The organism is Hoyosella levis, from assembly GCF_026008515.1.
Taxonomy (GTDB): domain Bacteria; phylum Actinomycetota; class Actinomycetes; order Mycobacteriales; family Mycobacteriaceae; genus Lolliginicoccus; species Lolliginicoccus levis.
In genome coordinates, this window is record NZ_BQYM01000003.1 from 168,785 (window position 1) to 226,455 (window position 57,671).

General features: G+C 68.4%; 51 protein-coding genes, 2 tRNA genes and 1 pseudogene (2 of these 54 running past the window's edge). 33 read left to right on the forward strand and 21 right to left on the reverse strand.

Annotated elements, in window-relative coordinates; genetic code table 11:
* Positions 1-613 carry the beginning of an NADH:flavin oxidoreductase/NADH oxidase family protein gene (locus tag QC765_RS04805; protein ID WP_278313285.1) on the reverse strand. It extends 617 nt beyond the left edge of the window, so only the first 613 of its 1,230 coding nucleotides appear in the window; the start codon lies at positions 611-613; the stop codon falls past the left edge of the window.
* Between the two features lie 96 nt (positions 614-709).
* On the opposite strand from QC765_RS04805, the gene QC765_RS04810 reads away from it, so the two are divergent.
* The gene (locus QC765_RS04810; protein WP_278313286.1) at positions 710-1,294 is read left to right on the forward strand and encodes a TetR/AcrR family transcriptional regulator; all 585 of its coding nucleotides are present in this window, start codon (positions 710-712) and stop codon (positions 1,292-1,294) included.
* Positions 1,295-1,345: 51 nt separating this feature from the next.
* Here QC765_RS04810 and QC765_RS04815 read toward each other — a convergent pair whose 3' ends face one another.
* The 3 genes from QC765_RS04815 to QC765_RS04825 all read right to left on the reverse strand — a co-directional run bounded on the left by QC765_RS04815 (position 1,346) and on the right by QC765_RS04825 (position 4,397).
* Positions 1,346-2,266: an exonuclease domain-containing protein gene (locus tag QC765_RS04815; RefSeq protein ID WP_278313287.1), complete on the reverse strand. Its 921-nt coding sequence runs from the start codon at positions 2,264-2,266 to the stop codon at positions 1,346-1,348.
* A gap of 225 nt (positions 2,267-2,491) precedes the next feature.
* On the reverse strand, positions 2,492-3,052 hold the full coding sequence (locus QC765_RS04820) for an NADPH-dependent FMN reductase (RefSeq protein ID WP_278313288.1): 561 nt from the start codon (positions 3,050-3,052) through the stop codon (positions 2,492-2,494).
* Between the two features lie 199 nt (positions 3,053-3,251).
* Positions 3,252-4,397, reverse strand: coding sequence for a cystathionine gamma-synthase (locus QC765_RS04825; RefSeq protein ID WP_278313289.1), 1,146 nt, complete (start codon positions 4,395-4,397; stop codon positions 3,252-3,254).
* 101 nt (positions 4,398-4,498) lie between these two features.
* Here QC765_RS04825 and QC765_RS04830 point away from each other — a divergent pair, with 101 nt between their 5' ends.
* Positions 4,499-4,807: a hypothetical protein gene (locus tag QC765_RS04830; RefSeq protein ID WP_278313290.1), complete on the forward strand. Its 309-nt coding sequence runs from the start codon at positions 4,499-4,501 to the stop codon at positions 4,805-4,807.
* A gap of 7 nt (positions 4,808-4,814) precedes the next feature.
* Here QC765_RS04830 and QC765_RS04835 read toward each other — a convergent pair whose 3' ends face one another.
* A complete protein-coding gene (locus QC765_RS04835) occupies positions 4,815-5,747 on the reverse strand; it encodes an alpha/beta fold hydrolase (protein WP_278313291.1) in 933 nt (310 codons plus the stop codon).
* Positions 5,748-5,962: 215 nt separating this feature from the next.
* On the opposite strand from QC765_RS04835, the gene car reads away from it, so the two are divergent.
* A complete protein-coding gene (gene car / locus QC765_RS04840) occupies positions 5,963-9,451 on the forward strand; it encodes a carboxylic acid reductase (protein WP_278313292.1) in 3,489 nt (1,162 codons plus the stop codon).
* A gap of 131 nt (positions 9,452-9,582) precedes the next feature.
* Here the strand turns inward: car and QC765_RS04845 are convergent, their stop codons facing one another.
* Positions 9,583-10,131, reverse strand: coding sequence for a M23 family metallopeptidase (locus QC765_RS04845; RefSeq protein WP_373876679.1), 549 nt, complete (start codon positions 10,129-10,131; stop codon positions 9,583-9,585).
* A gap of 155 nt (positions 10,132-10,286) precedes the next feature.
* Between QC765_RS04845 and QC765_RS04850 the strand changes: the two genes are divergently transcribed.
* The 15 genes and pseudogenes from QC765_RS04850 (at position 10,287) to nuoN (ending at position 26,205) form a co-directional block, all read left to right on the forward strand.
* The gene (locus tag QC765_RS04850; RefSeq protein ID WP_278313293.1) at positions 10,287-10,724 is read left to right on the forward strand and encodes a response regulator transcription factor; all 438 of its coding nucleotides are present in this window, start codon (positions 10,287-10,289) and stop codon (positions 10,722-10,724) included.
* Positions 10,725-10,932: 208 nt separating this feature from the next.
* Positions 10,933-11,298, forward strand: a complete 366-nt coding sequence (locus QC765_RS04855) for an NADH-quinone oxidoreductase subunit A (RefSeq protein ID WP_278313294.1) — start codon at positions 10,933-10,935, stop codon at positions 11,296-11,298.
* 21 nt (positions 11,299-11,319) lie between these two features.
* Positions 11,320-11,877 (forward strand): annotated as a pseudogene (locus QC765_RS04860) (NuoB/complex I 20 kDa subunit family protein); the annotation flags it as partial.
* Positions 11,874-12,542 carry an NADH-quinone oxidoreductase subunit C gene (locus QC765_RS04865; RefSeq protein ID WP_373876680.1) on the forward strand — a complete coding sequence of 223 codons (669 nt, stop codon included), beginning with the start codon at positions 11,874-11,876 and terminating at the stop codon, positions 12,540-12,542. The pseudogene QC765_RS04860 and the gene QC765_RS04865, both read left to right, overlap by 4 nt.
* A complete protein-coding gene (gene nuoD, locus QC765_RS04870) occupies positions 12,539-13,849 on the forward strand; it encodes an NADH dehydrogenase (quinone) subunit D (protein WP_278313296.1) in 1,311 nt (436 codons plus the stop codon). The genes QC765_RS04865 and nuoD overlap by 4 nt, the downstream gene beginning before the upstream one ends.
* Entirely contained in the window at positions 13,846-14,562 is a 717-nt protein-coding gene (gene nuoE / locus QC765_RS04875; protein ID WP_278313297.1) for an NADH-quinone oxidoreductase subunit NuoE, read from the forward strand. The genes nuoD and nuoE overlap by 4 nt, the downstream gene beginning before the upstream one ends.
* Positions 14,559-15,878 carry an NADH-quinone oxidoreductase subunit NuoF gene (gene nuoF / locus QC765_RS04880; protein WP_278313298.1) on the forward strand — a complete coding sequence of 440 codons (1,320 nt, stop codon included), beginning with the start codon at positions 14,559-14,561 and terminating at the stop codon, positions 15,876-15,878. Before nuoE ends, nuoF begins: the two co-directional genes overlap by 4 nt.
* Positions 15,875-18,286 carry an NADH-quinone oxidoreductase subunit G gene (locus QC765_RS04885; protein ID WP_278313299.1) on the forward strand — a complete coding sequence of 804 codons (2,412 nt, stop codon included), beginning with the start codon at positions 15,875-15,877 and terminating at the stop codon, positions 18,284-18,286. The genes nuoF and QC765_RS04885 overlap by 4 nt, the downstream gene beginning before the upstream one ends.
* 14 nt (positions 18,287-18,300) lie before the next feature.
* Complete coding sequence (nuoH, locus tag QC765_RS04890; protein WP_278313397.1) at positions 18,301-19,557, forward strand: NADH-quinone oxidoreductase subunit NuoH; 1,257 nt, start codon at positions 18,301-18,303, stop codon at positions 19,555-19,557.
* Positions 19,550-20,074, forward strand: a complete 525-nt coding sequence (nuoI, locus tag QC765_RS04895; RefSeq protein WP_278313300.1) for an NADH-quinone oxidoreductase subunit NuoI — start codon at positions 19,550-19,552, stop codon at positions 20,072-20,074. Before nuoH ends, nuoI begins: the two co-directional genes overlap by 8 nt.
* Positions 20,071-20,820, forward strand: a complete 750-nt coding sequence (locus tag QC765_RS04900) for an NADH-quinone oxidoreductase subunit J (protein WP_278313301.1) — start codon at positions 20,071-20,073, stop codon at positions 20,818-20,820. Before nuoI ends, QC765_RS04900 begins: the two co-directional genes overlap by 4 nt.
* A complete protein-coding gene (gene nuoK / locus QC765_RS04905; RefSeq protein ID WP_278313302.1) occupies positions 20,817-21,116 on the forward strand; it encodes an NADH-quinone oxidoreductase subunit NuoK in 300 nt (99 codons plus the stop codon). Before QC765_RS04900 ends, nuoK begins: the two co-directional genes overlap by 4 nt.
* A gap of 3 nt (positions 21,117-21,119) precedes the next feature.
* Entirely contained in the window at positions 21,120-23,054 is a 1,935-nt protein-coding gene (gene nuoL / locus QC765_RS04910) for an NADH-quinone oxidoreductase subunit L (RefSeq protein ID WP_278313303.1), read from the forward strand.
* Positions 23,051-24,583 carry an NADH-quinone oxidoreductase subunit M gene (locus QC765_RS04915; RefSeq protein ID WP_278313304.1) on the forward strand — a complete coding sequence of 511 codons (1,533 nt, stop codon included), beginning with the start codon at positions 23,051-23,053 and terminating at the stop codon, positions 24,581-24,583. Before nuoL ends, QC765_RS04915 begins: the two co-directional genes overlap by 4 nt.
* Entirely contained in the window at positions 24,583-26,205 is a 1,623-nt protein-coding gene (gene nuoN / locus QC765_RS04920; protein ID WP_278313305.1) for an NADH-quinone oxidoreductase subunit NuoN, read from the forward strand. Before QC765_RS04915 ends, nuoN begins: the two co-directional genes overlap by 1 nt.
* A 267-nt stretch (positions 26,206-26,472) precedes the next feature.
* Here the strand turns inward: nuoN and QC765_RS04925 are convergent, their stop codons facing one another.
* Entirely contained in the window at positions 26,473-26,694 is a 222-nt protein-coding gene (locus tag QC765_RS04925; RefSeq protein ID WP_278313306.1) for a hypothetical protein, read from the reverse strand.
* A 266-nt stretch (positions 26,695-26,960) separates the two neighbouring features.
* Between QC765_RS04925 and QC765_RS04930 the strand changes: the two genes are divergently transcribed.
* The 9 genes from QC765_RS04930 to QC765_RS04970 all read left to right on the forward strand — a co-directional run bounded on the left by QC765_RS04930 (position 26,961) and on the right by QC765_RS04970 (position 37,364).
* Complete coding sequence (locus QC765_RS04930) at positions 26,961-29,342, forward strand: lysylphosphatidylglycerol synthase transmembrane domain-containing protein (RefSeq protein WP_278313307.1); 2,382 nt, start codon at positions 26,961-26,963, stop codon at positions 29,340-29,342.
* 217 nt (positions 29,343-29,559) lie between these two features.
* Positions 29,560-30,144: a type II toxin-antitoxin system PemK/MazF family toxin gene (locus tag QC765_RS04935; RefSeq protein ID WP_278313308.1), complete on the forward strand. Its 585-nt coding sequence runs from the start codon at positions 29,560-29,562 to the stop codon at positions 30,142-30,144.
* A 174-nt stretch (positions 30,145-30,318) separates the two neighbouring features.
* Complete coding sequence (locus tag QC765_RS04940; RefSeq protein WP_278313309.1) at positions 30,319-31,629, forward strand: glycoside hydrolase family 183 protein; 1,311 nt, start codon at positions 30,319-30,321, stop codon at positions 31,627-31,629.
* Between the two features lie 134 nt (positions 31,630-31,763).
* On the forward strand, positions 31,764-32,669 hold the full coding sequence (locus tag QC765_RS04945; protein ID WP_278313310.1) for an ABC transporter substrate-binding protein: 906 nt from the start codon (positions 31,764-31,766) through the stop codon (positions 32,667-32,669).
* Positions 32,669-33,703, forward strand: coding sequence for a FecCD family ABC transporter permease (locus tag QC765_RS04950; RefSeq protein WP_278313311.1), 1,035 nt, complete (start codon positions 32,669-32,671; stop codon positions 33,701-33,703). The genes QC765_RS04945 and QC765_RS04950 overlap by 1 nt, the downstream gene beginning before the upstream one ends.
* Positions 33,700-34,488 (forward strand): ABC transporter ATP-binding protein, encoded by a 789-nt coding sequence (locus QC765_RS04955; protein WP_309297290.1) that lies wholly within the window; start codon positions 33,700-33,702, stop codon positions 34,486-34,488. The genes QC765_RS04950 and QC765_RS04955 overlap by 4 nt, the downstream gene beginning before the upstream one ends.
* A gap of 60 nt (positions 34,489-34,548) precedes the next feature.
* Complete coding sequence (locus tag QC765_RS04960; protein ID WP_278313399.1) at positions 34,549-35,391, forward strand: EamA family transporter; 843 nt, start codon at positions 34,549-34,551, stop codon at positions 35,389-35,391.
* A gap of 44 nt (positions 35,392-35,435) precedes the next feature.
* The gene (locus QC765_RS04965) at positions 35,436-36,599 is read left to right on the forward strand and encodes an acyl-CoA dehydrogenase family protein (RefSeq protein WP_278313312.1); all 1,164 of its coding nucleotides are present in this window, start codon (positions 35,436-35,438) and stop codon (positions 36,597-36,599) included.
* A gap of 309 nt (positions 36,600-36,908) precedes the next feature.
* Positions 36,909-37,364, forward strand: coding sequence for a hypothetical protein (locus QC765_RS04970; protein WP_278313313.1), 456 nt, complete (start codon positions 36,909-36,911; stop codon positions 37,362-37,364).
* A 63-nt stretch (positions 37,365-37,427) separates the two neighbouring features.
* Here QC765_RS04970 and QC765_RS04975 read toward each other — a convergent pair whose 3' ends face one another.
* Positions 37,428-38,816, reverse strand: a complete 1,389-nt coding sequence (locus tag QC765_RS04975; RefSeq protein ID WP_278313314.1) for a cystathionine beta-synthase — start codon at positions 38,814-38,816, stop codon at positions 37,428-37,430.
* A gap of 152 nt (positions 38,817-38,968) precedes the next feature.
* On the opposite strand from QC765_RS04975, the gene QC765_RS04980 reads away from it, so the two are divergent.
* Both QC765_RS04980 and QC765_RS04985 read left to right on the forward strand, forming a co-directional pair.
* Positions 38,969-40,081: an SGNH/GDSL hydrolase family protein gene (locus QC765_RS04980; protein WP_278313315.1), complete on the forward strand. Its 1,113-nt coding sequence runs from the start codon at positions 38,969-38,971 to the stop codon at positions 40,079-40,081.
* Positions 40,082-40,129: 48 nt separating this feature from the next.
* The gene (locus tag QC765_RS04985) at positions 40,130-41,347 is read left to right on the forward strand and encodes an acetyl-CoA C-acetyltransferase (RefSeq protein WP_278313316.1); all 1,218 of its coding nucleotides are present in this window, start codon (positions 40,130-40,132) and stop codon (positions 41,345-41,347) included.
* A gap of 136 nt (positions 41,348-41,483) precedes the next feature.
* On the opposite strand, the gene QC765_RS04990 is transcribed toward QC765_RS04985, so the two are convergent.
* The 11 genes from QC765_RS04990 to mfd all read right to left on the reverse strand — a co-directional run bounded on the left by QC765_RS04990 (position 41,484) and on the right by mfd (position 53,644).
* Positions 41,484-42,305 (reverse strand): Bax inhibitor-1/YccA family protein, encoded by an 822-nt coding sequence (locus QC765_RS04990; protein WP_278313317.1) that lies wholly within the window; start codon positions 42,303-42,305, stop codon positions 41,484-41,486.
* Positions 42,306-42,680: 375 nt separating this feature from the next.
* A complete protein-coding gene (locus QC765_RS04995; RefSeq protein WP_278313318.1) occupies positions 42,681-43,241 on the reverse strand; it encodes a flavin reductase family protein in 561 nt (186 codons plus the stop codon).
* An 80-nt stretch (positions 43,242-43,321) separates the two neighbouring features.
* A tRNA-Leu gene (locus tag QC765_RS05000) sits at positions 43,322-43,399 on the reverse strand.
* A gap of 20 nt (positions 43,400-43,419) precedes the next feature.
* Entirely contained in the window at positions 43,420-44,382 is a 963-nt protein-coding gene (locus QC765_RS05005; RefSeq protein WP_278313319.1) for a Ppx/GppA phosphatase family protein, read from the reverse strand.
* A complete protein-coding gene (locus QC765_RS05010; protein ID WP_278313320.1) occupies positions 44,379-44,915 on the reverse strand; it encodes a DUF501 domain-containing protein in 537 nt (178 codons plus the stop codon). The genes QC765_RS05005 and QC765_RS05010 overlap by 4 nt, the downstream gene beginning before the upstream one ends.
* Positions 44,912-45,562: an FtsB family cell division protein gene (locus QC765_RS05015; protein WP_278313321.1), complete on the reverse strand. Its 651-nt coding sequence runs from the start codon at positions 45,560-45,562 to the stop codon at positions 44,912-44,914. Before QC765_RS05015 ends, QC765_RS05010 begins: the two co-directional genes overlap by 4 nt.
* A gap of 8 nt (positions 45,563-45,570) precedes the next feature.
* Entirely contained in the window at positions 45,571-46,857 is a 1,287-nt protein-coding gene (gene eno, locus QC765_RS05020) for a phosphopyruvate hydratase (RefSeq protein ID WP_278313322.1), read from the reverse strand.
* A gap of 299 nt (positions 46,858-47,156) precedes the next feature.
* Positions 47,157-47,648 carry a hypothetical protein gene (locus QC765_RS05025; RefSeq protein WP_278313323.1) on the reverse strand — a complete coding sequence of 164 codons (492 nt, stop codon included), beginning with the start codon at positions 47,646-47,648 and terminating at the stop codon, positions 47,157-47,159.
* A gap of 449 nt (positions 47,649-48,097) precedes the next feature.
* The gene (locus QC765_RS05030) at positions 48,098-49,231 is read right to left on the reverse strand and encodes a lytic transglycosylase domain-containing protein (RefSeq protein ID WP_278313324.1); all 1,134 of its coding nucleotides are present in this window, start codon (positions 49,229-49,231) and stop codon (positions 48,098-48,100) included.
* Positions 49,232-49,322: 91 nt separating this feature from the next.
* Entirely contained in the window at positions 49,323-50,219 is an 897-nt protein-coding gene (locus QC765_RS05035; protein WP_278313325.1) for a nucleoside triphosphate pyrophosphohydrolase, read from the reverse strand.
* Positions 50,216-53,644: a transcription-repair coupling factor gene (gene mfd / locus QC765_RS05040; RefSeq protein ID WP_278313326.1), complete on the reverse strand. Its 3,429-nt coding sequence runs from the start codon at positions 53,642-53,644 to the stop codon at positions 50,216-50,218. Before mfd ends, QC765_RS05035 begins: the two co-directional genes overlap by 4 nt.
* Here mfd and QC765_RS05045 point away from each other — a divergent pair.
* Positions 53,634-53,900: a hypothetical protein gene (locus QC765_RS05045; RefSeq protein ID WP_278313327.1), complete on the forward strand. Its 267-nt coding sequence runs from the start codon at positions 53,634-53,636 to the stop codon at positions 53,898-53,900. The two genes, mfd and QC765_RS05045, sit on opposite strands and share 11 nt — an antisense overlap.
* 71 nt (positions 53,901-53,971) lie before the next feature.
* Here QC765_RS05045 and QC765_RS05050 read toward each other — a convergent pair whose 3' ends face one another.
* Entirely contained in the window at positions 53,972-54,610 is a 639-nt protein-coding gene (locus QC765_RS05050) for a TetR/AcrR family transcriptional regulator (protein WP_278313400.1), read from the reverse strand.
* Between the two features lie 171 nt (positions 54,611-54,781).
* Between QC765_RS05050 and QC765_RS05055 the strand changes: the two genes are divergently transcribed.
* Positions 54,782-54,853 (forward strand) — tRNA-Gln (locus QC765_RS05055).
* A 155-nt stretch (positions 54,854-55,008) separates the two neighbouring features.
* Here the strand turns inward: QC765_RS05055 and QC765_RS05060 are convergent.
* The gene (locus tag QC765_RS05060; RefSeq protein ID WP_278313328.1) at positions 55,009-55,383 is read right to left on the reverse strand and encodes a PH domain-containing protein; all 375 of its coding nucleotides are present in this window, start codon (positions 55,381-55,383) and stop codon (positions 55,009-55,011) included.
* Positions 55,384-55,762: 379 nt separating this feature from the next.
* Between QC765_RS05060 and QC765_RS05065 the strand changes: the two genes are divergently transcribed.
* Together QC765_RS05065 and QC765_RS05070 are read left to right on the forward strand one after the other, a co-directional pair.
* Positions 55,763-56,386, forward strand: a complete 624-nt coding sequence (locus tag QC765_RS05065; RefSeq protein ID WP_278313329.1) for an SIMPL domain-containing protein — start codon at positions 55,763-55,765, stop codon at positions 56,384-56,386.
* A gap of 257 nt (positions 56,387-56,643) precedes the next feature.
* Positions 56,644-57,671 carry the 5' portion of a DUF4236 domain-containing protein gene (locus QC765_RS05070; RefSeq protein WP_278313330.1) on the forward strand. Its footprint extends 70 nt past the window's final position, so only the first 1,028 of its 1,098 coding nucleotides appear in the window; it begins with the start codon at positions 56,644-56,646; its stop codon lies beyond the right edge, outside the window.

Consider the following 57,671-nt stretch of genomic DNA (forward strand, 5'->3'; position numbering starts at 1 on the left):
GGAATCTACGCCGGTTGCGCGCATCCCCGCCCCAGCGGTCGGTGCGCCGATTGGTGGCGGGCGAAAGGAACTGACTGATCAGATACCCGTGGGCGGCGTGGATCTCGATTCCGTCGAATCCTGCCGAGACGAGAACGCGCGCTGTCTCGGCGAACTTGGCGACAAGACCTACGATCTCGCTGTCGGTCAATTCACGAGGCGTGAGGTACAGCCCGGCGCTGCCAGTGAGGCGGACTGCCGAAGGCGCGACCGGTCGCATATTGAGATTCGCTGGAATCTGCCTGCCGGGGTGATTGATCTGCGCCCATACCTGTGAGCCGGATGATTTGGCCGCGGTCGCCCACTCGCTCAACAACGCGAGGTCGCGCTCATCATCGACCACCACGTTGCCTACTTCGCCGATCGCAGTCCGGTCGACCATGATGTTGCCGGTGATGAGCACTGAGGCTCCAGAGTTGGCCCACCGCTGATAGAGCCGCACGTGGCCCTGCGTGGGCGAGAGCCCGAAGTCGCCGAGGCACTCGGACATCGCCGACTTCACGATCCGGTTCTTGAGCACGACTCCGTTCTGCAGGGTCAGAGGTTGGGCCAGAGGGGCGACGGTGTTCAGCATGTGCTGCTCCCAAGGTTGAGACGACTGGTCATCTCACTGAGTAGACAGCCTAGTGCTACGCTGTGTCAAGACGACCGGTCATATTCAAGGAAAGACATGGCACAGCGAAACATTGCAGAACGTCTGCTCACGGCAGGCCTTACCCGGTTTCATGAGCACGGATACCACGCCACTGGGGTGCAGGAGATCACAAGCTCCGCGGGCGTGCCCAAGGGTTCTTTCTACAACCACTACGCGTCGAAGGAAGCGCTCGCGGTCGCCGCGATCCACCAGTACATCGCCGAGAGCCCCGTGCCCGTCCTGGTCGATTCGAGTATCGAGTCAGCCGTTGCGCGATTGCGCGCGCATTTCGATGAGCTACGGCGGCGTTTCGAGGACTCTGGCATGACCCGCGGTTGTTTCCTTGGCAACTTGTCCACAGAAGTCGCCGACCATAGCGACGCACTCCGGACGACACTTGACCAGGCCTTCTCTGGCTGGGTCACGTTGATTGCCATGGTCCTCGAGAGTGCACGTCAAGCAGGCGAGATCTCGCGGGACATCGACACCAACGCTACGGCGCATTTCCTGCTCAATGCCTGGGAAGGTGCCCTGCTTCGTGCCCGAGCGTCCAGAAGCACAGAACCCGTCGACGCGTTCTTCGCACTCACCTTCGACTGGATGCTGCGGCCATGCTCATAATCGGTTCGGCGCTCAAGCCACCGGAGGCTTCGCATTGCTGGCGGCACTCCGTCAATCCAGCAGTTCGGCCAGCTGGCTCTCGTCGATGATGCTGAGGGGCCGACCGGCGGCAATGTGCTCGCGCGCCTTGCGCTCCTTGCTCGTCTCGATGGGCGATCCGTTCGCGTCCACCCAGGTTCCCTTGATCAACATGGTGGTGCGCCGGGTGACGTTCAGCTCCGGCTTGCCGCCACGCTCGGCGACCATGTCCCACAAGGCTTCGCGGCTGCATCGGGAGAACTCGCCGGTGACCACGACGATCTGTCCGTGGAGGGGATGACCTGGGTCAGCGGCCGGGTTCGGCTGGGGCATCTCACTGGCCTTGCGGCTCGGCTGATGCCCCTGCCAGGAATAACTCGGTCGAGTTGATGCGCACAGCGTCAGCCCATGCGGGGAAAGCGACCCCAGGACCGTATCGGTTGCCTTGGCATAGGCCGCGAGATCCCGGGACTTGCGCGCCTGGGTGAGCTGCAGCGCGATACCGGCAGCGGCGAGCGCATCCGCGGCAGCATCATGGTGCTGATCGAGCGGCACACCAACATGCTTGGCGATCGTGGGCAGCTTGTAGTTGACCAGCCCGGGCAGATCGATGCGCGACCACACCAGCGTGCAGCCGAACGAGATCTCCGGGACTCCGATCTCCGAGGCAGCGCATGCCTCGCGCAGTGCCGTCATGTCGAATCGCGCGTTGTGGCATACCACCTGGCGATCGCCGATCACGTCGCGGAACTGCTCCATGCGCTCCACGAACGAAGGCTGGCGAGCGACATCATCGGGGGTGATGCCGTGGATCTCGATATTGCCCGGATCAAAATGGTCGAGCCCGCGCGGCGGCTGGCAGAGTAAGCTCTCGGAATGGGTGACAATTCCGTTGTGCACGACCGCGAAGCCGAGCGCGCAGATGCTGCCCCACGCGCCGTTTGCGGTCTCCACATCGAACGCCACAAAACTCGGTGCTTGCGTGCTACTGCGAACCGGGGCCGCACGGCGGATCACCGCGGTTTCCTCAGCTTCTGGGAGGGGTTCGTCGAACAACGATCCCTGCTGCGGTTCAGACCGTCGCGCTGCCGCCATGACGCTCTCCGTTCTCCCATCTACCTCGCGTGCCATGACACTAGCGGACAGCGCTGACAATTCCCGCGCCGAGCTTGCCTGCGGCTAGTTCTCGTTGCTGATCATGCCGAGAAGCTCCTGCCAGGCCTTGCCCAGCGCCTCGGCGTTGTCCGCCACCACGCGGGCGGGGTCAGAAAGCTGGTCATCTTCGCCATACTCGCCTCGTAGCGGGATGTTCACCGGTGTCTCGACGAGGTTCACCCCGACCCGGCCGAGCACCTGCTTGAGCTGCTCGTAGGAACGCTTGCCGCCGCCTCCGCCGTAGCTGATGAGCAGGCCCGGCTTGTCCTTCCACTCGGCGTAGAGGTAGTCGATCGCGTTCTTCACCGACGCCGGGTAGCCCCAGTTGTACTCGGGAGTGAGCACCACGATCGCGGCGGCCTCCCCCACCATGCGCGCCCAGTTCCGCGTGTGCTCATGCCGGTAGTCCCCGGTAGCCGCCATGCGCGGCTCGTCGAGGATGGGCAGGGCGATCTCGCGCAGATCCGCGACCCGGACCTCTGGGCCATCCGTGCTCGGGATCTGGTCGAGGATCGCCTTGCCGAGCTGTCCGCCTACCCGCACGGGCCGGGCACTGCCAATGATGAAGAGAATCTCGCCTGCCATGACCATGACCCTAGTGCCCCACCGTCCCCACCGGCGAGCGTGCCCGCTAGACGCAGCGCACGGTCAGGTGCGCCGAGCGTGTGCCGGCTCGACAGCAACGAGTGTGCGAAAAGCGACAAGTTCCGTGCGGTGAGCTGTCGTTGTTCGCACTCTCGCGGCGGCTCTGGGGCTAGCACTCTCGCGGCCGCGCCGGCAGCCTCTACCCCAGTGCTTGCTCGAGATCGGCGAGGAGATCGCTGGAGTCCTCGATGCCGACGGACAGGCGCACGAGATCCTCGGGCACCTCGAGCACGGAGCCGGCGGTGGAGGCGTGCGTCATGGCACCGGGATGCTCGATGAGGGACTCGACTCCGCCGAGGGACTCAGCGAGGGTGAAGACCTTGGTGCGGGAGCACAGGTCGAGCGCGGCCTGGCGGCCACCATTCAGCCGGACGGAGATCATGCCGCCGAAGCGCCGCATCTGCTTGGCCGCGACCTCGTGGCCTGGATGCTCGGGCAAGCCTGGGTAGAGCACGCTGCTGACGGCACTGTGCCCGGAGAGGAAGTCCACGACCTTCTCGGCGTTGTCACTGTGCCGGTCCATGCGCACCGCGAGGGTCTTGATGCCGCGCATCGTCAGGAACACGTCGAAGGGCCCCGGCACGCCGCCTGCACCGTTCTGGAGGAACGCGACATCGGCATCGAACTGCGCGTCACGAGTCACGATCGCACCGCCGACCACATCGGAATGCCCGCCGAGGTACTTGGTCGTCGAGTGCAGCACCACATCGGCACCCAGGGTGAGCGGCTGCTGCAGGTACGGGGAAGCGAAGGTGTTGTCCACCACCAGCTTCGCACCGGCCTCATGGGCGATCTCGGCGATGGCAGCGATGTCGCCCACATTGAGCAGCGGGTTCGTCGGGGTCTCGATCCACACGAGCTTGGTCTCGGGGCGGATCGCCGCGCGGATCGCATCGAGGTCAGTGATCGGCGCAGGCGTGTAGGAGATGCCCCACTGGGTGAAGACCTTGTCGATCAGCCGGTAGGTGCCGCCGTACGCATCATTGGGGATAACCAGGTGATCGCCAGGGCGCAGCGCAGCCCGCAGCACCGCGTCGGTGGCAGCCATGCCCGAGGAGAACGCGCGACCGTGAGTACCCTGCTCGATCGCCGCCATGTTGGCCTCGAGCGCCTGCCGCGTCGGGTTGCCGGTGCGCGCGTACTCGAAACCGCCGCGCATCCCGCCGACGCCGTCCTGGGCGAACGTGGAACTTGCATAGATCGGTACGTTCACCACACCGGTCTGCGGGTCGGGGTCGAAGCCCGCGTGGATCGCCGTCGTCGAGAACCCGTGCTGCTCACTCATGCGTGACAGCCTAATGCGGGGGCACGACAAATATCGAGCACGGCTTTCCCGGTAGCGGGGTAACCTCGGCGGGGACAAGCCAACGCTGCCGAGGTGATCCCGTGCAAATGCGCAATATCGCGATCTATGTGGGCATTGTGATCCTCGCCGCGATCGGGGTGCTGGTCGGAGCGGCGGTGACGATCCCCGAAGGTTGCGCGATCACTGAATCCTGCGCGGGCACGCAGCGGAGCATCATCCTGTTCGCGCCCGTGGGGATCATTTTTCTCGGCGTAGCGGGTGCCGCGGCCTTCACCCTGTGGTGCTGGCGCGACGGCATCGAGTGGCGCCGCTGGTTCGGTGCGGTCTGGTTCCTGCTGGTGATCCTGCTTGTCGTCATGTCGATGGCAGGCAGCGTCCTGACCGGCTAGCTTGGCCCTAGCGGTCCGGGCCTCCCTCGGGCAAGGCATCGATGAACCGCACGATAGTGGCGTTGACGCCTTCGGGATCCTCGAGGTGCAGGAAGTGCCCGAGACCGGCGAGCGCGTGCGCCTCGCTGCCGGCAGGGAGTTGGTCGGTGGACGCGCCGAGCTCGGCGCTGACGCAGGTATCGCGCTCGCCGTGCAGGTAGAGAATGGGCACCCGGTGCTTGCGGTAGATGCGGTGCCGGTCTTTCGCGCGGCCTGCGCTCCAGCGAAGTGGATTCCACATCGCGCGGTAGTAGCCGAGCGCGGCACGAACATGATCGGCGTCGGGCAATGCCTCCTGGGCCGCCGAGAGATCTGCGGCGTGATCGTATCCGGACGCCCAGCGTGCCCAGATGCCGGTGATGAACCTGTGGCCGAGCCCGGGGATGCGCTCGAGCGGTGCCTGCGCGGCAAGCATGTACCAACTGCGCGGCGCCTGGCGCAGCCACATCGCTGCATTGCGCGCGAGATGTCGCGGCGGCCATGCCTGGGCGAGGAGCGCGGGCAGAGGCGGCACGGCGAGAAGTATCGCCGCATCGAATCGCTCGGGGGCGAGGCTGGCTGCGCCCGAGGCCATCATTGATCCCCAGTCATGGCCGATGAGCAGGGTCTTTCGCTGGGCGGTGGAACCTGCGGCGAGGGCGTCGTGAATGTCGAGGATGTCGCGGACGAGGGCGGCGAGCTCGTAGTCGCCATCAGGCGCGGGGCCGGTGGGCGCGTATCCCCGGTTGGCGGGGGCGATGGCGCGCCATCCATGCTCTGCGAGCGTGGGCCCGAGGTGGCGCCAGGTGCGGGGAGAGTCGGGGAAGCCGTGCAGCAGGAGCGCGATCGGTCCGTCGAGGGGTCCCCATGCCTGCGCGGCGATGGTTCGACCGGGCAGCGGGATGGTCAGGTTCTCGGCCACGTGCCCAGCATGCCAGGAACGTGCCGGTTGCCTGGCGCCGATCGCCCCGGCTCCGATCGCCCCGGCGCCGATCGCCCCGGCGCCGATCGTGAAGATCCAGCCACGCGGGGTGTGGCCCGACTTTCACGATCGGCAGCGCCGCACCCCTTCCTTTCTATAGTTTTACTATCTATAGTCGAGGGAAGGGGCACCCGCGCCGCAACAGGAGGACCGCTATGACAGGGACCGCACGAACGACCACCGCCGCGCCAACTGCTGGATCATCCGCCGCACCGGGCCCCACCGCCGCGCCAACCGCCACACCGGCCCCCGCCGAGACGGTTGCCGCGCTCCTCCGCCAGCACGATGAACAGCCCGCCCTGGGCGACCGGGAGCGCACCGTCAGCACTGACCCCGCCACCGGCGAGCAGCACGTCACGCTGGAGCCCCGCTTCACCACCGTCACCTACCGCGAGCTGGGCGAACGGCTCACTAGCCTCGCCGCGCACTGGATCGCCGCCCCTGCGCTCCACCCGGGCGACATGGTCGCGGTGATCGGGTTCGCCAGCGTCGACTACACCGTCATCGACCTCGCCATCGCCCACCTCGGCGCGGTCGGCGTCCCCCTCCAGTCCGACGCGCCGGTGCCGCAGTTGGCCGCGATCCTCGCCGAGACGGAGCCCCGGGTCCTCGCGACCAGCATCGACACCATCAGCAAGGCCGCCGAGCTCCTGCGCGCCACTCCCTCGATCGAGCAGGTGGTCATCTTCGATGTCCTGCCCGGGCTCGCCAGCCACCAGGAGTCGATCGCAGGCCTCCGGGCAGACACCACGATCGAGGTGCTCGCGCTCACTGAGGCGATCGCCGCTGGTCGAGCGCTGCCCTCGCCTGCTCCTTTCCGGCCCGAGGCAGGCGAGGATCCGCTGGCGCTCCTTATCTACACCTCTGGCAGCACGGGAACCCCCAAGGGCGCGATGTACACCACGCGCATGCTCGCGCACCTGTGGTCCGACCCAGATGCAAGCATCGCCGACGAGGAGACCGAGCCCGCTCACCCGGTGTACCTGCACTACATGCCCATGAGCCACGTGTACGGGCGCATGTGGCTGCTCAAAGGCCTCGCGCTCGGCGGCACCGGCTACTTCGCTGCCGCCCCCGATATGTCAACCCTGTTCGAGGACCTCGCGCTCGTCCGTCCGACCGCGGTCAATCTTGTCCCCCGGGTGGCCGAGCTGCTCCACCAGCGCTACCGCGCGGTCGCGCGCCGCGCCGGGATCACCAGCCCCGATCCGTTCGATGTGAATGCGGACGTCGCCACCGCGACCAGGCACGACATGCTCGGCGACCGGTTGCAGCATGCCGTTGTCGGTAGCGCTCCGCTCACTCCCGAGCTGCGCCGCTTCCTGAAGGGCTTCCTCGCGGTGCCGCTGCGCGACGGCTATGGCTCCACGGAAACTAGCGGCGGAGTAGTCACCAATACCGTGGTGATGCGCCCGCCCGTCCTCGACTACAAGCTCGTTGACGCTCCGGAGCTCGGCTACCTCACCACGGACGAGCCGCATCCGCGGGGCGAGCTGCTGATCAAGGCCACCACGGTGTTCCCCGGCTACTACCGGCGCCCCGACGCGACCGCACAGGTCTTCGACGAGGACGGCTTCTACCGCACCGGGGATATCGTTGCCGAGATCGCCCCTGACCGGCTCGTGTATGTCGATCGTCGCAACAACGTGCTGAAGCTGGCGCAGGGCGAGTTCGTGGCGATCGCCCGCCTCGAGGCTCTCTACGCCGCGAGCCCGCTCATCGACCAGGTTTTCCTCTATGGCAACAGCGCGCGCTCCTACCTTCTCGCTGTGGTCGAGCCCAGCGAGCACGCCCGCGCGCAATCCGGCGAGATCACCGGCATCCTGCGCGAAGCGTTCCAGGAGGTCGCGGGGCGCCACGAGCTCGCTGGCTACGAGGTACCTCGCGAGGTCGCCCTTGCGGACGAGCCCTTCACCACCACCAATGGCCTGCTGACTGGCATCGGGAAGCTCGCGCGACCACGACTGGCGGAGCATTACGGGCCGCGGCTCGAGGACCTGTACGCCCAGCTCGACGCCACCGAGATCGATCAGGTGGAGAGCTTGCGGGAGCAGCGCGATCGCCGCCCCGTCGTCGATATCCTGCTCGAGCTCGTGCACGCTCGGATCGGCACTGCCGCTGCGGACGTGCCCTTCACCGATCTAGGTGGTGACTCGCTCGCGGCGATGTCGGTATCCACCGGCATCGAGGAGATCTACGACCTCACCGTTCCGGTGCACGAGATCATCAGCCCTACCGCGACGCTTGCCAGCCTGGCCGCGCGCATCGAGCAACAGCGAGCCACGGACCCCAGGGATTCGGTGTTCACCACCATTCACGGGCACGGTCCCACCGAGGCTCGCGCCACTGATCTCCGCCTGGAGCACCTGATCGATGCAGCAACGCTGAAGGCTGCGACCGGTCTGCCGCATGCCGGCGTCGAGCCACGAACCGTGCTGCTCACCGGCGCCACCGGCTACCTCGGCAGGTTTGTCTGCCTCGAGTACCTCGAGCAGCTCGCGGCCACCGGTGGAAGGCTTGCATGCCTGGTGCGCGGCCGCGATGACGCGGATGCCCGCGCTCGTCTCGACTCCGTGTTCGATAGCGGCGATCCCGATTTGCTCGCCCATTACCAGTCGCTGGCGGCCGACCACCTCGAAGTCGTGGCCGGCGATGCCGCGGCACCGAGGTTTGGGCTAGCCCAGGATGAGTGGCTCGAACTCGCGCAACGGACGGACCTTATCGTCCATGTCGCCGCGCTCGTCAACCATGTGCTCCCCTACCACGAGCTGTTCGAGCCAAATGTGATCGGCACCGCCCGGGTGATCGAGCTCGCCGCGACCACTACCCGCAAGCCCGTGCACTTCCTCTCTACCGTCGCCGTCACCCTCCTCGACGACGGCACCCGCCTTGGCGAGGACGCCGACATCCGCGAGGCCAGCCCCGCCCGAGCCATCGGCGACGGATACGCCAACGGGTACGCGACCAGCAAATGGGCCAGCGAGGTAGTGCTGCGGGAAGCGCACGAGCACCTCGGCCTGCCTGTCACCGTGTTCCGCTCCGACATTATCCTCGCCCACTCCCGATACGCCGGGCAGCTGAACGTGCCGGATAACTTCACCCGCCTGCTGCTCAGCGTCCTTGCGACCGGCCTCGCGCCCGGATCGTTCTACCAGCGCGGCACCGCTGCCCAGCGAGCGCACTACGACGGCATCCCGGTCGATTTCACCGCCGCCGCTGTTCGCCAGCTCGGTCAAGCGGCGGGCGACGGGCAGGATTCGGGCGACGGCTACCGGACGTTCAATGTGCTCAGCACCCACGACGACGGCATCTCCCTCGACACCTTCATCGACTGGCTCATCGAGGACGGGCACCCCATCACCCGCATCGACGACCACCGCGAATGGGCCGCCGCGATCACCGCCGCAATGGAAGCGCTCCCCGAGCAACAACGCCAGCACACCGTGCTGCCCTTGATGCATGCCTACCAGCGGCCCGCCGCTCCCCACACCGAGGATCCCGCGCTCACTGCACGGTTCCGGAAAGCCGTCGCCGCGCACGGCGTGGCGGGCAAGCAGGAGATCCCGCACCTCGACCACGACTTGATCAGCAAGTATGCCCGCGACCTGGCTTCGCTCGGGTTGCTCGGGGTGCCCACGCGGTAGTGGGCTCTCGCGCGGTAGTGGGTTTCACCGCGCGGTAGTGGAAACTTCTCCCGGTCGGAGCGGGAAAAGTTTCCACTGGGGGGCGGGGCATTGCCGACGCTCGAAGGCGGTCAGCCCAGGCCCCCGACCGATCAGTAGGTCGGCAAGGCGCGGGAGATGAGCCAGCCCTGGGGGTCCATGGAGCGGCCGAGCGGGTCGCGGACCTCGAAGTGCAGGTGGGGCCCGGTGGAGTCGCCGCGATTGCCGACGGTAGCGATCTGCTGGCCGGAGACGACGGGCTGGCCGGGGGCGACGAAGTAGCGGTCGATGTGGCCGTAGACAGTGCTGGTGCCGTCGAGGTGGCGGATGCGTACCCACTGGCCGAATCCGGTAGCGGGGCCGACGTCGGTGACGACGCCTGGTCCGGCGGCGAAGACGGGGGCGCCGATGGGCGCGGCGATGTCGACGCCTTCGTGGAAGCGTCCCCAGCGGGGGCCGTATCCGGAGGTGAGGACGCCTACCGCGGGGTGCGCGGCCCAGGGCAGGGAGATCCCTTGCCCGCTTCCTGCGGAGCCGGTGTCGAATGGCAGCGATTGTGCCGTTGCGCCGCCTGCCGCGACGAAGGGTGCCATGGTGCCGATGACGATGGCTCCGGCGGCGATCAGGGCACGGTGGGGACGGGATTGGCGGCGCGAGCGCAAGGGTGAACCTCCGGGTGGCGGGCTCCGTTCGCTGGTGTGGTGCGCGATCGGGCCCGGAATGGAAAAAGAACCGTTATCAGAGCGTTACCTTAGCGGAGGTTATGCCCCCCATTGTGACGGCACGCCGTGAGCGCTCAGGCATTAGGCTCGGGTTTGTGATCCCTACCACTCCTCCATCGTCGCCCCCGGGCCCGCGCGTGCTGCTGTATAGCGATGATCGGTCGATCCGCGATCGGGTGCGCGCGGCGCTGGGCACACGCCTGCTGCCGGAGTCTGCGGCGACCGAGTATGCAGAGGCGGCGACGGCAGGAGCTGCGGTGGCGGAGGTGGAGCGCGGGTCGATCGATCTGGTGATCGCCGATGGCGAGACCGCACCGCTGGGCGGGATGGGCCTGGCCCGGCAATTGCGCGACGAGATCAAGCCGTGCCCACCGATCATCGTGCTGCTGGGCCGCCGGGACGACCGATGGCTGGCGCGATGGTCGGGCGCCGATGGCGCCGTCCCGCTGCCGGTGGATCCGTTCGAGCTGTCGCGGATGGCGGTGGAGCTGCTGGAGCGCGCCGCGACCAAGCAACACGACGCGGCCAGCTAGCCACGCTCCGCTCCCCTCTGCGCCAACCATCTGCGCGCGCCAATCCCCCTGTGGCCGAACGGGGTCGGTAACACGGTGTGGTAAACGCGCAACGCAAAAGCATGCAGGGTCACCGCCCTGACGGCTAGGCTGAGAGATAGATCACAATCCGTGGTGGTGCCGATGGGTACTGCCAGGGAGCCAGGCTCGCGGCGAGGGGAGTTCAGGCATGGGCACGCTGTTCCCGATCCTCGTCCTGGGCGCGGTGGCGGTGGCGTTCGCATTGGTCTCCGCGGCCATGGGCTCGCTGCTGGGCCCGAGCCGCCGCAACCAGGCGAAGCTCGAGGCCTATGAGTGCGGCATCGAGCCGGTACCGCCTCCCGCTATGCCAGGCCGCGGCCGGTTCTCGGTGAAGTACTACCTGACCGCGATGCTGTTCATCATCTTTGGCGTGGAGATCGTGTTCCTGTACCCGTGGGCAGTCCATTTCGATGAGCTAGGCCTGTTCGGGCTCGCCGCGATGGGATTGTTCCTGTTCAACGTGTCCGTCGCCTATGTGTATGAGTGGCGGCGCGGCGGGCTCAGCTGGGACTAGCGGCAGCAGGAGGAGGTACGGCGCATGGGCTTGGAGGAGAAGGTTCCGGGCGGGTTCCTGCTGACCACGGTCGAGCGGGCCGCCGGGTATGCCCGCAAGGGCTCGCTGTGGCCAGCGACGTTTGGCCTGGCGTGCTGCGCGATCGAGATGATGTCCACCACGGGTGGCAAGTTCGACATCTCTCGTTTCGGGATGGAGGCGTTCCGCGCCTCGCCGCGGCAGGCAGACCTGATGATCGTGGCGGGCCGGGTGAGCCAGAAGATGGCCCCGGTGCTGCGGCAGGTGTATGACCAGATGGTGGAGCCGAAGTGGGTGCTCGCGATGGGGGTGTGCGCCTCGTCGGGCGGGATGTTCAACAACTACGCGATCGTGCAGGGCGTGGACCACATCGTCCCCGTCGACATCTACTTGCCAGGTTGCCCGCCGCGCCCCGAGATGCTGCTGCACGCGATCATCGCGCTGCACGACAAGATCAGCGCGATGCCCCTGGGCGCGAACCGCGCCGAGGCCGTCCGGGCGGCGGAAAAAGCGGCGCTGGACCAGCGACCGCTGATCGAGCTGAAGGGGATGCTGCGGTGAGCGGTGGCGAGCGGATCCGTTCCCTGCGCGGCATGTTCGGCGCGCGCGGCACCGGCGATACGTCGGGCTATGGTCGCCTCGAGCAGGCGGTGGAGCTTCCAGGCGGCGCGCAGCGCCCCTATGGCGGCTGGTTCGACGAGGCTGTCGACCACCTTGAAGCAGCACTGTCGGAGCGGGGACTCGCGCTCGCCGATGCGGTGGAGCGGGTGGATACCGATCACGGTGAGCTGTCGCTGGAGGTGCGCCGGGAGCACTTGCCGGTGGTAGCGCGGGCGCTGCGGGACTATCCGGCCCTGCGGTTCGAGCTGAGCCTCGGGGTGAGCGGGGTGCACTATCCGGAGGATGCGGGCCGCGAGCTGCATGCGGTGTATCCGTTGCTGTCGATCACGCACAACCGGCGGCTTCGGCTGGAGGTGGCGGCACCGGACGCGGATCCGCGCATCCCGTCGGTGACCGCGGTCTACCCGACGTGCGACTGGCACGAGCGCGAGACGTATGACTTCTTCGGCATCGTTTTCGAGGGCCATCCGGACCTGGTGCGCATCCAGATGCCCGACGACTGGGAGGGCCATCCGCAGCGCAAGGACTATCCGCTCGGAGGCGTGCCGGTGGAGTACAAGGGCGCGACGATCCCGCCGCCGGACGAGCGAAGGGCCTACTCATGACGGGCGGCTTCACGGCGGGCGGCGAATCGGTTCACGTGGCCGCCGGGCAGGACTGGGATGACATCGTCGAGGCCGTCAGCGATGCTGGGGGCGAGCGCATCGTCGTCAACATGGGCCCGCAGCATCCGTCGACGCATGGCGTGCTGCGGCTGATCCTCGAGATCGACGGCGAGACCGTCACCGACGCCCGCTGCGGCATCGGCTACCTGCACACGGGCATCGAGAAGAACCTCGAGCATCGCACCTGGACGCAGGGCGTCACCTTCGTCACTCGCATGGACTACCTGTCACCGTTCTTCAACGAGACCGCCTACTGCCTGGGCGTGGAGCGGCTCCTCGGCATCGAGGGCGCCATCCCCGAGCGAGCCAGCGTGATCCGGGTGATGCTGATGGAGCTCAATCGCATCTCCTCGCACCTCGTAGCGCTCGGCACGGGTGGCCTCGAGCTCGGCGCGATGTCACCGATGCTGTACAGCTTCCGCGAGCGGGAGCTCATCCTCGAGGTGTTCGAGCACATCACGGGCCTGCGGATGAACCACGCGTACATCCGCCCCGGCGGCTTGGTCGCGGACCTGCCCGAGGACACGGTGGACAAGGTCCGCGAGCTCCTGCGCATCCTGCCCGGGCGCCTGCGCGATCTCGAGCTGCTGCTCAACGACAACCCGATCTGGCGGTCCCGCACCGTCGGCATCGGCTACCTCGATCTCTCCGGCTGCATGGCACTGGGCATGACCGGGCCGGTCCTGCGCGCCACCGGCCTCCCGCATGACCTGCGCAAGTCGCAGCCCTACTGCGGCTACGAGGACTACGAGTTCGACGTCATGACCGAGAACGGCTGCGACTGCTACGGCCGCTACCTGATCCGCGTCAACGAGATGCACGAGTCGATCAAGATCGTCGAGCAGTGCCTCGACAAGCTGCGGCCCGGACCGGTGATGGTGGCGGACAAGAAGATCGCCTGGCCCGCCCAGCTCGCTCTCGGCCGCGACGGCCTCGGCAACTCGCTGGAGCACATCCGCACCATCATGGGCGACGACATGGAATCGCTGATCCACCATTTCAAGCTCGTCACCGAGGGCTTCCGCGTGCCGCCCGGGCAGACCTATATCGCGGTCGAGTCACCGCGCGGCGAGCTCGGCGTGCACATGGTCTCCGACGGCGGCACCCGCCCCTACCGCGTGCACTATCGCGACCCCTCGTTCACCAACCTGCAGGCCGTCTCGGCGATGTGCGAGGGCGGCATGGTCGCGGACGTGATCGCCTCGGTCGCGAGCATCGATCCCGTGATGGGAGGCGTGGACCGATGACCACCGACCCGATCCTCCTGCCGCTCGGCCAGCGTCCCGCCATCGACCTGCCCGGGCCCACCACCTACCCCGCCGAGACCACCGAGCGCCTCGAGCGCGACGCCGCGACGCTCATCGCCCGCTACCCACAGGCCCGCTCCGCCCTCATCCCGCTGTTGCACCTCGTGCAGTCCGAGGACGGGCACCTCACCCCAGCCGGCATCGGGTTCTGCGCCCGCATGATCGGCCTCACCGAGGCAGAGGTGACGGCGGTGGCGACGTTCTACAGCATGTTCCGCCGCTCGCCCACCGGCGAGTACCTCATCGGGGTGTGCACGAACACGCTGTGCGCGGTGATGGGCGGCGATGCGATCCTTGCGGCCCTGCGCGAGCACCTCGGCATCAACGACGGCGAGACCACCCCGGACGGGATGGTCACCCTCGAGCATGTGGAATGCAACGCGGCCTGCGACTACGCGCCCGTGGTCATGGCCAACTGGGAGTTCCTCGACAACCAGACGCCCGCCTCGGCGCGCGAGCTCGTGGACTCGCTCCGTGCCGGGGAAGCCGTGACCCCCGCGCGGGGTGCCACGCTGTGCACGTTCAAGGAGGCCGCCCGGATCCTCGCGGGCCTCGACGACGAGCAGCCCGGCTCGATCGACGCCGCCCGCCCCGGTGCCCCCACCCTCGCGGGACTGCGTGCCGCGCGGCGCGACGGAGGAGATGAGCGATGAGCGATCCCACCCCGCTGGTGCCGGTGCTGAGCGAGCACTGGGACGAGCCACGTTCCTGGACGCTGGATGCCTACCGGCGGCACGGCGGCTACGAGGGCCTCGCCGCCGCGCTCGCCATGGACCCGGACGAGGTGATTGCCACCATCAAGGCGTCGGGCCTGCGCGGTCGCGGCGGGGCGGGCTTCCCCACCGGAATGAAGTGGTCGTTCATCCCACAAGGTCCGGGAACCGATGGCACTGTCAAGCCGCACTACCTGGTGATCAATGCGGACGAGTCCGAGCCGGGCACGTGCAAGGACATGCCGCTGATGCTGCACGATCCGCACGTGCTGATCGAGGGCGCCATCATCGCCTCCTACGCCATCCGTGCCCGCCACGCGTTCATCTACGTGCGCGGCGAGGTGCTGTCGGTGATCCGCCGCCTGCGCGCCGCCGTCGCCGAGGCCTACGCCGCTGGCCTTCTGGGCCCGAGCGCGCGCTACCCGATGGAGCTGGTGGTGCATGCCGGGGCCGGGGCGTACATCTGTGGCGAGGAGACCGCGCTGCTCGACTCGCTGGAGGGGCGTCGCGGGCAGCCGCGCCTGCGGCCACCGTTCCCCGCGGTGGCGGGCCTGTACGCCGCGCCGACGGTAGTGAACAACGTCGAATCCATCGCGAGCGTTCCGGTGATCCTGCGTCGCGGCGTGGACTGGTTCCGCTCGATGGGCAGCGAGAAGTCCCCCGGCTTCACCCTCTACTCGTTGTCCGGGCATGTCACCCGGCCCGGGCAGTACGAGGCGCCGCTCGGCATCACTTTGCGCGAGCTCCTTGACCACGCGGGTGGAATCCGGGCCGGGCACCGGCTCAAGTTCTGGACGCCAGGCGGCTCGTCGACGCCGCTGCTGACCGAGGAGCACCTCGATGTGCCGCTGGACTACGAGGGGATAGCCGCGGCGGGCTCCATGCTTGGCACCAAGGCGCTGCAGATCTTCGACGACACCACCTGCGTGGTGCGGGCCGTGCTGCGCTGGACCGAGTTCTACAAGCACGAGTCCTGCGGCAAGTGCACACCCTGCCGCGAGGGCACCTACTGGCTGGTGCAGGTACTGCGCGGGCTCGAGGATGGCACGGGCAGCCCCGCGGACGTCGACCTCTTGCTCGACATCACCAGCACCATCGCGGGCAAGTCGTTCTGCGCGCTCGGCGATGGCGCCACGAGCCCGATCATCTCGTCGGTGCGGTTGTTCCGCGACGAGTACCTCGAGCACCTGCGCCACGGCGGATGCCCGTTCGATCACCACCGGTCCACGCTCTTCGCGGAGGCGGTAGCACCATGACCCAAGCCCGGACCAACGAGGAGACCACCGCCCGAGACCCGGGGCTCGTGCACGTGACCATCGACGGCACGGGTGTTGATGTGCCCCCGGGCACGCTGATCATCCGCGCCGCCGAGCAGATGGGCGTCGCGATCCCCCGGTTCTGCGATCATCCGCTGCTCGCCCCCGCGGGAGCGTGCCGGCAATGCATCGTCGAGGTGGAGGGCCAGCGCAAGCCCGTCGCCTCCTGCACCATGCCGGTCACGGAAGGCATGGTGGTGCACACCCAGCACTCGTCGGTGGAGGCGGCCTCGGCGCAGCGCGGCGTGATGGAGCTGCTGCTGATCAACCACCCGCTCGACTGCCCGGTGTGCGACAAGGGCGGCGAGTGCCCCCTGCAGAACCAGGCCCTCTCTGCTGGCCGCTCCGAGACCCGCTTCACCGGCACCAAGCGCACGTTCCCCAAGCCGATCCCGTTGTCCGAGCAGGTGCTGCTCGACCGCGAGCGCTGCGTGCTGTGCGCCCGCTGCACCCGCTTCGCGCAGCAGATCGCCGGGGATCCGCTGATCGACATGGTGGAGCGTGGCTCCCAGCAGCAGGTCGGCATCAGTACCGAGGAGCCGTTCGACTCCTACTTCTCGGGCAACACCATCCAGATCTGCCCCGTCGGTGCGCTCACCAGCGCCACCTACCGGTTCAGGGCCCGCCCCTATGACCTGGTCTCCACCCCCAGCGTGTGCGAGCACTGCGCGAGCGGCTGCGCGCAGCGCACCGACCATCGCCGCGGCACCGTGCTGCGCCGCCTCGCCGGGGACGATCCCGACGTCAACGAGGAATGGAACTGCGACAAGGGCCGGTTCGCGTTCACCTACGCCACCGAGCCCGACCGGATCACCAGTCCCCTGGTGCGCGGCAGCGACGGCGAGCTGCACGAGGCCTCCTGGCCGGAAGCTCTCGCCGCGGCCGCGCGGGGCCTCGCCGCGGGCCCGGCCGGGGTGCTCGTGGGCGGCCGCGCCACCATCGAGGATGCCTACGCCTACAGCAAGCTCGCCCGGCTCGTCCTCGGCACCAACGACATCGACATGCGTGCCCGCCCGCACTCGCCAGAGGAGACGAGGTTCCTCGCGCAGCGCATCGCGGGCATCGGCACTGCCAGCTATGCGGATCTGGATTCCGCCCCGGTGGTCCTGCTCGTGGCGCACGAGCCCGAGGAGGAAGCACCTATCGTCTTCCTGCGGTTGCGGCGCAATGCCCGTGACCGCGGCCTGCAGGTCTTCTCGATCGCAGCGCTTGCCTCACCGGGCCTGCGCAAGCTCTCGGGCACCCTGCTGCCCACCGTTCCTGGCGACGAGGCCGCGGCACTCGGCGATCTGGGGCGCGACGACGCGGTCGGGGCGATGCTGCGGCAGCCCGGCGCGGTCATTCTTGTCGGCGAGCGTGCCGCCACGAGCCCGGGAGCGCTGACCGCCGCTGGTCGCCTCGCTGACGAGACCGGCGCGACCCTCGCGTGGATCCCACGCCGCGCGGGAGAACGCGGTGCGCTCGAGGCCGGTGCCCTGCCTGGACTGCTGCCCGCCGGGCATCCCGTGGCGGACCCTGCCGCCCGGCGAGCCGTCGCTGCGCTGTGGAAAGTACCGGACCTGCCACGCGAGGAGGGCCGCGACACCACCAGCATCCTGGACGCGGCCGCCTGCGGCACCCTGCATGGCCTGCTCGTCGGCGGAGTGGACCCCAACGACCTCCCCGATCCCGCTGCGGCGCTCAGCGCCCTCGACCGGGCCGGTTTCCTCGTGAGCATCGAGATCCGCCACAGCGCCGTCACCGCCCGTGCCGACGTGGTGCTGCCCACGGCCGTGGTCGCGGAGAAGGCCGGGACGTTCCTCACCTGGGAGGGGCGCCCACGTGGATTCGGCGCGGCGCTGCGCGATACTGGCATGCTGCCCGACCACCGCATCATCGACGCGCTGGCCGCGACCATGCGCCGCCCCCTTGGCCTGGCCACCACGGCCGCGGTGCGCAGCGAGCTCGATGCGCTGGCGCCCTGGTCCGGCGCCCGCGAGGCTTCCGTCGCTCCGCCGCCCCGCCGTGCTGATGCCGCGGCAGGGCCGGGCGAGGCCATCCTGGCTAGCTGGCACCTGCTGCTCGACGACGGCCGCATGCAGGACGGCGAGCCCCACCTCGCGGGCACCGCTCACCCCGTGGTTGCGCGCCTCTCCCGCGCCACCGCGGACCAGCTCGGGGCCTCGGACGGCGAGCGGGTGCGGGTGAGCACCGTGCACGGGGCGATCACCCTGCCGCTGCGGATCACCGACATGCCCGACGGGGTGGCCTGGGTGCCCACCTGCTCCCCGGGCAGCCACCTCCATGCCGAGCTGCACGCCCTGCCTGGCGAGCGGGTCCGGCTCGCGCGCGCGGAGGTGGAGCCGTGAGCACGGACCTGAGCATGTTCGGCATCGACCCGCTGTGGCTGGTCGTCGCGAAATCCCTGGCGATCTTCCTGTTCCTGCTGCTGACCGCGCTGTTCATGGTGCTCGTCGAGCGCAAGATCATTGCCTGGATGCAGATGCGCATCGGCCCTAACCGGGTCGGCCCGCGCGGGATGCTGCAGAGCCTCGCCGATGGCATCAAGCTGGCGCTGAAGGAAGGCATCTTCCCCACGCAGGCGGACAAGCCCGTGTACTTCCTCGCTCCGGTGATCGCGCTGGCTGCCGCGATCCTCGCGTTCGCGGTCATCCCCTTCGGCCCCACCGTCTCGATCCTCGGTACCGCCACGCCCCTGCAGCTGACGGACCTGCCTGTCGCCGTGCTGTACATCATCGCGGTCACCTCGGTCGGCGTGTATGGGCTCGTGCTGGCCGGCTGGTCGTCCGGATCGACGTATCCCCTGCTCGGCGGTCTCCGCGCCACCGCGCAGGTGATCTCCTACGAGATCGCGATGGGCTTGTCCTTCGTGGCGGTGTTCCTCCTCGCGGGCACGATGTCGACCTCCGGGATCGTCGCCGCGCAGCAAGGCACCTGGTACATCGTGCTGCTGCTGCCGTCGTTCCTGATCTACGTGACCGCCATGGTGGGCGAGACCAACCGGGCGCCGTTCGACCTGCCCGAGGCCGAGGGGGAGCTTGTCGGCGGTTTCCACACCGAGTACTCGTCGCTGCGGTTCGCGATGTTCATGCTCGCCGAGTACATCAACATGGTCACCGTCTCGGCCCTGGCCACGACCTTGTTCCTGGGTGGCTGGCGGGCGCCCTGGCCCGTGTCGATCTGGGAGGGCGCCAATACCGGCTGGTGGCCAGTCCTGTGGTTCACCCTCAAGGTGTGGACGTTCCTGTTCGTGTTCGTGTGGCTGCGCGCCACCCTGCCGCGCCTGCGCTACGACCAGTTCATGCGGCTCGGGTGGCAGGTACTCATCCCCATCTCGCTGGTATGGGTGATGACCGTGGCCACGGTGCGAGGGCTCTCCTCCGCGGGATACGACGCTGCCGCGATGATCACCATTGTCGTCGCCGCCGCGATCGTGGCCTCGGCCCCGTGGCTCGCCCGCCGCGCCACGACGCGTCGCCCCGATATTGATCGGGCCGCGGCCGCTCCAGATCCCCGGCCCGACCCGTCCGGGACCGACCGCCCGGGTGGGTTCCCCGTGCCCCCGCTTCCAGCGCCACCGCTACCCGCGCCACCAATTCCGGGAGGCCGCCATGAGTAAGACATTCCTCGGCCCGATCCGCGGCTTCGGTGTCACCTTCGGCACCATGTTCGCCAAGCCCAACACCCAGCAGTACCCCGAGGAGAAGGTCCCCACCGCGCCCCGCTACCACGGCCGCCACCAGCTCAACCGGTACCCGGATGGCCTGGAGAAGTGCATCGGCTGCGAGCTGTGCGCCTGGGCGTGCCCGGCCGACGCCATCTACGTGGAGGGCGCGGACAACACCGACGAGGAACGCTACTCGCCGGGCGAGCGGTACGGCCGCGTGTACCAGATCAACTTCCTGCGCTGCATCAGCTGCGGGCTATGCATCGAGGCCTGCCCCACCCGGGCGCTCACCATGACCAACGACTACGAGATGGCCGACGACAACCGCGCCGGGCTCATCTACGAGAAGGACCAGCTCCTCGCCCCGCTCGAGCCCGGCATGACCCCGGCCCCGCATCCCATGCCTCCCGGTGCCACCGATGAGGACTACTACCGCGGGAACATCACCGGGACGGAGGAGCAGGCATGAATCTTGCCGCTCACGCGGTGGACGCCGAACCACTGCTGCGCACCACCACCGGCGAGGCCGTGCAGTTCTGGGTGCTCGCCGCCATCGCCGTGACCGGTGCCATCGGGGTGGTCGCGTCGCGGCGGCCCGTGCACTCGGCACTGTTCCTCGCCACGACGATGATCACCCTTGCCATCCTCTACATCGCGCAGGGCGCCCTGTTCCTCGGCGTCGCGCAGATCGTGGTCTACACCGGCGCGGTTATGATGCTGTTCCTGTTCGTGCTGATGCTCATCGGCGTCGAGTCCTCCGATTCCTTCGACGAGCCACTTCGCGGACATCGCATCCTCGGCATCATCGCCAGCATCGGATTCGGCTTGCTGCTGATCGCCGGGATCGGCAACGCCACCCTTCCGGATTTCGCGGGCCTCGATGACGCCAACCACGACGGCAACGTGCCCGGCCTCGCCGAGCTGCTGTTCCTGCGCTACGTGTGGGTGTTCGAGCTGACCGGGGCGCTGCTGATCATCGCGACCCTCGGAGCCATGCTGCTCGCCCACCGTGAGCTGTACGAGCGCCGCCAGACCCAGCGGGAGATGTCCATCGAGCGGTTCCGCGACGGCCACCGCGCCACGCCCCGGCCCGCGCCCGGCGTCTACGCCCGCCACAACGCCGTCGACATGCCTGCCCGGCTGCCCGACGGCAGCTATGCGCGAGGCTCCGTCAGCCGCACCCTCCGCCCCCGCGACCCCGAGGAGGAGACGTGAACCCGGCCAACTACTTGTTCCTGTCCGCGCTGCTGTTCGCCATCGGCGCGGGCGGAGTGCTCGCGCGCCGCAACGCCATCATCATGTTCATGTGCATCGAGCTCATGCTCAATGCCACCAACCTGGCGTTCGTCACGTTCGCGCGCATGCATGGACACCTCCACGGCCAGGTGTTCGCCTTCCTCACGATGGTCGTGGCGGCGGCGGAAGTGGTGATCGGCCTGGCGATCATCATGGTGATCTTCCGGTCCCGCGAGACCGTGTCCGTCGACGATGCGCACCTGGTGAGGGGCTGATCCATGACCCTGGGCCCGGCGCTGATCACCGCGTTGCCGCTCCTGCCGCTGCTCGGTGCTGCCGTTTTGCTGCTCGCCCCCGCCGTCTCTGGTGCTGCCGCGCCTGCTCGTGCGGCATCCACCGACCAGCGGCGCGCTGCCTGGGGCCCGGTCCTGGCATGCGCGGCCGCGATCTCCTCGTTCGTGGTGGCGCTGGTCCTGCTCGTTGACCTGCTGGGCCGCCCGGCCGGGGATCGCACGATCAACCACACCCTCTTCACCTGGGTTCCCGTCGCCGACCTGCGCATCGACATGGGCCTGCTGCTCGATCCGCTGTCGCTGAGCTTCGCACTGCTGATCACTGGGGTGGGCTCGCTCATCCACGTCTATTCGCTCGGCTACATGCGCCACGATCCCGGCCGCCACCGCTTCTTCGCCTACCTGAACCTCTTCCTCGCGGCGATGCTGGTGCTCGTCCTCGCCGATAACTACCTCGGCCTCTACCTCGGCTGGGAAGGCGTCGGCCTCGCCTCCTACCTGTTGATCGGATTCTGGGCGCACAAGCCCACAGCCGCCACCGCCGCGAAGAAGGCCTTCATCATCAACCGCGTCGGCGACACCGGGCTTGCCATCGTCATGATGATCCTCATCGCCACCTTCGGCAGCCTCGCCTTCGACGTCGTCTTCGCCAGCGCGCCCGAGGCCGGCACCAGCACGCTCACCGCGATCGGGTTGCTCCTGCTTCTCGCCGCGTGCGGCAAGTCCGCGCAAGTGCCGCTGCAAGCCTGGCTCGGTGACGCGATGGAGGGCCCCACCCCGGTCTCCGCGCTCATCCACGCCGCCACCATGGTCACCGCGGGCGTGTACCTGGTGATCCGGTCCGGGCCGCTGATCGAGCCCGCGCCCATCGCTGGCCATGCGATCGTCACGGTGGGCGCGGTGACGCTGTTGTTCGGAGCGATCATCGGCTGCGCGAAGGACGACATCAAGAAGGCTCTCGCGGCGTCCACCATGAGCCAGATCGGCTACATGATGCTCGCCGCCGGGCTTGGCCCCGTCGGGTACGCGTTCGCCCTGATGCACCTGATCACCCATGGATTCTTCAAGGCCGGGCTGTTCCTCGGCGCCGGATCGGTCATGCACGCGATGAACGACGAGACCGATATGCGCCGCTACGGCGGGCTCCGGGCGGCCATGCCGATCACGTTCCTCACGTTCGGGGCGGGCTACCTTGCCATCATCGGTGTGCCGCCGTTCGCCGGGTTCTTCTCCAAGGACAAGATCATCGAGGTCGCGTTCGCGGCGGAAGGCATCAGCGGCATCATCCTGGGCAGCGTCACGCTCCTCGGCGCGGCCCTGACCGCCTACTACATGACACGAGTGATGCTCATGACGTTCCTCGGGGCGCCCCGCTGGGCCGAGGACCAGCACCCGCACGAATCGCCCGCCAGCATGACCGGGCCCATGATCCTCCTCGCCATCGGCTCCGTCGCCGCGGGGGGATTCCTCGCGCTCGGGGATCGCTTCGCCCACTGGCTCGAGCCTGTCATCGGCAGCCAGCACCCCGAGCCGCGCATCCCCATCTGGGCCACCACCACGCTTGCTCTTGCCGCCATCGCGATCGGTGTCCTCATCGCTTACCGGCAGCACGCCACCCGCGGCGTGCCCACCACCGCGCCCGCTAAGGTGTCGATGCTCACCCGGGCCGCGCGCCGGGACCTGCACGGCGACACCATCAACGAGACCCTGCTCGAGCGGCCCGGCCGCTACCTCGCCCGCGGCCTCGCCGCCGCCGACACCCAGCTAGGTCGTGCCGTCACCGCCGTCGGCTCCCTGTCCGCCGCCGCCAGCCGGATGATGCGCGCCACCCAGACCGGTTACGCGCGCAGCTACGCGCTAGCCATGCTCGCTGGCTCCGCGCTGATCCTCGCCGCGTTCTGGATCGGAGGCCCCCGATGAGCGCTATCCCGTGGCTCTCCCTGCTGTGGCTAGCCCCCGCCCTCGGCGCGGTGCTGCTCGTCCTCGGCCGAGGCTGGGGTGCTCGCACGATCACGGCCATCGCCACGCTCGCCCCGCTCGGCATCGTCGCTGTCATCGCCACCGGGTTCGACGCGACCAGCCCTGGCGCGGGGGGCGACCGCTACCAGTTCATCGAGTCCCAGCCGTGGATCCCCGCGCTCGGCGCCCGCTACACGCTCGGCCTCGACGGCATCGGCCTTGCCCTCATCGCCCTGACCGCCGCCCTCACCCCCCTGCTCGTGCTCGCCGCCCGCCACTCGCGCGGCGCGATCGCGCTGCTGCTCACCACCGAGGCCATGGCGCTGGCAGCGTTCACCGCGCTCGATGTGCTGCTGTTCTACGTGCTGTTCGAAGCGATGCTCATCCCGCTGTACTTCCTGCTCGCCCAGCGTGGCCGCGCCACCGCGCGCGACGACGAGAGAGCAGCCCGCACCACCGCCGCGGGCCGGTTCCTGCTGTACAACCTCTTCGGCGGGCTCGTGATGCTCGCCGCGGTCATCGGGCTCTACGCTGCCGCGGCCCGGCAGGGCCTGCCCACCTTCGACCTGCGCACCCTGGCCAGCGCCGTCGAGACCGGAAACCTCGAGCTCGATCCGGCGCTCGCGAACCTGCTGTTCCTTGGGTTCTTCCTCGCGTTCGCCATCAAGGCACCCCTGTGGCCGTTCCACACCTGGCTGCCCGACGCCGCGAAGCACGCCACTCCCACCGCGGCGATCATGATGATGGCCATCGTCGACAAGGTCGGCACCTTCGCGATGCTGCGCTACTGCCTCACGCTGTTCCCCGACGCCTCCGCTACCTTCGCGCCCGTCATCATCGGGCTCGCTGTCACGAGCATCCTCTACGGCGCGATCCTCGCCCTCGCCCAGACCGACCTCATCCGGCTCATCGCCTACGCGTCGATCTCGCACTTCGGCTTCATCATCCTCGGCATCTTCGCCATGACCAGCCAGAGCCAGGCCGGCGCCACCCTCTACATGGTCAACCATGGCCTAGCCACCGCCGCGCTGATGCTCGCCGCCGGATACCTGATCCACCGGCGCGGAAGCCGAGCAATCGCGGACTACGGCGGCGTGCAGAAGGTCGCCCCGCTGCTCGCCGGCAGCTTCCTCATCGCCGGGCTCGCCACCCTTTCGCTGCCCGGCCTCGCCCCATTCGTCTCGGAGTTCCTTGTCCTCATTGGCACGTACGGCCCCTACCCCGTCGCCGCGATCCTCGCCTCCGGCGCGCTCGTGCTCGCGGCCCTCTACGTCCTGTGGACCTACCAGCGCATCATGACCGGCCCCATCACCAGCCACACCGCGACGCTGCCCGACCTACGGCGCCGCGAGGCCGCCGCGATCGCGCCCCTGCTCGCCGCTCTCATCGTGCTCGGCGCCTACCCCGCGCCCCTGCTCGATGCCATCACCCCGGCCGTCGCGCACACCACAAGCGCCCCGACCGGGCTCGAAGCGGGAGGTGAGCGTTGATGAACGCCCCCAGCATCGACTACATCGCGCTGTCCCCGCTCCTGATCATCCTCGGCGCCGCCATTCTCGGCGTGCTCCTCGAAGCGCTCCTGCCCCGGGCCTCCCGCTATGCCGCGCAGCTCGGGCTCGCCGTCGCCGCGCTCGCCGGCGCGCTGCTCGCGACCTGCCTGCTCGCTGGCACCAGCACCACCACCGCCATTGGCTCGCTGCACATCGACGGGCCCGCGCTGTTCGCGCAGGGAACGCTGCTCGTCCTCGCCGCGCTCGCGCTGCCTGCCCTCGCCGAGCGCATGCCCAGCGGTGGGCTCCACGCCTTCACGCCACAAGGCTCCGCCGTGCCCGGGAGCTCCGCCGAGCGCACCGCTGACCGTGCCTCCGCCAGCCACACCGAGATATTCCCCATGCTGCTGTTCAGCCTCGGCGGCATGATGATCCTGCCCGCGGCAGGCGATCTCATTACCTTGTTCATCGCCCTCGAGATCCTTTCCCTGCCGCTCTACGTGATGTGCGGGCTCGCCCGCCACCAACGGCTGCTCTCCCACGAGGCGGCGGTCAAGTACTTCCTGCTCGGCGCCTTCTCCTCCGCGATCCTGCTCTACGGCATCGCGCTGATCTATGGGTTCGCGGGCACCGTCGACCTCACCGGCATCGCCGATGCCCTCGCCACGACCGATGGCACGAGCCTCGCGCTCATCGGGGCCGGGCTGCTCGCTGTCGGCCTGCTGTTCAAGATCAGTGCCGCGCCCTTCCATTCCTGGACGCCCGATGTCTACCAGGGCGCCCCCACGCCGCTCACTGGATTCATGGCTGCCACGACCAAGGTCGCCGCGTTCATCACGCTGCTGCGCCTCACCACCATCGCGCTGCCAGCGATCCACGACCAGTGGCTCACGCTGCTCTGGACCGTCGCCGCGCTCACCATGGCCGTCGGCACGCTCGCCGCCATCACCCAGACCGACCTCAAGCGCATGCTCGCCTATTCCGCCATCGCCCACGCCGGGTTCCTCCTCACCGGAGTCCTCGCCGCGAGCCCCGCGGGCACCGCCGCCACGCTGTTCTACCTCGCCACCTATGGCGCGAGCACCATCGGCGCGTTCACCACTCTCGCGCTGCTGCGGCGGCACACCGGGGACGCCACCGCCCTCGCGCACTGGGCAGGCCTCGGCCGCCGCGCGCCACTGCTCGCCGCGGCGCTCGCCATCTACCTGCTCTCGTTCGCCGGAATACCACTGACCAGTGGGTTCATCGGCAAGCTCACAGTTTTCCAGGCCGCCGCGACGAGCGGATACCTCAGCATCGTCGTGATCGGTGTGCTCGCCAGCGCGCTCGCCGCGATCTTCTACCTGCGCGTGATCACGGTGCTCTACCTCTCCGGGGACGAGAGGGAGCCGGGTGATGGAGGCGGGGATGACGGTGGGGATTCCGAGCATGGTTCGGGGGCCGGGTCCGAGTCGGCTCACGGCCGCGCCGCGACCGCGATCGTCCCGCCGCTGGCTGAGATCGCGCCCCGTCCTGCGCTCTACGCCGTCGTGGGGATCACCGCCGCGCTGGCCATCGCGCTCGGACTCCTGCCCGGACCACTGCTCGTGCTTGCCGAGAACGCCGCTACTTTCTGGCGGTAGTGGATCGGGGTGCCGGTTCTCGTTCCGCGTCGCAGCAGCTACCCATCAGGCACAGCCGCCACCGAAAACGCACCGATGCCACAGCTATTTCGGTGGCTGCTGCTGCCGGAGGGTGGCAGGCGCCTCGTATGAGTGGCAGCTCCGCCCAGAGCCCATACGCGCCGAATCCCAGCCGCCGGGGCCAGGGTCCCTAGTCGCCGCCGGGGCCAGGGCCCTAGTAGCCGCCGGGGCTAGGGGCTTGCGCCCGCCACCTTTGATCCACCGCGATCAGTAGTGGAACAAGATGTATGGCGACCGCAGGAACCCGATGCAGTTGATCCGCCATTGCCCCGCCACGACATGGTTGAACAGGCTTTGCAGGCACTGCTCCTGCGTCTGGTGGACCTCGATGCCCACCCCGGGGTGTGCCGACGCCGCCGGTGCCGCCACCAGCGACACACCCGACGCCATCATCACCGATGCTGCCACCACAGCTAGCTTCCGCCGCATGATCGACTCCTCTGCTCACGAAGCGCCACGGCACCGTCCGCGCCGTGCACGCTCATTCTATTGTGTCTCACCTCACAACGCATGATCACAGCGGGGCGACGCTAGCCGAGCATCACCGTGCCCCGCGCCGCGCTGAGCGCCAACCCTGCACCAGACCAACGCATTTCGCCCATCACCCGTGGTTAGCCGGTTGCGCGCGGGCATGGCGCGCTATGTTGGCGGATGGACCGTGGCCGCGGTCGTCGAACGAGCAGGAGACCAAGCTGATGCGCGTCAAGGGTCGGGAGATCCCGGTTGCGGGCAACTTGCTGCAACCGCGCTCCCGCCGGACCACCGATATCTTGCGAGTCGTCGCGTCGGTGGCGCTCATCGCGGTGGTGATCGCGGCCTCGGAGGTCACCCGCAACAAGTGGCATGACCTCGAGCGGTCGGTCTCGAACATCGTGGGGGTGCTGTCGCCGGAGCAGGCGAACCTGGTGTACCTGCTCTACGGGCTGGTGATCCTGGCGCTGCCGTTCGCGATCCTCATCGGCGTGCTGGCGAGCACGCAATGGAAACTCGTCGTGGCGTACTTCCTGGCAGGAAACGTCGCAGGGCTGTTGCTGTCGATCACTCCGCAGGGATTGACGACGTCGCGGCTGAGCTTCGAGGGCGCTGCTGAACTGGAGCTCAACTCGTTCCTCTCGCAGTTCCTGATCGACTCGCGGTGGATCGCGGGGCTCGCGGCGGTGCTGACGGTGGCCGGTCCCTGGCTGCCCAAGCTGTGGCGCCGCTGGTGGTGGGCGCTCCTGCTGGCGTTCATCCCGATCCATCTTGTTGTCAGCACCGTGGTCCCGGCACGCACGGTGCTGGGGCTCGCGGTCGGCTGGTTCGTGGGCTCTGTGACAGTGCTGCTGGTGGGCACCCCCGCGCTGGAGGTGCCGCTGGCGACCGCGGCCCGCGTACTGGCCCGGCATGGGCACGCGACGTCGCGGTTCACGGTGCTGCGCCCGGCGGGCACCGGCCCCTTGGTGCTGTCCTCGACCGGATCGGACCCGGACGACGAAGTGATAGTCGAGCTCTATGGCCCATACCAAGGCTCGAGCCGCGCGCTGCGCCAGGTATGGCGGTGGTTGTCGTTCCGGGAGGAGGAGACAGCGCCGCTGCATGCCTCATTGCAGCGGGCGGTGGAGCATCGGGCGCTGATGGGCATCGCGATCGATGACCTGGAGCTAGCGAGCTCGCGGCCGCTGGTGGTGGCGGCGCTCGATCGTGGCTGGGTGCTGTACTCGCGGACGCGGATGCGGGGGACGCCGCTGGAGCAAGTGGTGGACGAGCAGTCGGTGGCGAGCGCGTGGCACTCATTGCGGTTGCTGCACGAGAGCCGGATCGCCCACGGGGACCTGCGCGCCTCGCAGATCCGCGTCGAGGGCGGCGCGGCCCTGTTCGGGGGCTTCGGAGCGGCGGAGTTCGGGGTGACCGAGCAACAGCTCTACTCGGATATCGCCCAGCTGCTCATCACGACCACGGCGCTGGCGGGCGAGCAGGTGGCGGTGCGATGCGCGATCGCGGAGATGGGCGCGCAACAAGTCCTCGCGGCCTCATCGCGGTTGACGCGCGCCGCGATCCCGCTCGGCCTGCGACGCTCGGCCCAGGACGCCTCGTCGGTCATGGCGAGCGCGCGGGAGGAAATTCTGCGGCAGACCGGCGCGGACCAGATCAAGCCGGAGCAGGTGACGCGGTTCACGCGCAACCAGGCCATCCAGCTCGTGCTGCTCGTGGCGCTCGTCTACGTCGCATACCCGTTCATCAGTGCGGTCCCGACGTTCTACGAGCAGCTCCGCACCGTCGATTGGGGCTGGGCAGTGATCGGGCTGGCAGTGTCGGCGCTGACGTACATCGGTGCGGCGGCAGCCCTATGGGCGTGCGCGAATGGCCTGGTGAGCTTCCGCAGCCTGACGGTCATGCAGATCGCTAACACCTTCGCCGCGACCACGACCCCGGCAGGAGTGGGCGGACTGGCGCTGAGCGTCCGGTTCCTGCAGAAGGGTGGCCTGGGCGGCGTTCGGGCCACAGCGGCTGTGGCATTGCAGCAGTCGGTGCAGGTGATCACCCACGTTTCGCTGCTCGTGCTCTTCGCGGTGGTGGCGGGCACGACAGCGCAGATCCAGCAGATCGTTCCGGACCCGACGATCATCTATCTGATCATCGGTGCTGCGCTAGGAATCGTGGGCACCTCGATGCTGGTGCCGGCGCTCCGGCGGTGGCTGGGCCGGGAGATCCTGCCACAGTTGCGCGATGTGGCAGGCGAGCTGAGCGACCTGGCGCGGGATCCGCAGCGGTTCGGGATCATCTTCCTCGGCTCGGCGATGACGACGCTGGGCATGGCGCTGGCGCTGTGGGCGAGCGTGGAAGCCTTTGGGGGCGGGACGACGTTCGTCACCGTGACCGTGGTGACGATGGTCGGTGGCACGCTCGCGTCGGCCGCTCCGACGCCGGGCGGCGTGGGCGCGGTGGAAGCGGTGCTCATCGGCGGTCTCGTCGCCTTCGGGCTGCCCGCGGCGACGGCTGTCCCCGCTGTGCTGCTGTACCGCGTGCTCACGACATGGCTGCCCGTGTTCCTCGGGTGGCCGACGATGCACTGGCTGACCGCCAAGGGCATGGTCTGACGGCTCCAGCCTGGGGCTGAGGCGGGTGGTGCCGGGGCGCTGGGGCGGGGCTGGCGCTGGGGCTGGTGCCGAGGTGGGGCTGGTGCCGTCGCCCCCGCAAACGCGATAGAAGGCGCGGAAAACCCAGGTCGGCTTCTATCGCGTTTGACCGTTTCCCGTGCTTTTGGCGCTCAGCCAGCCGCCGCGCCCGCGATCTAGCCGCCTAGACTCCTTCGGCATGAGTGGATTCTGGAAGAACCCCATTGTGCGCCAGCTCGGCCGTGCTGTGGCGCGGGAGGCACCGCGACTGCTGCAACAGCTCAGCGCGCAGAAGACCGGTCCGGCACGCGCATCCACGCCCGCGCGAGCCCCGAGCCCGGCCGCCGCACCCTCGCCCGCGCCATCCCCAACGCCCTCGCCGTCGAGCATGCCGCGCCGCTCGCGGCCCACGCGGGAGCGCGCGCGACAGGTGGCATACGCGCCAGAGCTTGATGGCCATGCGGATCCGGGCGAGGTCGTGTGGACCTGGGTGGAGTACGAGGAGGATGCCAGCCAGGGCAAGGATCGTCCCGTGCTCGTGGTGGGCCGCGAGGGTGCCTCGCTGCTCGGGCTGATGCTGTCGAGCCAGGACCACGACGGGGATCGGGACTGGATGCCCATCGGCAGCGGCGCATGGGATTCACGCGGCCGGGAGAGCTGGGTGCGGCTGGACCGCGTGCTCGATGTGCCCGAGGAGGGGATCCGGCGGGAGGGCGCGATCCTCGGCCGTGGCCGGTTCGATGCGGTCGCGGCGGTGCTGCGCGAGCAACATGGCTGGAGCTAGCTCGCGCCGCCCGGCGTAGCACCCGGCAGCAGAGCCGCGGCCCCTGCATCGAGCCACGGCAACCAAGCAGTCACGCTTCGGTGACGGTGCGGCCCAATCGATGGGCAGGGACACCTTGTGGCGCACATGCTTTCGCGCAGGCAGGTTTTGCGTGCGCGAACATGAGGAGCAGGTGTGCGAACTAGCAAGGCAGTGTCCCTGGGGCTGGCGCTCGCGATCGGGGCGGGCTTGCAGGCCATGTCCCCCATGAGCGCGCTCGCCGAGCCGTGCGGATCCTCGGGCGGCGCCAACATCGAGTCCGATGAGGACCGGGCGGTCATCGGCACACCGCTCGGGCGCAAGCCCCTCACTGCCGAGGGGCCCATCGGCGTGGAGCCCCTGAGCGATCGGGTGGGCGCGCGCATCGCTTCGCCCGCCCGGCTGGTGCAGTGGCTGACCGGGCCGCGCAGCTCCAACCAGACGTCCTCGCGCTTCTCGATCTCCGGCACCGACCTGGGCATCATGTGGGACAACGGCGCGACGGGCTCCGACCGCCAGGTGCTCATCGCCTATGGCGACACGTTCGGCGACTGCTCCAAGCCTGGCCAGGAGTGGCGCTACAACACCTTGATGCGTACCTCCGACGCGACGCCCGGCGATGGCCTCGCTATCCCCGATCCGCTCACCGAGGAGGAGGACGACCACATCTACGGCGGCTCACCCGTCACGGTCGACAAGCCGAGCTTCGCGAAGCAGATCATCGACAAGCTCGGCCTCGCCCCGGAGGAGTTCACGGTCATCCCCACTGCCGGGATCGCCGTGGATGGCGTGCAGTACATCAACTTCATGTCCGTCAAGCAGTGGGGTCCGCCGAGCCGGTGGACCACCAACTTCTCCGCGATCGCCGTCTCCGAGGACAATGGCGAGAACTGGGAGGTCGATGTCGAGACGATCCGCGAGAACACGGAGGGCAACCTCGACGGCATCGACTACGTCGACGGCAACGAGAACTTCCAGATGACCGCCTACGTCAAGCGGGACGGATTCGTCTACACGTTCGGCACGCCCTCGGGCCGGTTTGGCGCGGCCCGGGTGGCACGCGTGGCCGAGGCCGACATCCTCGACCTCGCCGAGTACGAGTACTGGGATGGCGAATCCTGGGCGAGCGGGGACCCCGGCGCTGCCACAAACGTCATTCCCGCGCAGGTCTCCGAGATGTCGGTGGCGTGGAACGAGCACCTCGGCAAGTACATCGCTCTCTATACCAATGACATTGGCAGCGTCGTGATCCGCACTGCCGACCAGCCCCAGGGGCCCTGGAGCGCGCCCGAGGCAATCATGACGGCGTCGGCGTTCCCCGGCGGCCTCTACGCCCCCTACATCCACCCCTGGTCGAGCGGCGACGAGCTCTTCTTCGCGGTGTCGCTGTGGTCGGAGTACAACGTGATGCTGATGCGCACGACGCTCAACACCGATCCGCCCGCGGGCCCGCGCTGGGGCTCCTAGCCCCGAGGCCGTGCAACAGCATGGCCTCCTTGCCGCTGTGCCTCCTGGACGCAGGGCAAAGCCGCCACCGGTAGGCTGACCGGGGCTCGCGCGCCGTGGCGCGTGCCGTAGCGCGACTGGCAGGAAGGCGCACGATGAGATCTTTGAGGATGGCAACGGTGGTGGGGTCGCTCCTGCTGCTGGCCGGGTGCGGCGCCACCGGGCCTGGCCCCAACGATGCGGGCGGGGCGAGCGACGGCGGACAGTTCCCGGTGACGGTCGACGGCACGACCATCGACGCGGAGCCCGAGCGCATCGTGTCGCTCTCCCCCGCAGTCACCGAGATGCTCTTCGCCATCGATGCTGGCGACCAGGTAGTGGCTGTCGACGAGTACTCCAACTATCCCGCCGACGCCCCGATCACCGAGCTCTCGGGTTTCTCGCCCAACATCGAGGCGATCGCGTCGTATGATCCGGATCTCGTGATCGTCTCCGCGTACGGCGACGAGATCGTCCCCCAGCTTGGCGCGCTCGGCATCACAGCGTTCGTCTCCCCCGACGACCCCCGCGCCATCGACGACGTCTACGAGCAGCTCTCCGGGCTCGGCACGCTCACCGGCAATGCTCCCGAGGCCGACGACCTGATCGAGCGCATGCGATCCGACCTCGCCAAGCTCATCGAGGATGCCCCGCAGCGCGAGGAACCGCTGACCTACTACATCGAGATCGACGACACCTACTGGACCTACACGGCGGGCAGCCTCGTCGGCTCCCTGCTCGAGCAGCTTGGCCTGCGCAATATCGCCGACGACGCGGCGACCGTATCCACGCAGCTCTCGGCGGAGGCGATCGTCGCGGCGGATCCCGACGTGATCTTCCTGATGAATACTGGCTTCGGGGTGGACTCGGACGCCGTCGCGGAACGGCCCGGTTGGGACACGATCGCCGCGGTGCGCGACGACGCCATCTTCCCGCTCGACGCTGATATCGCCTCGCGGTGGGGACCGCGCACCGTGGATCTCGTCGCCGAGGTAGCTCGGGCCACCGACACCATCCAGTGATGCGGCAGCGCGGCTGGCCGTGGTGGATAGCTGTCAGCGTCGTGGTGGTCGTCCTCGCTGGCATCTCGGGCCTTGCGCTCGGGGCGGCGGGCCTGCCCCTGCGCGGTGTGACGCTCGAAGTGGTCAACCTCCTGCCGGGCGTCGGCATTGATTCGGGGCTCACCGAGCGCGAGGCCGCGATCGTCACCAGCATCCGCCTGCCCCGTGTGGTGCTGGGCATGCTGGTGGGGGCCATGCTCGCCCTCGCCGGAGCGGCATACCAAGGGGTGTTCCGCAACCCGCTGGCCGAGCCCTACCTGCTCGGCGTCGCGGCCGGGGCCGGGCTCGGCGTGACCGCGGTGATCGCCCTGCAGCCCGCCACCGCGGCAGGGCTGCCGGTGACCGCTCCCCTCGCCGCCTTCACCGGGGCGCTCGGCGCCGTCACCGCCACCTACCTTCTCGGAGCGGCAGGTGGCCGGGCGCGATCAGCAGAAGCACTGATCCTCGCGGGCGTCGCGGTCTCGGCGTTCCTCACCGCGTTGCAGACCTACGTGCTGCAGCGGCACGTCGAGGTGATCCGCCAGGTGTATACGTGGCTGCTCGGCAGGCTCGGCGGTGCCACCTGGGGCGACGTGCGGATGCTGCTGCCCTACGCGATCGTCTCCGCAGTGGTGATCCTGCTGCTCGCGCGCCCGCTCGATGTCTTGTCGGTGGGCGATGACGAGGCCGCCGGGCTGGGGCTCGATCCCCGATGGGTCCGGATCGTGCTGCTCGCCGCTGCCTCGCTGGGAACAGCGGCCGCCGTCTCCGTCTCCGGCCTCATCGGCTTTGTCGGCATCATCGTCCCGCACCTGGTCCGCATGCTCATGGGCACGTCCTACCGTGTCATCCTGCCGATGTCCATGCTGCTCGGCGCGGCGTTCCTGGTGCTCGCCGACCTTGCCGCCCGCACCGTGGACATGCCCCGCGAGGTACCCATCGGAGTGGTGACCGCTTTCCTCGGCGCGCCGTTCTTCGTGCTGGTCCTGCGGGCCACGAGGCGGGCTGGCCCGTGACCGCGCCCATGCTGTCCATCGCTGGGGCCAGCGTCCGCCTCGGTGGGCGCGAGGTCCTCCACGAGGTGAGCCTCGATGTCGCGCACGGCGAATGGGTCACCATCATCGGGCCCAACGGGGCGGGCAAGTCGACTCTCCTGCGCGCGATCACCGGCCTGGTCAGCCACAGCGGCGTGGCCCTCATCAACGACCAGCCAGCCGCGGGGCTCTCCGCGCGGCAACGCGCCCGCCTCGTCGCCACCGTCGCGCAGAGCCCCGTCATCCCACCTGGAATGCTCGTGCGCGACTATGTGGTGCTCGGCCGTACCCCGCATATCCCGCTGCTGCGCGCCGAGACCAGTCGTGACCAGGCCGCCGCCGACGACGCGATCGCGATGCTCGACCTCGGTGCGTTCGCCGCACGCCGCCTCGACCAGCTGTCCGGCGGCGAGCGCCAGCGCGCCTTCCTCGCCCGCGCGCTCGCCCAGGACGCGCCACTGCTGCTGCTCGACGAGCCCACCACCGCGCTGGATATCAGCCACCAGCAGGATGTCCTCGAGCTGGTCGACGAGCTGCGCCGGCAGCGCGGGCTCACCGTTGTCTCCACCATGCATGATCTGTCGATCGCCGCCCAGTACGCCGACCGCATGGTCCTGCTCGCCGGTGGCGCCGTCGTGGCGTCGGGCCGTCCCAGCGAGATCCTGACCGCCCCGATCATCCGCGCGCACTACGGCGCATCCGTGCAGATCCTGCCTGGCCCCTCCGGACCTGTTGTGGCACCGATCCGGCCACCAGCACCTGCCTGAACGACGGGAAGCGGGGATGCGCGAGCACGCGTGATCAGGAAGGCTTGCCGTGTGCGCATCCTGACGCCGCGTGGCCGTGCAAGAGCGATCCCGCCCGCGCTGATGCTGGCCAGCGGCACATCGATGTATGCCGGGGCCGCCACCGGGGTGCTGCTCTTCGCGTACCTGCCCCCGGCGGGCGTGGCGTGGCTGCGAATCCTCGGGGCCGCGCTGATCCTGCTCGCCCTCGTCCGTCCGGCATGGCCTGCCTGGACTGGCCAGCGGCTCGTCCTCGCTGGCGCTTTCGGCATCATCACCGCGCTGATGAACATCGCGTTCTACGAGGCCATCGCGCGCTTGCCGCTGGGCACGGCCGTGGCGCTCGAGTTCGTTGGCCCGATCCTCGTCGCGGCCTGGGGATCGCGCGGCCCGCGCGACCTCCTCGCGCTCGCCGCAGCGGCGGGCGGGGTACTCCTTATCGCGGACGTGCACCTCGCGGGCTCGCCGCTCGGCCTGGCCTTCGCCTTGCTCGCGGCGCTGCTATGGGCGGGATACATCGTCCTGGGCGCGCGCGTCGCTGATGCGGGCTCGCCCCGCGAGAGCCTGGCTGTAGGCTTCGCCGTCGCCGCGCTGGTGACCTCCCCGCTGGTCCTGGTGATCGCGGGCTCCTGGCAACCGGGCACGCCAGCGGCGACGGTGCTGCTGCTCGGGATCAGCCTGGGCCTGCTCGCCAACGTGATTCCCTACGGCCTCGACCAGGTAGTCCTCCGCACTGCCGGGCGCGCATACTTTGCCACCCTGCTCGCGTTGCTGCCCGTCACCTCGGCGCTGATCGGCTGGATCATCCTCGGCCAGAACCTCGCGGCGCGCGAGCTCATCGGGATCGCTGCGGTGGCGCTGGCGGTGGCGATCCGGCGGCCCTAGCGCTGATCACCCCGAGGGGGCGCCTCGTGCGGTAGACATGGACCATGACGTCTGTGGATGCACTGTTCGCGATCGAGGGACTGCTAGCTGGCGAGGAGCTTGATGTGCGAGCGACGGCGCGCGCGTTCGCCGACCGGGAGCTTCGTCCGCACATCGCGGAATGGTACGACGCCGGGACGCTGCCCGTGCGCGAGGTGGCGCTGGAGTTCGGTCGCCTCGGTCTGCTGGGCATGAGCATCAAGGGCTATGGCTGCGCGGGCACCTCCGCGACCGCGTATGGGCTGGCGTGCCACGAGATCGAGGCCGTCGATTCGGGGCTGCGCAGCCTGATGTCGGTGCAGGGGTCGCTGGCGATGCACGCGATCCACGCCTACGGATCCGAGGAGCAGAAGCAGCAGTGGCTGCCCGGGATGGCAGCGGGCGAGCTAATTGGTTGCTTCGGGCTGACGGAAGCCGATTTCGGTTCCAATCCGGGCGGCATGCGGACCCGGGCACGCCGTGACGGCGAGGACTGGATCCTTGACGGCTCGAAGATGTGGATCACCAACGGCACCGTCGCGGATGTGGCGGTGGTGTGGGCGCGCACCGAGGACGGTGTGCGCGGCTTCCTGGTGCCGGCCGGGACCCCGGGTCTCGAGGCCCGGGTGATGCGTCGCAAGCTGTCCCTGCGTGCGTCGGTGACCGCTGAGCTGTCCTTCGATGGGGTGCGCCTGCCCGCGGACGCGCTGCTTCCTGGCGCGCGCGGCCTGCGAGCGCCACTCGGCTGCCTGGGCGAGGCCCGGTTTGGCATTGTGTTCGGCTCGATGGGGGCCGCGCGCACCTGCCTGGAGACCGCGATCGAGTACGCGAAGGCGCGGGAGGTGTTCGACAAGCCGCTCGCCGGGTACCAGCTGACCCAGGCCAAGATCGCGGATGGGGCCGTCGAGTACGGGAAGGGGATGCTGCTCGCGCTGCACCTCGGCCGGCTCAAGGATTCGGGGCAAATCACCCCGGAGCAGGTCAGCGCGGGCAAGCTCAACAACACTCGCGAGGCGCTCGCCATCGCGCGGGAGTGCCGGACGATCCTCGGCGCCAACGGCATCACCCTGGAGTATCCGGTGATGCGGCATGCGGCGAACCTCGAGACAGTGATCACCTACGAGGGGACCTCCGAGGTGCACCAGCTCGTTCTCGGCCAGGCGCTGACCGGCGAGAACGCCTTCCGGTAGGCGGGCATTTGGCTTCTCACTGCCGGTCCGGCCCGCAGTCGACGCAAACGCGATAGAAGCCGCGCGGAACCCGGGGCAGCTTCTATCGCGTTTGGCGATTTCCCGTGTTTTTGCGGGCTGGCACCGCGCGGACGGGCACCTTCTGCGGGCGGGCACCGTGCCAGCTCACGGCAGCGTCCGGCGCGCCCGGAAACCTGCTTCCACGATCGACCAATCCGAGTAACACACTGTTCCGAATGGCTTTCAGCCGGATCGCGAACCCCTCGGCCGGCCACTTGTCAGCTGTCAGTCCTCGTGGAAGGAACCCTGATGAAGCTCGGAAACCTCGTCGCCGCCGGAGCCACCACCCTTGGCACCGCCGCTGCCGCCCTCGCGCTCGCCGCGCCCGCGAACGCCGCCCCCATGGTCGATGCCTGCCCAGCCCTTCCAGGGCAGCAGGCCACTACGGCGAGCTGCTCCGCCACCTCGGGCCCGCAAGGCCTCGCCCTCGCCATCACCGCCGAAGGAGGCCAGGCCACCGTCACCGCCGATGGCTTCGCCGGCCCTCTGGCCATCGCGATCGGACCGGGCGCGCGCGTCGATGCCGCGGGCTCGAACCCCGGGCTCGCGCTCGGCATCGCGGGCGCGCAGTCCGCCGTTCAGTTCGACGGCAACTCCGCCCCCACCTGCAGCGGCAGCGCCGCGCTCGCTGGCGACTTCCAGACCCTGCAGGGCTGCGCCGCCGTGGGTGGCCAGTTCATCCCGCTCGACATCATTCCCCGCTAGGAGCAAGCACAAGCAAGGCCTCGCGATGAGCCATCGCGAGGCCTTGTGCCTATCAGTTAACGGCTAGCCACGGCCAGTGTTGTGGAAGTGGAGCAAGTCGTAGCGGGTGATCACGCCAACCGGCTTGCCGTCCTCGACCACCATCAGCGCATCGATGTCCGCGAACGCCTTCTGCGCGTCATCCACGGTCTCGCCGGTACCGATCAGCGGCAACGGCGCGCCCATGATGGAGCTGACCGGATCAGCAAGGTTCGCGCGGCCCTCGAACACGGCGCTGAGCAGGTCACGCTCGTTGAGGCTGCCCTGCACCTCGCCAGCGGTGATCGGTGGCTCAGCACCCACGACGGGCATCTGGGAAACGCCATACTCGCGCATGATCTCGATAGCGTCGCGCAGTGTCTCCTGCGGATGGGTATGCACCAGGTCAGGCAGCTTCCCGGACTTGCCACGCAGCACATCCCCGACATAGGCCACCGCCGAGGAGCCATCGAGGCGCGTGCGGAGGAATCCGTACGAGGACATCCACGCATCGTTGAAGATCTTCGACAGGTAGCCACGGCCACCATCTGGCAGCAGCACGACCACCACGGCGTCCGGCCCGGCCTTGCGTGCCACCTCGAGCGCACCGACCACAGCCATGCCGCAGGAGCCACCCACCAGCAGCCCCTCCTCGCGGGCGAGGCGCCGGGTCATGTCGAACGAATCGGCGTCGGAGACCGCGATGATCTCGTCCGGGATGGCGGGATCATAGGCACTCGGCCAGAAGTCCTCGCCCACGCCCTCCACGAGGTACGGGCGACCCGTGCCACCGGAATACACCGAGCCCTCCGGATCGACACCGATGATCTTCACCGCACCGCCCGAGACCTCCTTGAGGTAGCGGCCCGTGCCCGTGATGGTGCCTCCGGTACCGACCCCGGCCACGAAGTGCGTGACCTTGCCCTCGGTATCGCGCCAGATCTCGGGACCAGTCGTCTCGTAATGGCTCTCGGGGCCAGCCGGGTTGGAGTACTGATCAGGCTTCCAGCCGCCCGGCAGCTCGCGCGCCAGCCGGTCCGAGACGCTGTAGTAGCTGTCAGGATGCTCGGGCGGCACCGCGGTGGGGCAAACGACAACCTCCGCGCCGTATGCCTTGAGGACGTTCCGCTTGTCCTCGCTGACCTTGTCAGGGCACACGAACACGCACTTGTAGCCACGCTGCTGGGCGACGAGGGCAAGCCCGATGCCGGTGTTGCCGGACGTGGGCTCGACGATCGTGCCACCAGGCTGGAGCGCCCCCGATTCCTCGGCCGCGTCGATCATCTTCACCGAGATGCGGTCCTTCGAGCTGCCTCCGGGATTGAGGTACTCGATCTTGGCGGCGACGATTCCGGGGATGCCTTCGGCGACAGAGTTCAGCTTCACCAGCGGGGTGTCACCGATGAGGTCGACCACGTGATTCGCAATGCGCATGCCTCTATCGTTCCAGATTAAAGCTGCCCGGGGAAACGCGGGGGAAACCGTGACCGTCCTGGTGCGCCGGAGTGTCCGCCTGGCCGGTCCCACGTATAGATTTGTGGAGCAGCCCCAACGCGCCCCGAGCCTTGGCCGAAGGAGTCACGAGAATGCCGCCAGACGAGGACGACACCACCGTTATCGGTAGCGAGTCGTCGTTCTCGACGGTCTCCCCGAAGACCGCCGCCGCCGCAGTCATCGGCGCCTCGACCGCCGCCGCCGCGGCGAGCTGGGGCACGTACCACTTCCTTGCCGCGCAGGCCCGCATCGCGCGATTGCGCATCGGCAAGCTGCCGCCCTACCCGCCCGAGGCCGACGGGGTGTACTCGCCCAACGGCGGACGGCCGGAGCGGTGGGGATCCCAGAAGACCGCCGACTTCCATTTGATGATCTTCGGCGACTCCACCGCGGCCGGGCTGGGCTGCACCTTCGCGGACGAGACTCCAGGCGTGCGGCTCGCGCGCGGGCTCGCCGAAGAATCCGGAAAGCGGGTCCGGCTGAGCACCAAGGCAATCAGCGGAGCCACCTCCAAAGGCCTATCCGGCCAGGTGGACGCGTCCTTCGTGGCAGGCAGCCCACCGGACGCGGCGGTCATCCTCATCGGCGCCAACGATGTGACCGCCCGGCAGTCCGTCCGGGCCGCGGCACGGCGCTTGCGCGACGCGGTGCGCCGGCTCCACACGGCAGGCTCCGTCGTGATCGTCGGCACCTGCCCGGACCTCGGCATCGTCACGGATGTGCCGCAGCCGCTGCGCGCGGTGATCCGCCGCTGGGGCCTGCGCCTCGCCCGCGCCCAGGCCGCTGTGACCCGGGCCGAGGGCGGGCACCCCGTGCCGCTCGCGGACCTGCTCACCCCCGAGTTCCTGGCATCGCCGGACCGCATGTTCTCCACTGACCGGTTCCATCCCTCCCCCGCCGGCTACGAGCTCGCCGCGCGCAACATCCTGCCCGTGATGTGCACCGCGCTCGGGGTCTGGCACGGCGGACCGCTCGAGGAACTGCCCGAGGTCTCCGCAGCGGTGGAGGCCCGCCGCCCCACGGTGCGTGCCTGGAACGCGCTCAACCGCGCCTGGTTCCGCCACCGCCAGCCCGTCGCCACGCCTGGCCCGCGCGAGACCGGCGCCCGCGGCCGGCGCAATCCGTTCGGCGTGGCGCCCGCCGCGAACCTACGCCGGATCGCCCGGCAGCACCGCCATGGAAAGCGCTCGCCCCTGCCGGACTAGCCTGTAAGTACACGCACCACATCTCAACCCATCGAACGAGGAGTTCCCATGCCCGAGGCAGTCATCGTCTCCACCGCCCGGTCCCCCATCGGGCGGGCCATGAAAGGCTCCCTCAAGGGGATCCGGCCGGACGATCTCGCCGCCCAGATGGTCGCCGCCGCGCTCGCGAAGGTTCCCGAGCTCGACCCGACCGAGATCGACGACCTGATGCTCGGCTGCGGCCTGCCCGGCGGGGAGCAGGGCTTCAACATGGCCCGCAACCTGTCGATCATGCTGGGCTACGACAACGTCCCGGGGACGACGATCACCCGCTACTGCGCCTCCTCGGTGCAGACCACGCGCATGGCGCTGCACGCCATCAAGGCCGGCGAGGGCGACGTGTTCATCTCCGCGGGCGTGGAGAGCGTCTCCAGCTTCCTCCGCGGCAACTCCGACTCCCTGCCGGACACGAAGAACCCCCTCTTCGCCGAGGCCGAGGAGCGCACCGCAACCATCGCGCAGGGCGGCACCAGCTGGCATGACCCCCGCGAGGACGGCAAGCTCCCCGACGCCTACATCGCCATGGGGCAGACCGCCGAGAACGTCGCCCAGCTGACCGGCATCAGCCGCGAGGACCAGGACCGCTGGGGCGTGCGCTCCCAGAACCGCGCCGAGGAAGCCATCAACTCCGGCTTCTTCGAGCGCGAGATCACCCCCGTCACCCTGCCCGACGGCACCGTCGTCAGCACCGACGACGGCCCCCGCGCTGGCACCACCTACGAGGCCGTGTCGCAGCTCAAGCCAGTCTTCCGGCCCGACGGCACCATCACCGCCGGCAACGCCTGCCCGCTCAACGACGGCGCGGCCGCACTGGTCATCATGTCCGACACCAAGGCCAAGGAGCTCGGGCTCACCCCCCTTGCCCGCATCGTCGCCACCGGCGTATCCGGGTTGTCGCCCGAGATCATGGGCCTCGGCCCCATCGAATCGACCAAGCGCGCCCTCGCGACCGCTGGAATGTCGATCTCCGACATCGACCTGTTCGAGATCAACGAGGCGTTCGCCGTGCAGGTCCTCGGTTCCGCGCGCGAGCTCGGCATCGACGAGGACAAGCTGAACGTCTCCGGTGGCGCCATCGCCCTCGGCCACCCGTTCGGCATGACCGGTGCGCGCATCACCACCACGCTGCTGAACAACCTCTCGGCGCACGACAAGCAGTTCGGCCTCGAGACGATGTGCGTCGGCGGCGGACAGGGCATGGCGATCATCCTCGAGCGCCTCAGCTGATGCTCGCTCGGTAGCCGCTTTCCGGTGGCTGTGGTGGCTTGGTGGCTGCCATCCAAGCCCACAAGCAACGACCCCCGGCAGGGATTCCCTGCCGGGGGTCGCGCTTTGCGTGGATCAGCTTGGAGCAGCTACGGGATCATTCCTGGAAGTAGCTGAGCAGGCGCAGGATCTCGATGTACAGCCACACCAGGGTGATGGTGAGGCCGAGCGCCACGCCCCAGGCGGCCTTCTCGGGCGCGCCCATGCGGATGAGCTGATCGGCCTGGTCGAAATCAAGCAGGAAGCTGAACGCAGCGAGCCCGATGACGAACAGGGAGAAGATGATGGCAAGCGGGCCACCGTCGCGCAGTCCGAGGCCATCCTCCATGAAGAAGCTGGCAACGAGGTTGGCGACCATGAGGATGAGCGCACCGATCATGCCGGCGACGATCATGCGGGTCAGGCGCGGAGTGACGCGGATGGCGCCCGTCTTGTAGACGACCAGCATGCCGAAGAACACGCCGATCGTGCCAAGCACCGCCTGGACGATGATCGTCGATGTACCACCGGCGAAGATCCAGGAGAGCGCGCCCAGGAACACGCCCTCGGCCGCGCCATAGCTGAGCACGATCGCCGGGTTGTCCATCTTCTTGGCGAACACGGCCACGAGCACGAGCACGAGGCCAACGATCATGCCGCCGAAAACGAGGAGCGGGGCAAGGCCGGGGTTGCTGTTGGTGAGGAAGTACGACAGCACCGCGGCGACGACGAGCACGCCAAGGGTCGCGCCGGTCTTGGTGACCACGTCATCGACCGTCATGGCGCGATCAGGCGTGACAGGCTGGTACTGGTCACGATGCTGGGTCTGCCCGTGCTGATAGGCGGCCTGGGCGCCACCTGCGGCGCCGCTGCCGAATGTCGCGTATCCGCCGGGGCTCTTCGGCAAGTTCTTGAACACCGGGTTGCTGCTGGTGCGCACCGTGAGTTCCTTTCGTCTAGGCTGTCGGGCTAGCCAATGGCTCGGTGCCCGAGGATCATTCCTGATCTTGCCGTGATAACGAACAGCCCGCAGCGGAAGTTCCACCAAGGGTGAACGGTTCAACGACAAAACGGACAGCTCCTACTTTACCTGCGAGTACACCCCAAGGCAGGGGTGAGACCACGCACACGCTCGCGTCGATGCAGGATCGTGGTGCTCGTTGTGCCGCGAGTGTGGCTCCAGCCGCCCCGTCCCAGCCGCGAGTGTGCGAAATACGTCAGCATTCGCGGATGAACCTGTCGTTCTTCGCACACTCGCGGGCCTAGGCGGCGGATACGCGAATACGCAGGGCTCGCGGGGCCCAAGCTGAACAGATCAGCGGATGGGGAACTCGTGGAACACGTGGAACGCCCTGTTGGTGTACACCAGCGGCAGTGCATGCGAGTCACTGTGCGCGACGTCGATGACCTCCGCCGCGACGATCACGGATTCGCCGACTTCCATGTGGCCGATGGCCCGGCAGTGCATGCGTGTCGCCACGTCGGTGAGGTACGGCTCGCCACTCGGCAGACGATCCCATTGCATGTCGGGGCCGAAGCGCGGGCTGCCCGGGGTCGCGAACACCTGCGCGAGAGCGAGATCGCCCGCGTCGAGCAGGTGGACGACCATCGTCGTCGCATGCCGGACTGCCTGCGCGTTGGCCGACAGCGTGGAGATGGTGAACGACAGCGCCGGAGGGTCGACTCCCACGGATGCGACCGAGGAGGACAGGATTCCGACGGGCCCCTCGGGACTGTTCGCGGAGATGATGGCTAGCCCGGCAGGCTGCCGACGAAAGGCACTACGAAACAGGTCGAGGCATTCGGGCTCTGCGGCCCGCGACTTGCCAGGCGCGACGGTAGGCACGTCGGCGGAGGCTTCTTCGCTGGTGGCCATGCGGGGGAAACCCTCCTGTTCGACGGTACTGCCGGATCCTCTGCCCTCGACACTAGAGGGTGGAGCACGGTAGGTCACACTGGTGCCCCCGGTGGGACTCGAACCCACACCTGGAGCGGTTTTAAGCCGCTTGCCTCTGCCAATTGGGCTACGGGGGCATGCTGTGTGGCCGGGAGCGTCAGGTGCTTCCGACGAGGGACCAGGCGATTCCGTCGAGGATGTCGTGCTCGCTGACGGTGAGGCGGCGGATGGGCGAGACAGCAGCGATCTCCTCGGCGAGGATCTGGGTGACGATCGCCCCACCGCCGATGACGTCCGCGCGGCCGGGGTGCATGGGGCCGAGCGCGAGGCGTTGCTCGCGGGTCATGGCGAGCAGTTCGTCGCACACCTCGTGCAGCCTGTCGAAGGGGACCGTCGAGAGGTGGATGCGCGTCGAGTCGTAGGTGGGATGCCGGTGCGCGAGGGCCGCAAGGGTGGTCATGGTGCCGGCGACGCCGATCCAGGTGCGGGCCGGCGCGAGGGGGACGCTGTTGAAGGCATCACGGAGGATGCTTCGTACTGTCGCGCGTGCCTGCTCGATCTCGCCGGAGGTGGGCGGGTCGCTGTGCAGGCAGCGCTCGGTGAGCCGGACGCAGCCGATGTTGACGGAGCGAGCGGCCTCGACCGTGCTGGCGCCGTAGACCACTTCGGTGGAGCCCCCGCCGAGGTCAACGACGATGAAGGGACCGTCGCTCGCGGGCACATCGTTCACCGCCCCGACGAAGGAGAGACCTGCTTCCTCGTCGCCGGTGATGACCTCGGCACGGGTCCCGGGGATGACAGCACCGAGGATTTCTTCGGTCATGTCGAAGAACTCGTCGCGATTGCGGGCATCACGGGTTGCGGAGGTGGCGACCATGCGGATCTGCTCGGCCCCAGCGTCCTTGATGATGCGGGCGTACTCGGTGAGGCACTCCCGGGTTCGCGCGAGAGCATCGGGATGGAACTCCCCCGTTGCGTCGATGCCCTGCCCGAGGCGGACCACCGTCATGCGGCGATCCACATCCGTGAGGACGCGGAAACCACCAGTCGCCTCCGTGATATCGGCGATCAGGAGGCGCAGGGAATTGGTGCCACAGTCAATGGCAGCGACCCGCGTCACTGTGATTCTTCCTGGTCGGCATCAATGCCGGGCCAGTCACGAGGCAGGACCGTGCCGATCAGGTCGGGCTCGTCGCGCGCCATCAGGGCCACGGTCTCGTCGCCGAGCGGATTGAGGCCCGGCCCCTTGGCGAGGGCGTGCGCGGCGAGCACGTGGAGGCACTTGACCCGGTCCGGCATTCCGCCCCCGGAGAAGTCCGTGCCGAGGGATTCAATGCTGTCCCGCTCGCGCAGGTAGTCCTCGTGCGCGGCACGATAGGCGGCCGCGATCGAGGTATCCGCAGCGATCCGGTCGCTCATCTCCCGCATGATGCCGCCAGACTCGAGGCGGCTCGCCGCTGCCGTCAGCCGCGGATGAGTGAGGTAGTACAGCGTTGGGAAAGGTGTGCCGTCCGGCAGCCGCGGCGCGGTCTTGACGACACCGGGCTCGCCGTTCGGGCACCGGTAGGCGATGGCGAGGACTCCCCTGGGCTCCCGGCCGAGCTGGGCGGCGACCGCTGCGAGGTCGTCGGGCGCGACTTCTCCCACGCTCACTCCGCGGGGGCTGGTTCGATGGGGGCGATGGGCATGTTCATCTCGCGCTGTGGTCCTTCGTCTCGCTGCACTGACATCTCGCGCCAGAGCTGGGTGTACCAGGGGTCGCGGCTGCCCGGGAGCAGCTGATCGCCGGACCGGTCCTGATCCTGCTCGTCGAAGAATTGTACCCGGTAGGGCGTTTCGCCCGGAAACACGTAGCTATGCCGCTCCCGCGCCTGTTCCCTGATGTACGCGGGATCGTCCTGCAGCTTCTTCTCGGCCCGCAGCGCGGCCACATCGGCGCGCAGGTTCTCCTGCTCCGCCGCGATCTGGCGTGCCTCGCTCCACTGCGAGAAGTAAGTCCGAAGCGGCATGACGAAGGTGAGCACGAGTGCCCCCACTACCAGCGCGAGGATAAATGTCTGCCGCGTCGACCATCCGGTGCGGGGCGCGTTGCTGCTGGTGATGGTGGTGCGCTTGCTGCTGGTGCGGGCGGCCGCGCGCTGCGCCGCCGCTTGCGTGCCCCTAGCCCGTGAATCCGGTCCGTGCAGCGCGCCGGAGCGACGCGGCAGCGCGGACCGCCCGGGACGGGGATCAGCGCTGCGTCGCGCTTCCCTGCCCGGGCGGGCCGCTGCCGAAGATGTGGTTCCGCGTTCCCGGCCCATGGGTGTGTCTAGCTGCTCCAGTTGAATCGCGGGAACGCGCTGGCGCCCGCGTAGCGGGCCGCGTCACCGAGGGCTTCCTCGATGCGCAGCAACTGGTTGTACTTGGCGACGCGCTCGCTGCGGGCGGGCGCACCCGTCTTGATCTGGCCACTGCCGACCGCCACGGCGAGATCAGCGATCGTCGTGTCCTCGGTCTCGCCGGACCGGTGGCTCATCATGGTCCGGTACCCGTTGCGGTGCGCGAGATCGACCGCATCGAGGGTCTCGGTGAGCGTGCCGATCTGGTTGACCTTGACGAGCAGAGCGTTGGCGATGCCCCGATCGATACCGGTCTGCAGGCGCTCGGGGTTCGTGACGAACAGGTCATCACCGACGAGCTGCAGCGAGGAGCCGACCGCATCGGTGAGGGTCTTCCAGCCGTCCCAGTCGTCCTCGCTGAGCGGATCCTCCACAGACACCAGCGGGTAGGCGCCCAGCAGGTCGCGGTAGAACTCGGCCATCTCGTCGGCACTGCGCACGGTGCCCTCGAAGCGGTAGCCAGTACCGTCCTCGTAGAACTCTGTGGCAGCCACATCGAGGGCCAGCGCGACATCGCTGCCCAGCTTCAGCCCGGCCTTGTCGACGGCCTCGATGATGAGATCGAGCGCTTCCTTGGTGCCTGCCACGTCCGGCGCGAAGCCGCCTTCGTCGCCGAGGCCCGTGCCGAGGCCCTTCGCCTTGAGGACAGACTTCAGGGAGTGATAGACCTCGGTGCCCCAGCGCAGGGACTCGCGGAACGACGGAGCACCGATCGGCGCGATCATGAACTCCTGCACGTCCACGCCGGTATCGGCATGCGCGCCACCGTTGAGGATATTCATCATCGGCACGGGCAGCACATGCGAGTTGGGCCCGCCGACATAGCGGAACAGCTCGAGGCCCGAGGACTCGGCGGCCGCGCGCGCCACTGCCAAGGAGACGCCGAGGATGGAGTTGGCGCCCAGCCGCGACTTGTCCGGCGTGCCATCGAGATCAAGCATCGCCTGGTCCACGGCCCGCTGCTCGATGGCGTCGAGGCCGATCAGCGCGGGAGCGATCTCGTCGAGCACCGCATTGACAGCCTGCTGCACGCCCTTGCCGAGGTAGCGATCACCGCCGTCGCGCAGCTCGACTGCTTCATGTTCCCCGGTAGAGGCACCTGAGGGCACTGCGGCCCGCGTCACGGTCCCGTCATCGAGCGCAACTTCCACCTCCACGGTGGGGTTGCCCCGGGAATCCAGAATCTCGCGCGCTCCGACCTGTTCAATGACGGCCACGAATCACTCCTTTGGCAGCTGACAACAACGTACGGGGCGGCACGCTCCGCAATGACCAATCTTGCCAGCCTTGAGGGTAGCCGCCGCAGCGGCCTCCTGGTTTCAGGCGCGCAGGGGCAATCGGGCGGGGGCCGGCGGGAGTGCCATCGGGGGTGCCGGAGCAGCGTTGAGACTCCGCTCGGGTTGTGTGGGGTTTTGCACCCTGCCATCGCCTTGGGAAGGTGCAGAACCGCAATCCACCGCTGTCTCCAGCTTGAGTCGCGGACCGACCGGCGGCGGGATCCTGCTCACCTCGTGTATCAGCGGCCGGACTTGTTCTGATAGCTGAGCCCGGGTGTGGCGAGGGCGACTGGCCATAGCTGGATGAGGTAGTCCTCGAGCGGTTCGTCGGTGGGATGGTCGTAGTCGATGTCGCGGCCCCGGGCGCTGACCCGGACGCGGTAGCGATGATCCCCCTCGGGCGTGAACGTGGTCTCGGGCTCGGCGGGAAGCTGGCGCAGGCCCATCTCGCCCTGGAGGACGAGCCCCAGGCCGGAGTAGGCGATGTCGCCTTCATCGATGTCCTCCCACTGGTGAGGCTCGAGCGGGGGTGCCTGCGCCAGGACCTGCACGGCGGCGTTGATCGGCCCGCAATTGGTGCCGACGGAGATGAGGATTTGCCCCGCGTTGAGGCACAGGAAGTTTAGATATGGATGTTCAGGGTCAGGCTCAGGAAATTCATCGAGCTGTTGAACGAACAGCAAGTGGTCGTCCGTGTCGATGATTCCTGAATGCTGCTGGATGCACTCCATGACTGTCCTCCGTGTCCATATTGGCGGCCGTCGGTGATTCACATTAGGGGAACCGTGTCGCCCTCGACATTTGGAAGTCCGAATCCTGGGCTGAATGTACGGCGACCACGACTGCTCGCCACAGTCTTGAGAGGCGGGAGGGCACGGCCCGCAGATACCGTGCTTGAACTGCCTCGAGACAGTAGCGGGTGACACGACGAAAGCGTCAGGACCAGGACGTTGAACAGACCCATGGAATGCTGAGCCAATTGCCTCGCCAGCATCGCGGATGGAATGAACCTCGGCTCCATCGGGGTGCGAAACTCATTGCCCGTGTACCGGGGCAGGACCCGGGTCGACTTGTGTGCAGTTTTGCACCCTTCCAGTGCAGTGAGAGGGTGCAAAACCGCACACAACCGAAGCGTTGCGCAATGCGCGCTGGAATTCTGGACCGTGCGGGCGGTGCAGTCCTATTGCGCGGTCGCTTGCTGCTGCTCGATGAACTCGAGCATGTTGCGGACGTGCGTGTTCAGTCGCCGCAGCGCTTGCTCGTTGCGCGCCGCGCGCTCCTCCTCGCTGAGCTCGCTCGTGGCGGGCACCGCGGCCGCGGCCTGTGTTTCCGCAGGAGGTGGCGGAGGCGGTACATCACCCGGAGGCGGCGGAGGCGGAGGCACCTCACCCGGAGGCGGCGGAGGTGGCACCTCACCCGGAGGCGGCGGAGGCGGAGGCACCTCACCCGGAGCGGGCGCTGCGTCCTGCGGAGCGGGCGCCGGTTGCGGAGGCGGCGGAGGCGGCGGGGGCGCGGGCACGAAGACCTCGGCGCGGCCGTACTGGGTGGCCTTGAGGTGGACGGACTTGAGGTAGTCCTCGGAGTAGTTGTAGGCGAGGATCGCGGTGCGCCAGCCGATCGGTGAGCGCAGGTCGCCTCCGGAAGCGCATAGGTAGCGCGCTGCGGAGTAGGTCGCGTCGTCGAGGCCGTCGGGGTTGGCGATGCCGTCGCCGTCGGCGTCGCTGCCCCAGATGCGCCAGGTGGCGGGGATGAACTGCATGGGTCCCATGGCACGGTCGAACTCTGGGTCGCCGTCGAGCTCGCCACCGTCGGTGTCGCGGATCTCGGCGATGCCGGGCCGCCCGTCGAGCGCGATCCCGCGAATGGGTGGCAGGGAGTAGCCATTGCCGTCGATGGGCGTGCCCTCGTAGGTGCCGTGCCAGCTCTCGATGGCGCCGATCCCGGCGAGCGTGGTCCAGGTGATGCCGCATCCGGGGTTGGTCACCTGGAGGAGCCGGGCGGCGTTGCCGTACGCCATCATCGCTTGGTGCGGGATGCCAAGGGCTTCGGTGTGGGCACGGGCCCAGCCGTCGAGCTGCCATGCGGTGCGACCGGGCGCGTTGACGTCGATGGGCGGGACTGCGGTGCCGGGGTAGGGCGCGAGGAGGTGTGGGGCGATCTCGGCAACGTCAGTGACCGAGGCCGGTGTGATGTCGACGGCGCGCTGGTCGCTGAGCGCGATCGCGGTGCCGATCGGTAGTGCCGCGGTGATGGCTGCGGCGGCGATGATGCGGCGCGGCTTTCGGGGCTGCGTGTTCCGTCGGGTGGGTGTCACCCGTCCCACTCTGCTGCCAGGGACTGCGGTGTGCACCAGTCGTTTCCGAGGCTTTCGACAACCGTGCTGAGTTCGTGATCTTGCACCGCGGCTAGCAGCTAGCGACCCCGGGCCAGTGCGTGCGCCATTCGTCCGGTGTGCGTGGTGCGCGTCCGAGCGTGTTCTCGATCGTATCGATGGCGCGAACAAGACTCGAGATGCGTTGCCGTACAACGATCTCGGTGTCACCACCGGGCACGAGCGTGATCGTCCGCAGGCCGGATGGGACAAGCTCGGAGGGCATTCCGGCAGCGGCGGCGCGGGCGAGGATCTTCTCGGCGAGCGCGAGCGCGGGCTGGGCGCGCGGGATCCCGTCGAGCAGCGAGGCGCGGGGCTTCTCGGTGGCCTTGCGTTCTTGCCAGCGACGGTCTTGCTCGTCAGCCTCGAGGGTGCTGCCGGGCTGGAGGTGCTCGAGGGGGTTGCGGTGCAGCAGCTTGGTGGTGAGGGCGCGGGCGATGTCGTCGATGGTGAACGGGTCGGTCGGGTCGTCATGGGCGATGCGGGCGTGGAAGAGGACCTGGAGGAGGAGGTCGCCGAGCTCGGAGCGCAGTTCGTCGCGGTCGTTGCCGTGGGCGGCGTCGAGCAGCTCGTAGGTTTCCTCGAGGAGGTAGCGCAGCAGGCTGTGGTGGGTTTGTTGCTGCTCCCACGGTCCGTGGGACCGCATGGTGTTCATGATGTCGATGGCGGCGAGCACCTGGTGCCCGGGAAATGGCTGCTCGGCGAGGGTGATGGTGACGGGATAGCGCTCGTGCAGTGGATGGTTGGGGTTGGTGGTGACGAGCGTGGTGGCGTCCTCGGGAGCGGTGGCAGGAGTGGCGATGGAGGCGAGCTGCACACGCACCTCACCGGTGAGGTCATCGGCGAGATGGGTGGGCCGGGCGAGGTGCGGCAATGCGGCTGCGGGAATGAGGCTGGGCCGCAGCGGGTCGAGCAGGATGATCGTCCTCATGCCTGGACCAGGGTGGGCGAGGCTTGCGGTTGCCCGTCGAGCGCGGTGAGGAAGTCAGCCACAAAGGCGATGACCTCGTTGTCGCGGACGCGGGGGGCGGCGGGTGTTCCGTTGCCCGCGCGCGGGAGTGGCACCAGGATCGTGGAAGTGGTGGCCCGGTACTGGGCGGAGGGCTGGAGCCGCTTGAGCCGGACCTGCTTGGAGTCAGGGAGCTCGAGCGGGGCGATGCGCACCTGGGTGCCTGCCAAGGTGATGTCCGTGATGCCCTTCTCGCGGCAGAGCAGCCGCAGCCGGGCGATGGAGATGAGGCGCTTGGCCTCGTCGGGCAGTGGCCCGTACCGGTCGTTGAGCTCGTCGATGACACGTTCGATGCCGGTGCTGTCGGTAGCAGCGGCGAGCTTCCGGTAGGCCTCGAGCCGGAGCCGGTCGCTGGCGACGTAGTCGGTGGGGATGTGCGCATCCACCGGGAGGTCGATCTTGATGTCCTTGCGCTCTTCCGTCGTCTCGACCGGCTTGCCGTCGGCGATGGACTTGAACGCCTCGACAGCTTCGCCGACGAGCCGGATGTAGAGGTCGAATCCGACGCCGGCGACGTGGCCGGATTGCTCGGCGCCGAGGACATTTCCGGCACCGCGGATCTCAAGGTCCTTCATCGCGACGGCCATGCCCGCGCCGAGCTCGGAGTTCTGCGAGATGGTGGCGAGGCGGTCGTAGGCGGTCTCGGTGAGGACGCGGTTGGCGGGGTACAGGAAGTAGGCGTAGCCGCGGTCGCGGCCTCGACCGACGCGGCCGCGGAGCTGGTGCAGCTGGGACAATCCGAGCTGGTCAGCGCGCTCGACGATGAGGGTGTTGGCGTTGGAGATGTCGAGCCCGGTCTCGATGATGGTGGTGCAGACGAGCACGTCGTACTCGCGGTTCCAGAACCCTTGGACGGTCTGCTCGAGGTTCTCCTCGTTCATCTGCCCGTGAGCGACGACGATGCGCGCCTCGGGGACGATCTCCCGCAGGTGCTTGGCAGTCTTGTCGATGGTGCTGACCCGGTTATGGACGTAGAAGACCTGGCCATCGCGCAGCAGCTCGCGGCGGATCGCTGCAGCAACGTGCTTGTCCTCGTGCGCCCCGACGTAGGTGAGGATGGGCAGCCGCTCCTCGGGCGGGGTGAGGATGGTGGACATCTCGCGGATCCCGGCGAGCGACATCTCGAGGGTGCGCGGGATGGGGGTGGCGGACATGGTGAGCATGTCGACGTGGGTGCGCAGCGCCTTGATGTGCTCCTTGTGCTCGACACCGAAGCGTTGCTCCTCGTCAACGATGACGAGACCGAGGTCCTTCCACCGCACGCCGGTCTGCAGGAGCCGGTGGGTGCCGATGACGATATCGACGCTGCCATCCGCGAGGCCGCTGATGACCTCGCGCGATTCGGCCGGATCAGTGAAGCGCGAGAGCTGCCGGACCTTGATGGGGAAACCCGCCATGCGCTCAGTGAAGGTATCGGTGTGCTGCTGGGCGAGAAGCGTGGTGGGAACGAGCACCGCCACCTGCTTGCCATCCTGCACGGCCTTGAACGCGGCGCGCACCGAGATCTCAGTCTTGCCGAATCCCACATCGCCACAGACCACGCGATCCATCGGGACGGGCCGCTCCATGTCGGCCTTGACGTCGGCGATGGCGGTGAGCTGGTCCTCGGTCTCGGCGAACGCGAACGCATCCTCGAGCTCATGCTGCCAAGGCGTGTCCTGGGCGAACGCGTGGCCCGGCGATGCCTGCCGCTTGGCGTAGAGCTGGACGAGCTCCCCGGCGATCTCGCGCACCGCCTGGCGTGCCTTGCGCTTGGTGCTCTGCCAGTCGGAGCCGCCCATCTTCGACAGCGACGGTGCTTCGCCGCCCACGTAGCGGGAGAGCTGGTCGAGCGATTCCATGGGCACGAACAGGCGATCACCGGGGTGCCCGCGCTTGCTGGAGGCGTACTCAAGGACGAGGTACTCGCGGCGCGCGCCACCCACGGTGCGCTCGGCCATCTCGACGAACCGGCCGATGCCGTGCTGATCGTGGACAACGAGATCGCCAGCCTTGAGCGCGAGCGGATCGACCTGGTTGCGGCGCTTCGACGCGAGCTTGCGGCCCGGGGTCGCCGCCACGCGGTTACCCGTGAGGTCGGCCTCGGACAGGATGATCACCTGCGCCTGGGGCAGGATCAGGCCAGTGGACAACGGCGCCCGCGCCACCGTTACCAGGCCTTTTGCCAGCTCTGTTGAGCCCTCCGTTGCCTGCCGCGCGGGCACGTCATGCTCCTGGAGCCGCTCAAGGAACCGGGTGGCGGTGCCCGCGCCCGCCACGGCGATGGCCGCGCGCCCGCCGGTCGCCACATGACCGCGCAACATCGCGAACAACTGCTCGATCTCCACCTCTCCGCCGTGCAAGGCCGGAGCAGGCTCGACGGGCAGTTCCGTCTCATCACCGGCGCCACTCGCGAAGGGAGAGAGCGTCCACCAGCTCCGGCCCGAGTCCAGTACACTCTGGGCGACCAGATCGAACGGCCGGAAAGCCAGCGCTTGCAGGTCCAGCGCCTCCACGTCCAGGGGTGCCGCGCCACCGAACGATGCCGCGGACCAGGATGCCTCGAGGAACTCCGAGCTCGACCGCCTCAGGTCCGCCGCCCGCATCGACGCCTTCTCCGGATCGCACACCAGCACGTGCGCGCCACGTGGCATCACTTCGGTCACCAGCTCGAGGGGACGATCAGTCAGCACGGCGGTGAGCGCCTCCATGCCATCAGCGGGGATGCCTGACCCGATCTTGTCGAGCATCGGGGCGAGGACCTCATGCCCCGCGTGGGTCTCCGCGAGGCGTGCCGCACGCTCCCGCACTCCATCGGTGAGCAGCAGCTCCCGGCACGCGACGGCCACCACCTCGGTGATCGGGGGGCCCTCGATCGAGCGCTGGTCCGCTACCGAGAACTCGCGGATCTCACTGACCTCGTCGCCCCAGAACTCCACGCGCACCGGGTGGTCGGCGGTCGGGGGGAAGATATCGAGGATGCCGCCGCGCACGGCGAACTCACCCCGCCTCGCCACCATATCGACACGCTTGTACGCGAATGCCACGAGTTGCTCGATGACCTCGTCGAACACCACGTCCGCACCGGCACGGAGCACCACCGGCTCGACCTCGGCCAGACCGCCCGCGATCGGCTGCACAAGCGCGCGCACGGGGGCGACCACGACCCGCAACGGCTCGCCCAGGACCGCATCGTCGGGGCGCGCAAGCCTGCGCAGGACGAGCATCCGCTGCCCCACCGTGTCCGCGCTCGGCGACAGGCGCTCATGCGGCAATGTCTCCCAGGACGGCAGCAACGCCGCCGCACCACCCAGCACGCTGCGCAGCTCCGCCAGCAGGTCCTCGGCCTCGCGCGTCGTGGTGGTCACCACCAGCAGCGGCGCAGACCGCGCCAAGGTCGCCGACACCAGCCACCGGGCTCCTGGCGGCGCTACCCACCGCCGCGAGGGCTCCCCCACCGCGCGCGCCACTATCCGCAACGCCTCGTCCGTGGCAGCCGCCTCCAGCAGCATCGACCCCGCACCGCTCCCCGACTGCTCCGCCGACACCCCGACCGCGCTCCTCACCACCGCACCACCACGCGCGACACCGTCACGCATGGCCGCATCCTCGACCAACGAATGACCCCGAGTCTAGGACCCGCCACTGACACAAACCATCCGGGCGCGCACGACATCGGAGCAACGCCCGCCGCATCAACCCGCCGACGCCGCCGACTCCCCCTCCGGATCCTCGCCCGACCGCTCCGCCTCTAGCTGCGGCACCCTCTCGAGATGCATCAAGCCGTTCCAGCACAGGTTCACCAGATGAGCGGCCACGATCTCCTTCGGCGGCTGCCGCTCGTCCAGCCACCACTGCGCCGTCACCGACACCATCCCCACCAGCGCCTGCGCATACAAGCCCGCGAACTCGGTCTCCATGCCGCGCCGCGCGAAATCACTCGCCAGCAAATGCTCCACCTGCGTGGTCGCGTCATTCAACAAGCTCGAATATGTACCCGAACTAGCCCCCGCGGGTGAATCCCGCACCAGGATCCGGAAGCCATCCGTGCACTCCTCGATGTAGGTGAGGAACGCCAGCGTCACCTGCTCCACCCGCTCCCGCGACCGATGCGACGACAACGACGACGTGATCCGCTGCAGCAGATCGGCCATCTCCCGGTCCACGACCACCGCGTACAGGCCCTCCTTGCCCCCGAAATGCTCATACACCACCGGCTTCGACACCTGTGCGCGCTGCGCGATCTCCTCGATCGACGTCGCCTCGTAGCCCCGCTCCGCGAACAACGACCGACCAACCTCGATCAGCTGATCGCGCCGCTGCGACCCTGTCATGCGTGCCCGAGTCACCCGATCAATCCCCTCGTCAATGCCCACGACACCAGCCCTCCCCGATCGCAGGGAACACCGCCGCGCTGAGTCGACTAAACACAACAGATATGTCAGTATCATTTCGCATACCGGCCCGCGCGTCACCCAGACTCGCCCACCGGATCGCAGCACCAATCCGCCGTGGTGTAATAGGCAGCACTTCTGATTTTGGTTCAGACAGTTCAGGTTCGAGTCCTGGCGGCGGAGCATCAGTGCAGGTGGGGACGCATAAACAATCGCTGTCCGCCTACCGCTTCAACCGGCCTTGTGCCGCATCTGTGGCTTACGGCATGCATGCTGCTGCGGACGGCCGCTGGTTGCGATAGTTCTGATCCGCGCACTCGCCGTTTCGGCCCCCACCCCTACAGCACGTGATCGCCGAGCAGCCTGCCGATGGATCTGACGTCGACCTGGCCCTTGAACTCGAGCCGCACCTTGCCGAGGCCGCTGAACCAGAGATCGACCTCGGCGTCAAGATCGAAGCTGCCGGCTGTTTCGATGCTGAAGGCCTGCACCCGCGAGTACGGAAGCGACGTGTAGTCCCGCTTCTTGCCGGTGAGTCCCTGCACATTGATAGCGATCAGCCGCTTGCTGGTGAACAGGACGGAATCCCGCACGCCCCGGAACGCGAGATAGATGCGTTCGCCTTCCACGAGTATCGGGGCTACTTCGGCCTGGGCGTCGGCTGGATTCGCCGGACCTAGCTTGAACACGGATCCGTTCTGGAAATCGATCATGCGGCAGACGATAGCGGCCGCGACCGACAGCATTCGCTGGTCGCCGCTCCACCGCGCTGGGTCGCCCCCTGCTCAGCCCCCGGTTGTGTGCACTTTTGCACCCTGTCGAGCGCGAAACTGGGTGCAGAACCGCACAGAACCGAAACCGCCGCCACATTCAGCCCAATCCAACCAGCCCGAGGCCAGCCGCTATCCCTCACCGCCCGCCGCCCGCATGCGTACGCTGGTTCGCAGCGAGATCGTCGAGGGAAGGAATGCCATGGGTCGCTTGGGAAGTCGTTTCGCGCGGGGCACGGCCGCGTTGTCATTGGTACTGGTGGGCGCTCTGGCTGCGGCGGGGTGCACGGCCGGTAGCGGCTCCGGGGAGGATGGTGAGCCGGTGGGCATCTCCATGAGTGGCTCGGGCATTGTGTCGGGCACGCCGGATACGTTGCGTGCGACGGTCGGGGTGCAGGTGGAGCGGGGTTCGGTGCAGGAGGCGCTGGATGCGGCGAACGAGGCAGCACAGCGGGTGATCGATGCGGTACGCGAGGGCGGTGTCGCTGATGAGGACATCCAGACGGAGCGGTTCTCGATCAATCCGCGGTATGAGTACGATGAGGGCCCGCGCACGCGCCGGATCGCCGGGTATGAGGTGGCGAACCAGTTGACGATCAAGATCCGGGACATCGATAGCTCGGGTTCCACGCTGGATGCGATCGCGCGAGCGGGCGGAGATGATGCCGTGGTCAATGGCGTGGGCTTCATGCTCGAGGACAATGCAGAGCTCTTGCGCCAGGCGCGGGAGCGGGCGTTCGAAGATGCACGGCAGCGGGCGGACCAGTACGCGGGACTCGCTGGGCGCGAGCTTGGCGAGGTCGTGAGCATCGTGGAGGACCAGGCGCCTTCTCCGCAGCCCTTCCTGGCAGACGGCTTGGAGCGGAGCATGGACAACGCGGTGCCGATCGAGCCAGGCAGCCAGGACGTGGAGGTTCGCGTGACGGTTCGCTGGGAACTGGGCTAGCACCTGTCCCTTCGAGCCGCGGCCTTGAGCCGTCGCCGTTCGCGGCGGAACTGAGCTAGGCCCGCAAACGCGATAGAAGCCACAGAAGTCCCAGGGCCGCTTCTATCGCGTTTGACGGTTTCCCGTGCTTTTGCCGCAAACCGGCCGCCGCTCGGCCACGACCCCGCAAACCGAGAGCCAACCCGCAAACCCGCCTCAAACCGACAGGCAATCGCAGTCCTATACGCGATAATCAAGCGGATCGAGGAGGCGCGCGAGTGGGTTTCTACATCAGGAAGAGCGTGAAGGCCGGGCCGTTCCGGTTCAACCTGAGCAAGTCGGGGATCGGCGTGAGCACGGGCGTGCCGGGTTTCCGGGTGGGCAAGGGCCCGCGCGGGAACTACGTTCATGCGGGTCGTCACGGCGTCTACTACCGCAAGTCCCTGGGCGGGGGCGGCAGTCGTTCCGGGCAGCGCCGGGCCGGACGTGCCCGCGCCAAGCAGGGTGGCCCACTAGCACGTAGCGCGCCAGGGCCGTCCTTCCGCGATGCCACGGGCGTGGAGGCGTTGCACCTCGAGCCGACAGGCGGCGGTGACCTTGTTGATCAACTGAACGAGGCGGCCGGGCGGCGCGGCTGGTTCTGGCCTACCGTGGCGTTGTTCGCCATCGTGGGCCTGGTGACTATGCCGTTCGGATTGCTGGCGTGGTTGGTGGCGATCCCGGTTTGCTGGTGGTTGTGGCTGCGCGATAGGGCCCGCGAAGCCGCTGTCGTGATGTACGACGTCGAGGATGAGCTCGATGAGTGGTTCGACGCGCTAGTCGGCAACTGGGCCTGGTTGACGGGCAGCGAGAAGATCTGGCGCGTGGTCGCGGAGGGGGCTGTCTCCTCCCCCGGCCAGCGGAAGTCGCGCGCGGGAGCGACGGACCTTATTCACCGCGAGGTAGCACGGGCTGGCCTGGCGGGTCCCCGGCACCTCACGAGCAATGTCGTGGTCCCGACGCTCTCCTCTGGCAGTTCCGCGTTGTACTTCCTGCCGGACCGGGTGCTCGTCCGCGACGGCAAGCACTACACCGATGTCGCTTATGAGCACCTCGTGAGCACTGCCACGACCACGTCGTTCATCGAGCAGCCAGGCGCCGTTCCGGGGGATGCGCGCGAGACGGGCGCGACGTGGCAGCACGTCAACAAGGACGGCAGCCCGGACCGCAGGTTCAGCAACAACGCGCGATTGGCCGTGGTGCAGTACGACCAGTGGCGGGTACGCAGCACGCATGGCCTGGACTGGCGCGTCCAGGTCTCGCGGGA

Coding starts and splice junctions, on each gene's coding strand:
- QC765_RS04810 (WP_278313286.1), top strand. CDS start 710: ATGGCACAGCGAAACATTGCAGAACGTCTGCTCACGGCAGGCCTTACC.
- QC765_RS04820 (WP_278313288.1), bottom strand. CDS start 3,052: ATGGCAGGCGAGATTCTCTTCATCATTGGCAGTGCCCGGCCCGTGCGG.
- QC765_RS04825 (WP_278313289.1), bottom strand. CDS start 4,397: ATGAGTGAGCAGCACGGGTTCTCGACGACGGCGATCCACGCGGGCTTC.
- car (WP_278313292.1), top strand. CDS start 5,963: ATGACAGGGACCGCACGAACGACCACCGCCGCGCCAACTGCTGGATCA.
- QC765_RS04855 (WP_278313294.1), top strand. CDS start 10,933: ATGGGCACGCTGTTCCCGATCCTCGTCCTGGGCGCGGTGGCGGTGGCG.
- nuoD (WP_278313296.1), top strand. CDS start 12,539: ATGACGGGCGGCTTCACGGCGGGCGGCGAATCGGTTCACGTGGCCGCC.
- nuoE (WP_278313297.1), top strand. CDS start 13,846: ATGACCACCGACCCGATCCTCCTGCCGCTCGGCCAGCGTCCCGCCATC.
- nuoF (WP_278313298.1), top strand. CDS start 14,559: ATGAGCGATCCCACCCCGCTGGTGCCGGTGCTGAGCGAGCACTGGGAC.
- QC765_RS04885 (WP_278313299.1), top strand. CDS start 15,875: ATGACCCAAGCCCGGACCAACGAGGAGACCACCGCCCGAGACCCGGGG.
- nuoH (WP_278313397.1), top strand. CDS start 18,301: ATGTTCGGCATCGACCCGCTGTGGCTGGTCGTCGCGAAATCCCTGGCG.
- nuoI (WP_278313300.1), top strand. CDS start 19,550: ATGAGTAAGACATTCCTCGGCCCGATCCGCGGCTTCGGTGTCACCTTC.
- QC765_RS04900 (WP_278313301.1), top strand. CDS start 20,071: ATGAATCTTGCCGCTCACGCGGTGGACGCCGAACCACTGCTGCGCACC.
- nuoL (WP_278313303.1), top strand. CDS start 21,120: ATGACCCTGGGCCCGGCGCTGATCACCGCGTTGCCGCTCCTGCCGCTG.
- QC765_RS04915 (WP_278313304.1), top strand. CDS start 23,051: ATGAGCGCTATCCCGTGGCTCTCCCTGCTGTGGCTAGCCCCCGCCCTC.
- nuoN (WP_278313305.1), top strand. CDS start 24,583: ATGAACGCCCCCAGCATCGACTACATCGCGCTGTCCCCGCTCCTGATC.
- QC765_RS04925 (WP_278313306.1), bottom strand. CDS start 26,694: ATGCGGCGGAAGCTAGCTGTGGTGGCAGCATCGGTGATGATGGCGTCG.
- QC765_RS04930 (WP_278313307.1), top strand. CDS start 26,961: ATGCGCGTCAAGGGTCGGGAGATCCCGGTTGCGGGCAACTTGCTGCAA.
- QC765_RS04935 (WP_278313308.1), top strand. CDS start 29,560: ATGAGTGGATTCTGGAAGAACCCCATTGTGCGCCAGCTCGGCCGTGCT.
- QC765_RS04945 (WP_278313310.1), top strand. CDS start 31,764: ATGAGATCTTTGAGGATGGCAACGGTGGTGGGGTCGCTCCTGCTGCTG.
- QC765_RS04950 (WP_278313311.1), top strand. CDS start 32,669: ATGCGGCAGCGCGGCTGGCCGTGGTGGATAGCTGTCAGCGTCGTGGTG.
- QC765_RS04965 (WP_278313312.1), top strand. CDS start 35,436: ATGACGTCTGTGGATGCACTGTTCGCGATCGAGGGACTGCTAGCTGGC.
- QC765_RS04970 (WP_278313313.1), top strand. CDS start 36,909: ATGAAGCTCGGAAACCTCGTCGCCGCCGGAGCCACCACCCTTGGCACC.
- QC765_RS04975 (WP_278313314.1), bottom strand. CDS start 38,816: ATGCGCATTGCGAATCACGTGGTCGACCTCATCGGTGACACCCCGCTG.
- QC765_RS04980 (WP_278313315.1), top strand. CDS start 38,969: ATGCCGCCAGACGAGGACGACACCACCGTTATCGGTAGCGAGTCGTCG.
- QC765_RS04985 (WP_278313316.1), top strand. CDS start 40,130: ATGCCCGAGGCAGTCATCGTCTCCACCGCCCGGTCCCCCATCGGGCGG.
- QC765_RS04995 (WP_278313318.1), bottom strand. CDS start 43,241: ATGGCCACCAGCGAAGAAGCCTCCGCCGACGTGCCTACCGTCGCGCCT.
- QC765_RS05015 (WP_278313321.1), bottom strand. CDS start 45,562: ATGGGCCGGGAACGCGGAACCACATCTTCGGCAGCGGCCCGCCCGGGC.
- QC765_RS05025 (WP_278313323.1), bottom strand. CDS start 47,648: ATGGAGTGCATCCAGCAGCATTCAGGAATCATCGACACGGACGACCAC.
- QC765_RS05035 (WP_278313325.1), bottom strand. CDS start 50,219: ATGAGGACGATCATCCTGCTCGACCCGCTGCGGCCCAGCCTCATTCCC.
- QC765_RS05050 (WP_278313400.1), bottom strand. CDS start 54,610: ATGACAGGGTCGCAGCGGCGCGATCAGCTGATCGAGGTTGGTCGGTCG.
- QC765_RS05060 (WP_278313328.1), bottom strand. CDS start 55,383: ATGATCGATTTCCAGAACGGATCCGTGTTCAAGCTAGGTCCGGCGAAT.